The following is a 57,671-nucleotide window of genomic DNA, read 5'->3' as shown; positions in this document are numbered from 1 at the left end:
CGTCCGGACGCACGGTGATAACTTCGAACTCCATAATCGCACCGACGCGATTCTTCTCGTAGTGCAGCACCTGGCGGACGCGCGCCCGCTCCTCGGCCGGTAACGTCGCCAGCAGTCGACCCGTGAGGTTACGAGGGAGGTGCTGAACCAGATAAATCTGTTCGTCGATATCAAGGTATTGCAACGCATCCAGCAGCTCACGGTCGCTCATCTCATCGATCAGGTCGTCCCAGACGTTTTCTGACGCCTCAAGCAGGACGTTACCGCGCTTTTCACTTTCGACCAGCCGCCACAGGGCGTGACGCTCTTCAGAAGGTAATGCTTCGAGGGTATCCGCCAGATCGGGCGGCGGCAGGTGGGCGACCAGCGCCCCTACCTCAGCAATATCGTCGGCTAACGTGCCGACGTCATATTGCTCAGCCAGGGTAAGCTTGCCCAATAGCGTTGAAACAACGGCTTTATCAGTGGTCAGCAGCCAGATAAGACGCGCACGCTCTTCATCACGCAGTCTGGCGCTGTTTTTGTTTGTTACAGGCATTAATCATAAATCCATGATATGAAATATCATTAATCATGATGCCGATTTATGTAAATAACAATAAACAGTGCCGCCGGGTGGATAAAAAACCGGCGGCATGTGGGATCACGCAGTGCGAGCCACCGCGTCACGCGAGGCGGCATCACGCTCATCGCCCAGCAGTTCACTCAACTGTCCGTTACGCATTTCCAGCAGACGATCGGCGTGAATAAAATAGTGATCGTCATGGCTAATGGCGAAGATAGTTTTACCCATTTCTTGCATCAGCGGTAACAGGACCTGATAGAACTCACGACGGAAATGGGGATCCTGATCGGCAGCCCATTCATCCAGCAGAATGATGTCGCGCTCCTCCGCCAGAGCCAGCAGCAGCGCCACGCGTTTCTTCTGCCCTTTCGACAGCTTCAGATTGAGGATGCGGCCATCGTTCATCTCCAGCTTGTGACCCATCTTAAGATGTTCCAGCCACTTCGCTACCAGCTGCGGATTGGCTTCTTTACCTTCCGGCCCCAGCAATTTGTCGAACAGCCAGACGTCGGTAAACACGGCGGAAAACAGCTTGCGATAATCTTCCGGCTTTTCAACGGCCACGGCCTTACCATCAAGCAAAATTTCACCTGACTGCGGCTGGTATAGCCCGGTCAGTAACATCGCCAGCGTAGATTTCCCGCTGCCGTTGCCGCCAATCAGGAAGATCAGTTCACCGCGATGAATCGTCAGATTGACCGGCCCTACGGAAAAGGCATTATCCTGATAGTGGAAAACCACGTTACGCAGTTCCAGCGTTTGCCAGTTTGGAAAAGCGGTTGGGCGCGGGAATTCGGCCTTAAAAGGTGCCAGTGCGAATTTATTCAGCTTGTTGAAAGCCACCTGCGCAGTGAGCAGGGTTGGTAGCGCGCCAACGGCAGAGAGCAGCGGTGTACGCAGGAATAACAGCGTCAGTGAGTAAGTCGCCGCCACGGCGGTATCCGCCCAGCCCAGACTATTTGCCATCCAGAACACCAGACCAATGGCGCCCAGCATCATAATGTTTGACCAGTTGACCGCGCTCAGGTGGAAGGTATCGGCGCGAATAATATGGTGACGGTACTCTTTGGCATCCGGGACGTACATCTGATTAAAGATATGCTCGGCGCGCTCGCGGTTGAGCGTCAGCTCTTTGCGCCCTTCCAGCACTGTCTGATAATCGTTGTACAACTTGTCTTCGGTTTCGCGCAGGGTAGCCATGTGCTTATACACCCGCGCCACCAGCACAAATCCCCCCCAGATGGTGATTGCCATCCAGATAGCCGTCACCAGCAGCATTTTGGTCGACAGCATCGCCAGATACGCCGCCGATCCGATGGTCAGGATAATCCCCTGCACCAGCTCAGGCAGACGAACAAAGGCGATGGTGATGTTGCGAATGTCGCTGGTTAAACCGGCCAGCAACGAGGCGCTGCCAAGCTGTTCAATACGCTCGACGTGGGTATCCAGAATACGTTTGATAAATTCGCTACGCAGGCGGTAGACAAAGTGGTGGCCGAGCGTGGTCAACGCCAGCTGAGAGCCGAGAGTGACAACCATCAATAGCAGCAACAGGCCAAGAAACTCCGGCAGCACCATCAGCGTGGTGTCGACCGTTTCAATCAGACGCTGGTTGATAAACGCAATCAGCCCAATCCCCAACGCAGCGCTGGCGAGGCTGAGCGCCATGACGCTGATAAATGGCCAGCGATACTGCCGCCAGACAAGAAGTAAAAGTTCCATGTGAACAACCCGGACAAGTAATAACAGCCCGCAGTTTAAACATCTCTTCGCTGACAGCAATAATAATTCTTATTTTTATTCTTTTTTACCCGCCTGACGAAACGTCAGATTGTAGCGACAGTCTCCGGTCAACGGATGATACCCCGTCTTAAGCGGCTGGATCCCATGATAAAACAGCCGCGAAGTACCGCCCCACACCACCACATCGCCATGTTCCAGCAGCAAACGCTTTAAGGGATCATTACGGCGCAAGCCGCCAAATTGAAAGATGGCCGGCAATCCTAGCGACACCGAGACAATCGGCGCCCGCAGGTCGGGTTCGTCTTTATCCTGATGTAAGGACAGCTTTGCCCCTGGCGTGTAGCGGTTAATCAGACAGGCATCGGGTTGAAAATCAGCATAGCCCGCCGCCGTCGCTGCCTGTTGGCACAGGTCAGCGAATGCATCCGGCAGCGGCGGCCAGTGCGCGCCGGTTAGCGGATCAAAAGGAGAATAAAGGTAACCATGTTGATCGGTCGTCCAGCCCAGACGACCGCAGTTGGTCATTGCCACCGACATCGTGTAGCCGCCGGGCGTCACCATCTGGCGAAACGGCGACTGTCTGGCGATAGCCGCTATCGCCTGCAGCAGAGACGGTGCGCAGTCAAAAGCGAAGCGTCGCAGAATAACCGCGCCTGACGCCAGCGGCTCCTGCCAGGGTTTCGCATCCGCAAAGAGATCGAGCATTATGTTTCCTCGCCAGTCGTTTCACGTTGCAGTAACTGTGCTTTGCGCGCAATGCCCCACCGGTAGCCAGAAAGCGCGCCATCGCCGCGGATCACCCGGTGACACGGGATGACGATTGCCAGTTTATTCGCCCCACAGGCGCTGGCCACCGCACGCACCGCCTTCGGTTTGCCAATGGCGCTGGCCAGTTGCTGGTAGCTCATCGTTTCGCCGCACGGAATTGCGCGCAACGCCTGCCACACCTGCTGCTGAAATGCGGTTCCCCGGATATCCAGCGGCAGCGATAACGGCGCGTCACGCGCATTGATTGCGGCGATCACTTCGCGCACGCGCTGCTGAAAATCGGCATCTGCTGGCACATCCTGAGCGGCGGGGAACAGCTCATGCAGATCCGCAACCAACGTAGCGTCATCATCACCTAGTAAGATCGCGCAGATACCACGTTCGCTTTCCGCCACCAGACAGCGACCCAGAGTGCAATCTGCCAGGGTATAGCGTACAGAAACGTTGTCACCACCTTTACGAAATTGCTTTGCGGTCATGCCTAACGTCTGATCCGCTTTTCGGTAGTAGCTGCTGCTGTCGGGAAATCCGGCGTTGAGAATTGCCTGCGTTACCGGAACGCCTTTCGCCAGCGCATCGCGCAGACGGCGGGCGCGCCAGGACTGCTGCCACGCTTTAGGGGTCATGCCCGTTGTGGCTTTGAACAGGCGATGTAAGTGATACGGGCTCATCGCCACCTGCTGCGCCAGCTCGTCCAGCGTGAGGGGAGATTCCTGCTCCAGTAACTGGCAGGCGTGGGCTATTTTCTCCAGCCGATGCTGGTGGGCGCTGTCTTTATCCGGCTGACAACGTTTACAGGGACGAAAACCGGCGGCCAGCGCCTGCCGGGCATCGGCAAAGAAACTGACATTTTTGCGCAGCGCATGTTTCGCCCGACAGGACGGACGGCAGAAAATGCCGGTAGTCTGGACGGCGAAAACAAACTGACCGTCAGCGTCGGCGTCACGATCCACAACGGACTGCCAGCGGTCATCATCAGTTATGCGTATACGATTTTTCATTATGGACTCCTTTGTTAAGCATAGCGCTTAGCCTCAGTGTGTCCCCATAGCCGGATACAAAAACCCGCAATCTTGCTTTTTAATTTTTTTCGCTGAGCAGGAAGCTTTTAAACTGCGGCGACATCCAGGTTTTAAACCCCTCGCCCTCTTTTATAATCATATAGACCGCGAGTCCTTCACGACGCACCACCTCTTTGGCCTTTTCCGGGCCGAGAACCATCAATCCGGTATCCCAACCGTCAGCCTCCAGCGCCGTTGGTGCGATTACCGTTACAGACACCAGGTTGTGTTCAATCGGACGACCGGTTTGCGGATCAATAACATGGGAAAGGCGCTTACCATCCAGCTCATAATAGTTACGGTAGCTGCCGGAGGTGCTAATGCCATGCCCGTTAATGTCGACAATCGCCTGCACCGCGTTTTCGCGATCGGTCGGTTTCTGAATCGCGACTCGCCACGAAAGCCCGTCTGCATTCATACCGCGGCTGTTCAATGCTCCACCAACGGATACCAGATAACGGGCGATCCCTTCCTGCTCCATTAATCGTGCCAGATGATCGGCGGCATAACCTTCGCCAACGGTCGAGAGATCCACGTACAGCTCGGGCAAATCTTTTTGCAGGTAGTTCCGATGCGCCTCATTAACAACCTTCAGATGTGAAAGCCCGGTTTGCGCTTTTGCGGCGTCAATTTGCGCCTGCGTAGGAATATGCACCGGTTGCTGATCCGGGCCAAAGCCCCACAGATTGACCAACGGACCCACGGTAATATCCATGGCCCCACCGGTTTTTGCGCCAATGCGTAGCGCCGAAGTCACGATATCGGCCATAGCATCATTAACCGGCCATGGCGACAGGCTTTTCGACAGGTTAAAGCGCATTAACGCAGAATCATTTTTATAGGTAGAGAGAAGCTGATCGTCGGCATCCAGCTGAGCCTGGATCTTCGCCTGCAGTTCCCCGGCGCGTTTGGCATCTACGCCCACCGCACTAACCCGCCAGAAAGTGCCCATGGTTTTACCTTCCAGAACGGTGGCAGGTTGTGTGGTTTGGGCAGGTTTCGGGGCTTCATCGCACCCGACAAAAAAGATCGTCACAGCCAGTAGTGCTGCGCGATAGAAATTCACTTCCATACGTAATTATCCTCATGCGAACGGGCGCAAGAGTACACCAAAAATCGTTGTTTGTACGACGAAAAAACGGCATTAAAAAAGGCCCCGCAGGGCCTTTTAACGACATGAGCGCAGATTAGAACTGGTAAACCAGACCCAGCGCTACGATATCATCGGTAGCAATACCTGCTGCCTGGGTAAACGCATTGTCATCCAGCAGGTTGATTTTGTAATCAACATAGGTAGACATGTTTTTGTTGAAGTAGTAAGTCGCGCCAACATCAACATATTTCACGATATCCTGGTCACCGTAGTTGGTGAAGCCATTGCTGATGTCTTTGCCTTTTGACTGCAGGTAAGCCACGGAAGGACGCAGACCGAAATCGAACTGGTACTGTGCCACAACTTCAAAGTTCTGTGCTTTATCTGCGAAGCCATATGCAGCAGTCCGGTTGCTACCGTTAGAGGTACCGAAACGGGTTGCGTTATAGGACTGGGAGTACTGTGCAGCCAGGTAAACGTTGTTAGCGTCGTATTTCAGACCACCGGTATAAACCGTTGCACGGTCACCGTTACCGTACACGCCAAGAGCATTCTGATCAGCGGTACGTTTAGAGGTAGTGATCGCACCACCGATACCAAAGCCAGAGCCGAGATCGTAAGTCAGAGAGCCGCCGTAACCATCGCCATTCTGGGTCAGCAGGCTACGACCACCTTCGTTTTCACCGCTTACGCTGCCGTTTTTACCCTGGTACTGCAGGGCAAAGTTCAGACCATCAACCAGGCCAAAGAAATCTGTATTACGGTAGGTCGCATAACCGTTACCACGCTGCTGCATGAAGTTGTCCGCACCGTAGGTGTCACCGCCGAATTCTGGCAGGACGTCGGTCCAGGACGTTACATCATAAGTTACACCGTAGTTACGACCGTAGTCGAAAGAACCTGCATCAGCGAATTTCAGGCCTGCGAATGCCACACGCGTCCAGGCGTCGTTGCTGGATTCACTCTGGTTGCCTTGAATCTGGTATTCCCACTGGCCGTAACCGGTCAGTTGGTCGTTAACCTGGGTTTCGCCTTTGAAGCCGATACGCATGTAAGTCTTATCACCATCATCACCTTTGTTATCGGAGAAATAGTGCAGACCGTCGACTTTGCCGTACAGGTCTAATTTGTTGCCGTCTTTGTTATAAATTTCAGCCGCATTTGCTGCGCCTGCTACCAGCAGTGCTGGTACCAGGAGGGACAGTACTTTAACTTTCATGTTATTAACCCTCTGTTATATGCCTTTATTGCTTTTTTATGCCACTGCATACTGATTAAGGTCATTAACCAGTCGGCAACTTCATTCTCCGCAAAAACACAGAATAATCCAACACGAATATGATACTAAAACTTTTAAGGTGTTTCATTTATCGGCATAGGTGTTTCAAAATATTAATAAGAGGGAACTTTTTTAAAATCAAAAAACAGGCAAAATAAGCACAAATAATCAAGAACTATTTTAATTAAATTTAAAATCAATAGGTTACATCAAAAATAGTTATAGCACTGAATGACAAAACAAAATCTTCACTCGCAACTAAAATAGACCCGCTATCATCATTAACTTTATTTATTACCGTCATTCATTCATGAATGTCTGTTTACCCCTATTTCAACCGAATGCTTCGCGTTCGGTTTTTTTTTACCCTTCTTTACACAAAACTTACCGTTCTGTGCTACCGATGCAAAACTATAACAACTATTAACTATCTCATTGCGTCGTATTCAGATATAAATCTGATTAATAATTTCTTGTTATTTAATGCTAAATGTATACATTCCGTACAAATATTTGTACCCGCCTTTATCCACTGTACACCTTTGCATTGTCATAGCTGCAACAGAATGGAGCGTAAAAAATGCGGGCCATCCGGCGTGGTGTAAGTGTGGCAATTCATATATTACCCTTTATACTGCCCCATCATCTTTCGCGTCGTTTAACAGGTCATAAACACGAATGAGTCAGTCTGACACAACGGCTTCTACCCGATTCTCCCTGCTACCGGGAAGTATTACCCGTTTCTTCTTATTACTGATCGTTGTGCTGTTGGTGATGATGGGCGTTATGGTCCAGAGCGCCGTCAACACCTGGTTAAAGGATAAGAGCTATCAGATTGTCGATATCACCCATGCCATTCATAAAAGGGTCGATACCTGGCGATACGTGACCTGGCAAATCTATGACAATATTGCCGCCACGGCCAGTTCACCTGGTGCAGAAGGACTGCAGGAAACGCGTCTGAAACAAGACGTCTATTATCTTGAGAAACCGCGCAGAAAGACCGAGGCGCTGATTTTCGGTTCCCATGACAGTTCTACGCTGGAGATGACCCAACGCATCTCAACCTATCTTGATACGCTGTGGGGCGCGGAAAATGTTCCGTGGTCTATGTATTACCTGAATGGTCAGGACAATAGCCTGATCCTTATCTCAACGTTGCCGCTAAAAGATCTGACTTCCGGTTTTAAAGAGTCGACGATTGGTAATATTGTCGATTCACGGCGCGCGGAAATGTTACAACAGGCCAATGCGCTGGATGAACGTGAAAGCTTCTCTTCACTGCGCCGTCTGGCGTGGCAGAACGGGCATTACTTCACGCTACGCACGACCTTTAATCAGCCTGGACATCTGGCAACGGTTGTCGCCTTTGACCTGCCGATTAATGACTTGATCCCACCCGGCATGCCGCTGGACAGCTTCCATCTGGTTCCAGATGCCACGTCAACAACCGAGCATCTGAATGAAAAAGAGTCGCCTGACAGCGTCAGCATTAATTTCAACAACAGTAAAATTGAGATCTCTTCGGCGCTAAACTCAACGGATATGCGGCTGGTGTGGCAGGTTCCGTTTGGCTCATTGCTGCTCGACACCTTACAAAGCATTCTGCTGCCGCTGTTACTCAACATTGCTTTGTTGGCCCTGGCGCTGTTTGGCTATACCACCTTTCGCCACCTCCCTGCCCGTTCCACCGAAGTGGCACCAAACCTTGCGGCAAATAATGAACTGCGTGTTCTGCGCGCCATCAATGAAGAGATAGTGTCTTTGCTGCCTCTGGGCTTGCTGGTGCACGATCAAGAAGCAAACCGCACGGTTATCAGCAATAAAATTGCCGACCACCTGTTACCGCATTTAAATTTGCAAAACATTACCAGTATGGCGGAGCAGCATCAGGGGGTGATTCAGGCCACCATCAATAATGAGCTGTATGAGATCCGGCTGTTCCGCAGCCAGATCTCATCGAGAACGCAGATCTTTATTATTCGTGACCAGGACCGCGAAGTGCTGGTTAATAAGAAGCTGAAGCAAGCGCAGCGACTGTATGAGAAAAACCAGCAGGCCCGGGCGGCCTTTATGCAGAATATCGGCAGCGCACTGAAAGACCCGGCGAAAACACTTGCCGCTAATGCTGCCGCACTGAATAGCCCGGACAGCCAGAAACTGGCCAATCAGGCAGACGTTCTGGTGCGTATGGTAGATGAAATCCAGTTGGCCAACCTGCTGGAAAGCGACGCCTGGAAAAGTGAATCGACGCTGTTTTCCGTGCAGTCGTTAATTGATGACGTGGTTCCGGAGGTTCTGCCAGCCATTAAACGTAAAGGGCTGCAGCTACTGATTAAAAATCACCTTAGCGCCCATGATGAACGCCGCGGCGACCGCGATGCCCTGCGCCGTATTTTGCTGTTGCTGATCCAATATGCGGTAACCACCACGCAAATTGGCAAAATCACGCTGGAAGTCGACCAGGATGAGTCGGAGACTGAACGCCTGACCTTCCGCATTCTGGATACCGGGCAAGGTGTCACGTTGAATGAAGTTGATAACCTGCACTTCCCGTTCATCAATGACACCCAGGGCGATCGGTATAGCAAGGCCAACCCGCTGACCTTCTGGTTATGCGATCAGCTCGCCCGCAAGCTAGGTGGACACCTGAACATTAAAGCGCGGGAAGAACTTGGAACACGTTATATAGTCCATGTTAAAATGCCGCTGCACGATCAACATGCTGAAAGTGAAGAGCGTTTGTTAGATGACGTCTGCATAATGGTTGATGTCACCTCTAATGACGTACGCAGCATCGTATTACGCCAACTGGAGAACTGGGGAGCAACCTGCATCACGCCTGATGAGCGGTTGAATAGTCAAGAATATGATCTCTTTTTAACAGATAATCCGTCTAATCTTACTGCCTCAGGCCTTCTTTTAAGCGATGATGAGTCTGGCGTGCGGAAAATTGGCCCTGGTCAGCTGCGCGTCAACTTTAATATGAGCAATGCTATGCAGGAAGCTGTCCTCGAGCTGATAGAAGAGCAGCTGGCACAAGAAGAGATCCAGGAACTCCCCCTCGGCGGAGATGAAAACGCCGAACTTCATGCCAGTGGTTACTATGCACTCTTTGTAGACACAGTACCGGATGATGTTAAGAGGTTGTATACTGAGGCAGCAACCAGCGATTTCGCTGCGTTAGCCCAAACGGCCCATCGCCTGAAAGGCGTGTTTGCCATGCTTAATCTGGTACCCGGCAAGCAGTTATGTGAAGCGCTGGAACATCTTATTCAAGAGAAAGATGCTCCAGGTATAGAAAAATACATCAGCGACATTGACGATTACGTCAAGAGCTTGCTGTAGCAAGGTAGCCCAATACATGAACACTATGAACGTAATTATTGCCGATGACCACCCGATTGTACTGTTCGGTATTCGTAAATCACTTGAGCAAATCGAGTGGGTAAACGTTGTCGGCGAATTTGAAGACTCCACTGCACTGATCAACAATTTGCCTAAGTTAGATGCTCATGTGTTGATTACCGACCTCTCCATGCCGGGAGATAAATACGGTGACGGGATCACGTTAATTAAGTATATCAAGCGCCATTTCCCGAGCCTGTCGATTATTGTTCTCACCATGAACAACAACCCGGCAATCCTGAGCGCGGTACTGGATCTCGATATTGAAGGAATTGTCCTGAAGCAAGGCGCGCCAACAGATCTGCCGAAAGCGCTTGCCGCGCTGCAGAAGGGTAAGAAATTCACCCCGGAAAGCGTTTCTCGTCTGCTGGAAAAAATCAGCGCCAGCGGTTACGGCGACAAACGTCTGTCACCGAAAGAGAGCGAAGTTCTGCGCCTGTTTGCCGAAGGTTTCCTGGTTACTGAAATCGCGAAAAAACTCAACCGCAGTATTAAAACCATCAGCAGCCAGAAAAAGTCGGCAATGATGAAACTCGGTGTGGAAAACGATATCGCCCTGTTGAATTACCTTTCTTCCGTCACGCTGAGTCCTTCAGACAAAGAGTAATTCTATTAACATCGACGTGCCTGATGGCACGGCGTTTATCAGGCCTACGAATGACACGATATTGTGCGTGTTACGTAGGCCGGATAAGGCTAACGCCCCATCCGACCTCTTTTATTCCCGCGCCTTTCTCACTCTTTCCGCATAGACCGTCAGCGTCTGCTTCAATACATCTAACGTCACCGGCTTAGACAGACAGCTATCCATACCTGACTCCAGACAACGCTGCTTCTCTTCAGCCAGCGCGTTGGCCGTCACGCCGACAACCGGCAGGGTTAATCCTAACTGGCGAATACGCTGGGTCAGGCGATAACCATCCATGTTCGGCATGTTAACGTCGCTCAGCACGATGTCGATATGGTTTTTACTCAGTACATTGAGTGCGTCCACGCCGTCATTCGCGGTTTTACACTGATACCCCAACGATCCCAACTGATCGGCCAGTAAACGCCTGTTGATAGGATGATCGTCGACCACCAGAATCATCATGTCATCGTTAGTTGCAGCAACTTTATCCGGGGCTGGCAACGCCGTTGAAAGCTCTTCACTGCTCAGCTCAAGGCTGTAGATATGCGCCAACAGCGCGGGCAATTCGTGAGGCGATGCCACGCTGTGCACCCATTCCCCAGGCCCCCTTTCCAGCGGAATACCGATATGACGACGGCAGAAAATAACCGCGGCGCGTCCCTGCCACGCCTGGTCCAGCACATCGTCGGCAATCAGCAGGTCATCCGCATCCGGTTGCTGTCCCTCATAGCACTGCACCGTCATCCCGTTACGCGCCAGACTGGATTCAATAAACTGGTACAGCGACGCGTTACGCACCGCCAGCCAGCAACGTTTACCGACAAGCCCTTCGATACCTTTTTTCAGCGGGTACTGCGCGCCATAAAGCGGAATACGCAGCATAAACTGGCTACCCATTCCCGGTTCAGAATCGACGGAAATATCCCCATCCATCATGCTGATCAGTTTTTCACAGATAGCCAAACCAAGCCCGGTTCCCTGGAAATTACGCTGTACGCCGGTTCCCACCTGGAAGAAAGGATCAAACAAGCGGACGACCTCTTTGGCTGGGATCCCAACCCCGGTATCACGCACGCGAATACTGAGATAGTCTTCGTTACACTGCACGTGCAGCACAATGCAGCCGGTATCGGTAAACTTGATAGCATTACTCAGCAGATTGGAAATCACCTGCTGCAAACGCATCGGATCACCATTGAGCGCCACCGGTACATTCGGGTCGATAAAGCAGTACAACCCCAGCTGTTTGCGAACCACCAGCGGCAGATAGTTAGCCGTAATATGATTCATTACTTCACGCGGTGAAAACTCGCGCGGTTCAATCTTCAGCTGTTCAGATTCAATTTTCGAGAAATCGAGAATATCGCTGATAATCTTCAACAGCAGGCTGGAAGAGTTGTTCATCGCCGTCACCAGGCGATCCACTCCGTTGGGTAACTCTTTGGTTTGCAACAAATCAAGGTTACCGATAATGCCATACAGCGGCGTACGCAGCTCGTGGCTTACCGTCGCAAGGAACATCGATTTGGACTGGCTCGCCTGCTCCGCCGCCTGCGCCATCTCCTGCAACGACTCTTCCATTTTAACGCGCGCGCTGATGTCAACCAGCACGCAAATTGCCACGTTTTCATTACGATAGCGCGAGTGCACAAAGCTGATTTGCAGATTGGTATTGTTGCTGGTCAGCACATCAACAAAATTGACCTGCTGGCCGCAGATAATTTGCGTTAACCGTTGCCGGTCTTCATGCGTCAGCATGTTGAGATAGGTGTGCGCCAGCTCATTACTCAGGATGTTAATGCCATCTATCGTACGCAGAATACAAATCCCAACCGGCGCAGAAGCCACGATTTTACGGTTAAACTGCTCGTGCTCTTCCAGACGCTGGGCATCGCTTTCCGCAGGAATAAAAATGCGCCGCTCATACATGCGCGTGAGCATAAATAACGCCGCGCCAACCAGCACATTCAGCAGAATAGCGTTCAGGATCATCATGCGGATCCGCTCCAGCACCAGGTCGACCGGTACTGAATAAACAATGCTTAGCGATGACGGGGGCAGGTTTTTCTTCAGCACCAGTTCGTGAAAACCCGACGTATAGCCAAACCAGGAGCGCTCCTGCATCCAGCGAGGTTCAGCCTTAATATTCCCCTCGGGGCCTGTGAGCGAAATCAGCGCATGACCATTTTCATCAAGGATGGTCACTCCCATCGGCAAACTGCCCGGCGTGAAAAAGTTCTCCATGCGGATAGGCTGTTCCACACCCAACAGCGCCTGCAGGCGATTAGCGAGATAAACCGGCGTCAGCGCATAGAAATAGCCTATCCCCGGCCGCGGCCCCTGGCTAATCCAGAACAGGTTATTACCGTTTTCGTCCTGCGGTGCATTGCGATACTTAATAATGCGCTCATGCAGCGCCTTCAACGCCCCGTCACGTTCGACAGGCATATCACGCAGACCGAAATTGGCCATGCAAAGGTTGTCGCTGCCGATCAGGAACACACGATTCAAATCATAGGCCGCGGAAAAGTTATCCCGCCAGTAGCGCATAAACCACGCCAGCGATTCCAGAGAACCTCGCCAGGCGTTGCCCATCACCGAGCAGTCGGAGTCGGCAAACAGCGGCTCGAAGTTTGGCACGGCAGTTTTATCATCTCGCGCGCGCAACGACATCACGCCGTTTTCCGCCGTTAAGCGATTCTCCGCGATATATTTCAGCTCTTTAATCACATCAGAGGTGCGCTGAATGTAACGTTGGGCCTGATCGGAACTGAGGTTAAGCTCCTGGTGAATCTCGGACTCTCTCTGGTGCAGCGCATTCACGATGTAGAAAACAGAGGCAAATGCGATTAGCCCCCAGATCAGGAGCGCCAACGCCCTGAACAGATAGCGTGAGACTTTTAGCGTTGAATGAACGGAAGCAAGGTATTTCAAAGGGGCGAAGCTCCGCCTCAGGGCATTAATAGAGTGTGGTTAAGGTAGCGGTAAATGTCCGGCGTCGCAATGCCCTCTCTTTACGGGAATATGATACACCGCTCTGAAACCATTGTCTTAACCCGTGATAATCGTCGTTTGCCTGAAAAACACTGCACGGATGTCAGAATGCGCGACCTGAGATGGCTGGCTCGTCGGTTATACCCACGACGATTACGCAACCAAATGATCATGATGGCCATCCTGATGGTCATCATTCCGACGATATCTATAGGTTATATCGTAGAAACTGAAGGCCGTTCAGCAGTCTTATCTGAAAAAGAGAAAAAACTGTCATCGGTGATAACCCTGCTAAACGATGCGCTGGGCGACCGCTTTAGTCACTACCCAAATTTGCCGCGTGAAGCACGCATTCGCGCGCTTAATCAAGAGCTGGCCCCCATCACCGAGCGCATTACGCAAGCGTTTCCCGGCATTGGCGCCGGGTATTATCACAAAGCGCTGGATGCCATTATCACCTACGCCCCCTCCGCGCTTTACCAAGGCAACGTAGGTATCACCATCACCGAGGATCATCCCGGACGCGAAGTGATGAGTAGCAACGCGCCTGTGGTCTATTCCGGGCGACAGGTTCGCGGCGACATACTCAACTCGATGATCCCAATAGCGCGCCAGGGAGAGGTTATTGGGTATATCTGGGCCAATGAGCTCACCGAAGATATCCGCCAGCAGGCCTGGAGAATGGACGTCAGGATTATTGCCGTACTGGTTGCCGGGCTCATCTGTAGCCTGCTGCTCATCGTGCACTTCTCACGTCGACTCAGTGCGAATATCGACATCATCACTGATGGGCTTTCCACGCTGGCACAAAAAACCCCTACCCGACTGCCTGAACTCCCCGGCGAGTTAGGACAAATCAGCCGTAGCGTCAATGCGCTGGCACAAACGCTACGGGAAACCAAAACCCTTAACGATCTGATCATTGAAAATGCCGCAGATGGCGTGATCGCCATCGACAGGCAAGGCGACGTTACCACCATGAACCCGGCGGCAGAACAGATAACAGGCTACACGCTGCATGAGCTGGTCGGACAGCCCTATGCGACGCTCTTTGCCAATACGCAGTTTTATAGCCCGGTACTGGACACCCTTGAGCACGGTACTGAACATGTGGCCCAGGAGATTAGCTTTCCAGGACGAGAACGCACCATTGAGATCAGTGTAACCACCAGTCGGATCCATAACGCACACGGCGAGCTGATTGGCGCGCTGGTTATTTTCTCCGATTTAACCGCCCGTAAAGAGACCCAGCGTCGGCTGGCGCAAACCGAAAGGCTTGCCACCCTGGGTGAGCTGATGGCCGGCGTCGCGCATGAAGTGCGAAACCCGCTGACTGCAATTCGTGGCTACGTCCAGATCATCCGCCAGCAAACCTCGCTGCCGGAACATCAGGAATATTTATCTGTTGTGCTGAATGAAATTGATTCCATCAATAAAGTTATTCAGCAACTGTTAGATTTCTCACGCCCACGACAAAGCCAGTGGCAACAGATTCGGCTCAATGCGCTCATTGAAGAGACGCTAATCCTGGTGCAAACCGCTGGCCTACAGGCACGGATCGCCTTTACAACGGAATTAGATCCCAGCCTGCCGCCGATCGTCGCCGATCGCGAGCTTCTCAAACAGGTGATCCTCAATATTTTAATCAATGCGGTGCAGGCGATCGCTGCGCGAGGCGAAATTCGCATCCGTACCTGGCAATACTCGGCCTCGCAACAGGCCGTGATGATTGAAGATAATGGCAACGGTATCGATCTCGCCATACAGAAGAAAATATTCGATCCCTTTTTTACGACAAAAGCATCAGGCACCGGTCTTGGACTGGCGCTGAGCCAGCGCATCATTAACGCGCATCAGGGGGATATCCACGTAACCAGCCAGCCTGGCTGCGGGGCGATATTCACTCTGATTTTACCTCTTAACCCGCAGGGAAATCCGTCAGAATGAAAACGACCTATCGTATTCTCATCGTTGATGATGAAGAAAATGTTCGCCGTATGCTTGCCACCGCATTTTCCCTGCAAGGGCATGAGACACATTGCGCCAGCGACGGGAAAGCCGCGCTGAGCCTGTTTAGCGAAACGCAGCCAGACGTGGTGCTGATGGACATTCGCATGCCGGAGATGGACGGTATCGACGCGCTGAAAGTTATGCGCACGCAGCAACCACGGATCCCCGTCATTCTGATGACCGCTTACGCTGAAGTAGAAACCGCAGTAGAAGCTTTACGTAGCGGCGCATTCGACTACGTGATTAAGCCCTTTGATCTCGACGAGCTAAGCATGGTGATTCAACGCGCATTGCAACTGCAGGAGATGAAACAGGAAATCCGCAATCTGCATAAAGCGTTGACCACCAGCTGGCAGTGGGGACACATTCTGACCACCAGCCCGCGTATGATGGATATCTGTAAAGACACGGCGAAAATCGCCCTCTCCCAGGCAAACGTGTTGATTAGCGGTGAAAGCGGCACAGGAAAAGAGCTGATCGCCCGCGCCATTCACTACAACAGCAAACGCGCCAATGGCCCTTTTATCAAAATTAACTGCGCGGCCCTGCCGGAGTCGTTGTTGGAAAGCGAGCTATTTGGTCACGAAAAAGGCGCGTTTACCGGGGCACAGACATTACGCCAGGGATTGTTCGAACGCGCTCATCAGGGAACTTTATTGCTTGATGAAATTGGCGAGATGCCGCTGGTGCTGCAGGCCAAGCTGCTGCGCATTTTGCAGGAGAGAGAGTTTGAACGCATCGGCGGGCACCAGACCATTCGCGTTGACATTCGAATCGTCGCCGCCACCAACCGCTGTCTGCAAACGATGGTGAAGGAAGGAACGTTTCGCGAAGACCTGTTTTACCGGCTCAACGTTATCCATCTGACTTTGCCGCCCTTACGCGAGCGTCGTGAAGATATTGCCTTATTAGCAAACCACTTTTTACAAAAATTCAGCTCTGAAAATCAGCGGGATATTATCGAGATCGACCCGACGGCGATGTCGATCCTCACCGCCTGGCCCTGGCCCGGTAACATTCGCGAACTGTCAAACGTCATCGAACGTGCAGTCGTTATGAATACCGGTGCGGTGATCTTTGCCGACGATCTCCCCGACCCGTTGCGCAACCCGGTTAGCGCCACAACAGAGGCAAAACCGACTTACTCCGGGGAACGCAATCTGAAAGAAGAGATTAAGCGTGAGGAAAAACGAATTATCCTCGAAGTCCTCGACAATCAGGACGGCAATCGCACCCGCACGGCGCTGATGCTGGGAATTAGCCGTCGCGCTTTAATGTATAAATTACAAGAGTACGGCATCGACCCATCGGGTTCCTGATACGCAAATTTGCTATGCAGAATTTTGCACACTGCGCAAAATTCTGCATAACCCCTCGTGGTCTCCTTTCACCAAGACAACAAAAATAAACCAATAAATTCAATCAACTAAACATTAATACGTTTCTTTAGTCATTCTGGCACCCTGCTTGCAATTCCCTGAGCGTACCCAAAATGGAGTATGCAAAAAGGGAAACATAATGAAAACAAAACTGATTACCTTACAAGACGCTGCAGGCTTCTTTCGTGACGGCATGACCATCATGGTCGGTGGTTTTATGGGCGTTGGCACACCACCTCGTCTGGTTGAAGCCCTGCTGGAATCCGGCGTCAGAGATCTGACACTGATTGCTAACGATACCGCCTTTGTCGATACCGGTATCGGCCCCCTGATCGTCAATGGGCGGGTGAGCAAAGTGATTGCCTCGCACATTGGTACAAACCCGGAAACCGGTCGTCGCATGATTGCCGGCGAGATGGATGTACAGCTGGTTCCGCAAGGTACCCTGATCGAGCAGATTCGTTGCGGCGGCGCGGGTCTTGGCGGCTTTCTGACCCCCACTGGCGTTGGCACCATCGTGGAAGAAGGCAAGCAAACCATGACGCTTGAGGGTAAAACCTGGCTGCTTGAACGCCCATTACGCGCCGATTTAGCGCTTATTCGCGCCCACCGCTCTGACATGCTTGGCAACCTCACCTACCAGCTCAGCGCCCGTAACTTTAACCCTCTGATTGCCCTCGCCGCTGATATCACGCTGGTCGAACCGGACGAAATGGTTGAAACAGGGGAGCTGCAGCCTGACCAGATTGTGACCCCCGCCGCCGTTATCGACCATATCGTCATTCCACAGGAGAGCTAATCATGGATGCTAAACAACGTATTGCGCGCCGGGTGGCGCAAGAACTTCGCGATGGCGATATCGTCAACTTAGGTATCGGCCTGCCAACGATGGTAGCTAACTACTTACCTGCTGATATTCACATTACGCTGCAATCTGAGAACGGTTTTCTGGGACTGGGCCCAGTCACCACCGCCCATCCTGACCTGGTGAACGCGGGCGGCCAACCGTGCGGTATTTTGCCGGGCGCGGCGATGTTTGATAGCGCCATGTCGTTCGCGTTGATTCGCGGCGGTCATGTTGATGCCTGTGTGCTTGGCGGGTTGCAGGTCGACGAGCAGGCAAACCTCGCCAACTGGGTGGTTCCCGGCAAGATGGTGCCCGGCATGGGTGGCGCAATGGATCTGGTGACCGGTGCGCGTAAAGTCATTATCGCCATGGAGCATTGCGCAAAAGACGGCTCCGCAAAAATCCTGCGTCAATGCACCATGCCGCTCACTGCACAGCATGCTGTGCATATGCTGGTCACCGAGCTGGCTGTATTCCGCTTTATAGATGGCAAGATGTGGCTGACTGAAATCATCGAAGGATGCGACATCGCCACGCTATGTGAAAAAACCGAAGCACAGTTTGAAATTGCCGACGATCTGCGCATCCTGCGAGGTGACGCATGATTGGCCGCATCGCTCGCTTTATGACACGGGTAGTCAGCCGCTGGCTGCCCGACCCACTGATTTTCGCCATGTTATTAACGTTGCTGACCTTTGGCATCGCGCTGTGGTTAACGCCGCAGACCCCCATCAGCATGGTGAAATTCTGGGGTGACGGTTTCTGGAACCTGCTGGCGTTTGGTATGCAGATGGCGCTGATCATCGTAACCGGCCATGCGTTAGCCAGTTCCGGGCCGGTGAAAAGCCTGCTGCGTACGGCGGCATCCGCCGCCAAAACCCCCGCTCAGGGCGTCATGCTGGTGACTTTTTTTGGTTCAGTTGCCTGCGTTATTAACTGGGGATTTGGTCTGGTGGTCGGGGCGATGTTCGCCCGCGAAGTTGCTCGTCGGGTACCGGGTTCCGATTATCCGTTACTGATTGCCTGCGCCTACATCGGGTTCCTGACCTGGGGCGGCGGCTTCTCCGGCTCAATGCCTTTGCTGGCGGCAACGCCTGGCAACCCGGTCGAGCACGTAGCGGGCCTCATTCCTGTCGCGGATACCCTGTTCACCGGCTTCAATATTTTCATCACGCTCGGCCTGATTGTGGTGATGCCGTTTATCACCCGGATGATGACGCCAAAACCTTCAGATGTGGTGAGCATCGATCCGAAACTGTTACTGGAAGAAGCTGATTTTCAAAAGAAACTGCCGCCAGATGCGCCGCCATCTGAAAAACTGGAAGAGAGCCGCATTCTGGCGCTGATCATCGGTGCATTAGGGATTGCCTATCTGGGTATCTATTTTGCCGAGAAAGGTTTCAACATCACCATCAATACCGTCAACCTGATGTTTATGATTGCCGGTCTGCTGCTGCACAAAACGCCGATGGCCTATATGCGTGCCGTTAGTGCTGCCGCACGGAGTACCGCCGGGATTCTGGTGCAATTCCCCTTCTATGCCGGCATTCAGTTGATGATGGAGCACTCCGGCCTCGGTGGGCTCATTACTGAATTTTTCATCAACGTTGCCAACAAAGATACCTTCCCACTGATGACTTTCTTCAGTTCAGCACTGATTAACTTTGCCGTGCCATCCGGCGGTGGCCATTGGGTTATTCAGGGACCGTTCGTCATGCCTGCCGCTCAGGCGCTGGGTGCCGATCTTGGCAAATCAGTCATGGCCATCGCCTACGGTGAGCAGTGGATGAACATGGCACAACCGTTCTGGGCGCTACCCGCGCTGGCCATCGCCGGTCTCGGAGTACGCGACATTATGGGCTACTGCATCACCGCCCTGCTCTTCTCCGGCGTCATTTTTGTTATTGGATTGACCTTGTTCTGACGGCAACAACTTAATTAAAGGAACTGAAAAATGAAAAACTGTGTCATCGTCAGCGCGGCACGTACCGCAATCGGCAGTTTTAACGGCGCACTGGCAACTACGGGTGCCGTCGAGCTTGGATCAATCGTCATTAGAGCCGCTCTTGAACGCGCGCACCTTGACCCACAGCGCGTGGACGAGGTGATTATGGGCAACGTGCTGCAGTCAGGACTCGGGCAAAACCCAGCGCGTCAGGCATTATTAAAAAGCGGCCTGTCCGACACCGTTTGCGGCTTTACAGTCAACAAAGTGTGCGGCTCTGGCCTGAAAAGCGTGGCGCTTGCCGCCCTCGCTATCAAGGCCGGACAAGCCCAGGCGATCGTCGCGGGAGGGATGGAAAACATGAGCCTTGCCCCCTACCTGTTAGATGCAAAAGCCCGCTGGGGCTATCGCCTCGGTGACGGGCAATTGTCCGACGTGATTCTGCGCGACGGCCTGATCTGCGCCGAGCATGGTTACCACATGGGGATCACTGCAGAAAATGTTGCCAAAGAGTATGGCATCAGCCGCGAAATGCAGGATGAACTGGCTCTGCAGTCACAGCGTAAAGCCGTTGCCGCAATCGAGTCTGGCGCATTTGAGGCTGAAATCGTGCCCGTCAGCGTGTCATCACGGAAGAAAACCATCATCGTTGAGCGTGACGAATTCCCCAAAGCTGACTCGACGGCAGAAGGCCTCGCCGCATTGCGTCCAGCCTTTGATAAAGCAGGAACCGTCACCGCAGGTAACGCCTCGGGGATCAACGACGGTGCAGCGGCATTAGTGATAATGGAAGAGTCCGCAGCACTGGAGGCTGGGCTGAAGCCACTGGCGCGAATCAAATCTTGGGCCAGTGGCGGCGTAGCACCGGCTATGATGGGCATGGGGCCGGTTCCCGCCACGCTGAAGGCACTGCAACTGAGCGGCTTACAGCTTTCTGATATCGATCTGATCGAAGCTAACGAGGCATTTGCTGCTCAGTTTCTTGCCGTTGGTAAAACGCTGGGGTTTGATCCGCAAAAGGTTAACGTCAACGGTGGGGCAATTGCGCTGGGACACCCTATCGGCGCCAGCGGCGCGCGAATACTGGTGACGCTGCTGCATGCGCTACAGGCACGGGATCAAACGCTTGGACTGGCCACGCTGTGCATCGGCGGCGGTCAGGGCATTGCGATGATAGTGGAGCGAATGAATTAAAAAAAAGGGCCGGATATTTCCGGCCCTTTTTATCACGTCTTAATTACTCTTCAGCGTCGTCCGCTGCATCGTCATCGCTTTCCGCTTCAGGCGCGATATCCTCGTCCCCTTCAGCAGCGCTACCGTCGATGGAGTCGAGCTCTTCATCATCAACCGGTTCAGCAACGCGTTGCAGACCCACAACGTTTTCATCTTCCGCAGTACGGATGAGGATAACGCCCTGGGTGTTACGCCCTACCACGCTGATTTCCGACACGCGAGTACGCACCAGCGTACCTGCATCGGTGATCATCATGATCTGGTCGGTATCTTCAACCTGCACTGCGCCGACAACGGAACCGTTGCGCTCGGTGACTTTGATGGAGATAACGCCCTGGGTCGCACGAGACTTGGTCGGATACTCTTCCGCCGCCGTACGTTTACCGTAGCCGTTCTGGGTAACGGTGAGGATAGCACCTTCACCGCGCGGAACGATCAGCGATACCACGCTGTCGCTTTCCGCCAGTTTGATACCGCGTACGCCGGTCGCGGTACGTCCCATCGGACGAACAGCCCCTTCTTTGAAGCGCACCACTTTACCGGCAGCAGAGAACAGCATAACTTCGTCACTACCAGACGTCAGGTCAACGCCAATCAGCTCATCGCCTTCGTTCAGGTTAACCGCAATGATACCGGCTGAACGCGGACGGCTGAACTCGGTCAGCGCTGTTTTCTTCACGGTACCGCTGGCGGTTGCCATGAAGACGTTGACGCCTTCTTCGTACTCACGTACTGGCAGAATTGCGGTGATACGTTCGTTAGCTTCCAGTGGCAGCAGGTTGACGATAGGACGTCCACGCGCACCACGGCTTGCTTCCGGCAACTGATAAACCTTCATCCAGTACAAACGACCGCGGCTGGAGAAGCAGAGGATCGTGTCATGGGTGTTGGCCACCAGCAGGCGGTCGATAAAGTCTTCTTCTTTAATTCGTGCTGCAGATTTGCCTTTACCGCCACGACGCTGCGCTTCGTAATCGGTTAACGGCTGATATTTCACGTAGCCCTGATGAGACAAGGTCACGACAACATCTTCCTGGCTAATCAGATCTTCGATGTTGATGTCAGCACTGTTCGCGGTGATTTCGGTCCGACGTGCGTCGCCGAACTGTTCACGAATCAGCTCCATCTCTTCACGGATGACTTCCATCAGACGATCGGCGCTGCCCAGAATGTGCAGCAGTTCAGCGATCTGCTCCAGCAGCTCTTTGTATTCGTCGAGCAGTTTTTCGTGCTCAAGGCCGGTCAGTTTCTGCAAACGCAGATCCAGAATGGCCTGGGCCTGCTGTTCAGTCAGGTAGTACTGACCGTCACGCACGCCAAATTCCGGCTCCAGCCATTCAGGACGCGCGGCATCATCGCCGGCACGTTCCAACATGGCAGAAACGTTACCCAGCTCCCACGAACGCGCGACCAGCGCTGCTTTCGCTTCTGCCGGGGTTGGCGCACGGCGGATCAGTTCGATGATCGGATCGATGTTCGCCAGCGCAATCGCCAGCGCTTCAAGGATGTGCGCACGGTCGCGGGCTTTACGCAGTTCAAAGATAGTACGGCGGGTTACGACTTCACGGCGGTGACGTACAAACGCAGCAATAATATCTTTCAGGTTCATGATTTTCGGCTGTCCATGGTGCAACGCAACCATGTTGATACCGAAAGAAACCTGCAGTTGGGTCTGGGAGTAGAGGTTGTTCAGAACCACTTCCCCGACTGCGTCGCGTTTCACTTCAATCACGATGCGCATACCGTCTTTGTCAGACTCGTCACGCAGCGCGCTGATACCTTCAACGCGTTTGTCTTTTACCAGCTCGGCGATTTTCTCGATCAGGCGCGCTTTGTTCACCTGATACGGAATTTCATGGACGATGATGGTTTCACGGCCAGTTTTGGCATCCGCTTCGACTTCCGCGCGTGCGCGAATGTACACCTTGCCACGGCCGGTACGGTAGGCTTCTTCAATGCCACGACGACCGTTGATGATCGCGGCGGTCGGGAAGTCCGGACCCGGAATATGTTCCATCAGCCCTTCAATGCTGATGTCTTCATCGTCAATGTATGCCAGGCAGCCGTTGATCACTTCCGTCAGGTTGTGCGGCGGAATGTTGGTCGCCATACCTACCGCGATACCGGACGAACCGTTCACCAGCAGGTTAGGAATTTTGGTTGGCATGACGTCAGGAATTTGTTCGGTGCCGTCGTAGTTATCGACGAAATCCACCGTTTCTTTTTCCAGGTCAGCCATCAGCTCATGGGCGATTTTCGACATACGGATTTCCGTATAACGCATCGCCGCTGCGGAGTCGCCATCGACAGAACCAAAGTTACCCTGACCATCTACCAGCATGTAACGCAAGGAGAATGGCTGCGCCATACGAACAATGGTGTCGTAAACGGCGGTATCACCATGAGGGTGGTATTTACCGATTACGTCACCAACGACACGGGCAGATTTTTTATAGGCTTTATTCCAGTCGTTGCCCAATACGTTCATGGCGTAAAGTACGCGACGGTGAACCGGCTTCAGGCCATCTCGGACGTCCGGCAGCGCACGGCCAACAATGACCGACATCGCATAATCCAGATAGGAGCTCTTCAGCTCTTCCTCAATGTTGACCGGTGTAATTTCTCTCGCAAGGTCGCTCATCTAACCGCTATCCCTCTACTGTATCCCGGATTCAAAGGTCGCAAATTATAACACATCCGTGCAGATTCAGGTAAATGGATTCCCCCTGACAGAGGCTTTATTCATCCCGTCAGGCTGATATACTCATTTGCATCGCAAATTTAGGAGTAGAAGCCCCAATGAATGCCGAAAAACCTCCGGTAACTCACAACGTTGATCAGGAAGAAATTGCCAAGTTTGAAGCAGTCGCGTCACGCTGGTGGGATCTTGAGGGTGAATTTAAGCCACTGCACCGTATTAACCCACTGCGCCTGGGCTATATCACGGAGCGCTCAGGCGGCCTGTTTGGTAAAAAGGTACTCGACGTCGGCTGCGGCGGCGGCATTCTGGCGGAAAGCATGGCGCGCGAGGGCGCAACCGTCACCGGGCTGGACATGGGCTTTGAACCGTTACAGGTAGCAAAACTGCATGCGCTGGAGAGTGGCATCCAGGTGGAATACGTCCAAGAAACGGTTGAAGAACATGCGGAAAAACATGCGCATCAGTATGACGTTGTGACCTGCATGGAAATGCTGGAGCACGTACCGGACCCGCAGTCGGTGGTCAGGGCCTGCGCCAGACTGGTCAAACCGGGCGGCGAAGTGTTTTTCTCCACGCTTAATCGCAACGGCAAATCCTGGCTAATGGCGGTGGTCGGCGCGGAATATATTTTGCGTATGGTGCCAAAAGGCACGCATGATGTGAAAAAATTCATTAAGCCGGCTGAACTGTTAGAGTGGGTTGACCAGACCGTGCTGAAAGAGCGTCATATGACCGGCCTGCACTACAACCCGATCACCAACAGTTTTAAACTCGGACCCGGCGTTGATGTGAACTATATGCTACACACTACCGCGCAAGCAGATTAACCTCCTCCACCCGGCCGGATAAGGCGTGCAACGCCGCAATCCGGCACCGTACCTGATAGTGCGCAGCTTTCGGGCCTGCGCATCGCCTACCAATCCTGAGTAGGATCGTCAGGGCAATTTTTGCGCCAGGTCATAAGAACTTACCTTGCCTTAGATGAAGAAATCAGCACTCGATCAAATTTTCTATTTTTTTTCTCAATTATTGACATCCTCGCCAGGCCTTATAAGACGTGCACTTAGCGATTATTACCCTTTTGCAACCTCAATTTAACCTCAAAATCAACTCTTGTACTGAAAAGAATCCCTACTAGAATACTCACCATATAGCGTCTACTTTATCAAACAACCCCTACATATAGTATTTATCCACAGACTTAGTCACAACATGACTTTGTGGATAATATGGGGGATATTTTTTCTTTCACGGACAGGTAAAAAACCACATGAATCAGAGTCTGCTGGTGACAAAGCGTGATGGTAGTACAGAGCGCATCAATCTCGACAAAATCCACCGAGTTCTGGATTGGGCGGCAGAAGGACTGAATAACGTATCGATTTCTCAGGTCGAGTTGCGCTCCCACATTCAGTTTTATGACGGTATCAAGACATCCGATATCCATGAAACAATCATCAAAGCTGCCGCCGACCTGATCTCCCGCGAGGCACCGGATTATCAGTACCTGGCTGCTCGCCTGGCGATTTTCCATCTGCGCAAAAAAGCCTACGGCGAGTTTGAACCGCCGAAACTGTTCGACCATGTCGTGAAAATGGTTGAAATGGGCAAATACGACAATCATCTGCTGGAAGACTACACGGAAGAAGAGTTCAAGCAGATGGACTCGTTCATCGTACACGACCGTGATATGACCTTCTCCTACGCTGCGGTGAAGCAGTTAGAAGGTAAATACCTGGTACAAAACCGTGTTACCGGTGAGATTTATGAAAGCGCGCAGTTCCTCTACATTCTGGTAGCGGCCTGCCTGTTCTCTAACTATCCGCGTGAAACGCGTCTGCAATACGTAAAACGTTTCTACGACGCCGTTTCTACGTTTAAAATTTCGCTGCCGACGCCGATTATGTCCGGCGTGCGCACCCCTACCCGTCAGTTCAGCTCCTGCGTACTGATCGAGTGCGGCGACAGCCTGGACTCCATCAACGCCACCTCCAGCGCGATTGTGAAATACGTTTCCCAGCGCGCCGGCATCGGTATCAACGCCGGTCGCATCCGTGCGCTGGGTAGCCCGATCCGCGGCGGTGAAGCGTTCCACACCGGTTGTATTCCGTTCTACAAGCACTTCCAGACCGCGGTAAAATCCTGCTCCCAGGGCGGCGTACGCGGCGGTGCTGCAACGCTGTTCTACCCAATGTGGCACCTGGAAGTTGAAAGCCTGCTGGTCCTGAAAAACAACCGTGGCGTCGAAGGCAACCGCGTGCGTCACATGGACTACGGCGTACAGATCAACAAACTGATGTACACCCGTCTGCTGAAGGGCGGCGACATCACGCTGTTCAGCCCGTCCGACGTTCCAGGCCTGTATGATGCGTTCTTCGCTGACCAGGACGAATTCGAACGTCTGTACACCAAATATGAAAACGACGACAGTATCCGCAAGCAACGCGTGAAAGCCGTTGAGCTGTTCTCACTGATGATGCAGGAACGTGCCTCTACCGGGCGTATCTATATTCAGAACGTTGACCACTGCAACACCCATAGCCCGTTTGATCCAATTGTCGCTCCGGTGCGCCAGTCTAACCTGTGCCTGGAAATCGCCCTGCCGACCAAACCGCTGACCGACGTTAACGACGAAAACGGCGAAATTGCGCTGTGTACGCTGTCCGCATTTAACCTCGGTGCTATCAACAGCCTGGACGAGCTGGAAGAGCTGGCCGAATTGGCGGTGCGCGCGCTGGATGCGCTGCTCGATTATCAGGATTATCCGATTCCTGCCGCCAAACGCGGCGCGATGGGTCGCCGTACGCTGGGTATTGGCGTGATCAACTACGCCTACTGGCTGGCGAAAAACGGTAAGCGTTATTCTGACGGCAGCGCGAACAACCTGACTCACAAAACCTTTGAAGCCATTCAGTATTACCTGATGAAAGCCTCTAACGAGCTGGCGAAAGAGCAAGGCGCGTGCCCGTGGTTTAACGAAACGACCTACTCCAAAGGTATTCTGCCGATCGATACCTATAAAAAAGATCTCGATGCTATTGTCAACGAGCCGCTGCATCTGGACTGGGAACAACTGCGCGAATCCATCAAAACGCACGGTCTGCGTAACTCCACGCTGTCAGCCCTGATGCCATCGGAGACCTCTTCGCAGATCTCTAACGCCACCAACGGTATTGAACCACCGCGCGGCTATGTGAGCATCAAAGCGTCGAAAGACGGTATTCTGCGCCAGGTCGTGCCGGACTACGAACACCTGCACGACGCGTACGAACTGCTGTGGGAAATGCCGAACAACGATGGCTATCTGCAACTGGTAGGTATCATGCAGAAATTTATCGATCAGTCGATTTCCGCCAACACCAACTATGATCCGTCGCGCTTCCCATCCGGAAAAGTACCGATGCAGCAGTTGCTGAAAGACCTGCTCACCGCCTACAAATTTGGTGTCAAAACGCTGTATTATCAAAACACCCGTGACGGTGCGGAAGATTCTCAGGACGATCTGGTGCCGTCCATTCAGGACGACGGCTGCGAAAGCGGCGCATGTAAGATCTGATGAACGATGCCGGGTGGCACCAGGCTCACCCGGCCTACAGTAGCTTGGTTTGTAGGCCGGAAAGGGTGCTTGTAACGCCATCCGGCACTCATCCCACAAAGGATTCACATCAATGGCATACACCACTTTTTCACAGACGAAAAATAACCAACTTCTGGAACCGATGTTCTTCGGCCAGCCGGTGAACGTCGCCCGCTACGATCAGCAAAAATATGACATCTTCGAAAAACTGATCGAAAAGCAGCTCTCTTTCTTCTGGCGTCCGGAAGAAGTTGATGTTTCTCGCGATCGCATCGACTTCCAGGCGCTGCCGGAACATGAAAAGCATATCTTCATCAGCAACCTGAAATATCAGACGCTGCTGGACTCCATTCAGGGACGTAGCCCGAACGTGGCGCTGCTGCCGTTAATCTCGATCCCTGAGCTGGAAACCTGGGTGGAAACATGGGCGTTTTCAGAAACGATCCACTCCCGTTCCTACACCCACATCATTCGTAACATCGTGAACGATCCGGCGGTGGTGTTTGATGACATCGTCACCAACGAGCAGATCCAGAAACGCGCGGAAGGCATTTCCAGCTATTACGACGAATTGATTGAGATGACCAGCTACTGGCATTTGCTGGGCGAAGGCACGCATACCGTTAACGGTAAAACGGTTGTCGTAAGCCTGCGTGAACTGAAGAAGAAGCTGTATCTGTGCCTGATGAGCGTGAACGCGCTGGAAGCGATCCGCTTCTACGTCAGCTTCGCCTGCTCCTTCGCCTTCGCCGAACGCGAACTGATGGAAGGCAACGCGAAAATTATTCGCCTGATCGCCCGCGATGAAGCCCTGCATTTGACCGGGACCCAGCATATGCTGAACCTGCTGCGCAGCGGCGTGGACGATCCGGAAATGGCGGAAATCGCCGAAGAGTGTAAACAAGAATGCTACGACCTGTTCGTACAGGCCGCGCTGCAGGAAAAAGAGTGGGCGGATTATCTGTTCCGTGACGGCTCAATGATTGGCCTGAATAAAGACATTCTGTGCCAGTACGTTGAGTACATCACCAACATCCGTATGCAGGCTGTCGGACTCGACTTGCCGTTCCAGACCCGCTCTAACCCAATCCCATGGATCAACACCTGGCTGGTGTCTGATAACGTGCAGGTTGCGCCGCAGGAAGTGGAAGTCAGCTCTTACCTGGTCGGCCAGATCGATTCGGAAGTCGATACCGACGACCTGAGTAACTTCCAGCTCTGATGGGCCGCGTTACTCTGCGCATCTCTGGCACACAACTGCTGTGCCAGGATGAACACCCTTCCCTGCTTGCCGCGCTCGAATCGCACAATGTTGAAGTTGAATACCAGTGCCGCGCAGGTTATTGCGGCTCCTGCCGTACTCGTCTGGTAGCGGGACAGGTCGACTGGATTGCCGAACCTCTGGCCTTCATTCAGCCAGGTGAAATTTTGCCCTGCTGCTGTCGGGCAAAAGGCGATATTGAAATAGAGCTGTAACGCGTGGCGGGATAAAAATTACGACTAAAAAAGAGCCGCCGATGGACGGCAGCTCTTTATTTCTCCTGGAGGCAGGTATGGCCACGTTGACGGCAGACGGCCTTATCTAGCCGTTAATAACGTTTGATCCAACCAGGCCTGTGACCGGAGGTGCATCACAGACCTTGTGCCATTACTCTTTATTCAGGAATGTCACTGCTTTGTCGGGGAAGTCGGTGAACAGCCCGTCAACGCCCGCCTTGCTATACAGAATGTCATACAGCTGGTTTACGTCAGTGGTGTAATCCGGCAGTTGATCGGCACGAACGGTATAAGGATGCACCACCATCTTATTCTGATGCGCGTCCTGTACCATACCTGTTAACGAGATATTGCCTTTCTTCGACTTCTCATCAATCAGCATGTGGTAGTCCGGCCCAATGCCGTCCGCATACTGCGCAACCTGCTTCATGGCACCCGGTTTAAACATCCAGTCGTAGTTGTAATTAACCCAACTACCGTCCGGCTTTTTCTCCTGAGTTTCATTCCAGTCAGTGTACGCAATCAACTGTACCAGATTGAGATCCATCCCCATCTTCGGTTCCAGTTCATTCTTAATGCGCTTTAACTCTGCGACATCAAAACACTGTAGATAAACCTTGTCGTTCTTGTCGGTGTACCCGTACTTTTTCAGCACTTCCAGCGTCTTAGCCGCAATGTCCTTCCCTTCCTGATGATGGAACCACGGCGCTTTCATTTCCGGGTAAATGCCAATGTTTTTACCGGTTGAATGATTTAATCCCTGAACGAACTCAATCTCTTCTTCGAAAGTGTGCACACGGAAATCAGATTTACCCATCGGGAAACGCCCTGGGTAGGTCTGGACCTTTTTGCCATTTTCGATATCAAAGCCTTCGGTAAATTTCAGCGATTTAATCTCATCCAGCGTAAAGTCGATAGCGTAGTAGCGCCCATCTTTACGCGCACGATCCGGGAAACTCTCGGCAACATCGGTGACGCGGTCAAGGTAGTGGTCATGCAGGACAACCAGATGGTCGTCCTTGGTCATCACCAAATCCTGTTCCAGGTAATCAGCCCCCTGAGCATAAGCCATCGCTTTTGCTGGCAGCGTATGCTCCGGTAGATAACCGCTGGCGCCACGGTGCGCAATCACGATTTTTTCTGCGGCAACCGCCGCGCTGCTCACCACAATACCTGTCAGCATTAGCGCCACGCTGAGACTTTTCAATGTGGTTTTCATCTATTAGCCCCCGTTACGCTTCAGTGCGATCTCTTCGTGATGGCGTTTTTCGCCAATCATGACGACCACCAGCAGAATAACCGCCAGCACGCTACCGCCAATCATCACCATAAAGCCGCCGTCCCAACCGAAGAAGTCAACGGTATAGCCAACAATGGCGCTCGCCGCTACGGAACCGCCGAGATAACCGAACAGACCGGTAAAGCCAGCCGCCGTACCCGCCGCTTTTTTCGGTGCCAGTTCCAGCGCATGCAGACCAATCAACATTACCGGACCGTAGATCAGGAAGCCGATGATGATCATACAAGCCATATCCACGTTCGGGTTGCCTGCCGGGTTCATCCAGTAGACGATAGTCGCGATAGTCACCAGCGTCATAAAGAACACGCCGGTCGCACCACGGTTGCCACGGAAGACTTTATCCGACATCCAGCCGCACAGCAGCGTGCCCGGAATACCCGCATACTCATACAGGAAGTAGGCCCAGGATGATTTATCCAGCGCGAAATGTTTCACTTCTTTCAGATAGGTCGGGGACCAGTCCAGGATGCCGTAGCGCAGCAGATAAACAAACACGTTGGCGATAGCGATGTACCACAACAGTTTGTTCGGCAGTACGTATTGCATGAAGATCTGCTTCGCAGTCAGCTCTTCTTCCGCTTTCTCGTTGTAATCGTCCGGATAGTCGTTCTTGTACTCTTCGATAGGCGGCAGGCCACAAGACTGCGGCGTATCACGCATCAGAGCAAAAGCAAACAGCGCGACGACGATCGCACCGAAAGCAGGCATGTACAGCGCCGCTTTCCAGTCATTGAACCAGGCCATACCCAGCAGGAACAACAGAGGAGGCAGACCACCGCCCACGTTGTGCGCACAGTTCCAGACGGAGACAATGCCCCCACGCTCTTTCTGCGACCACCAGTGCACCATGGTACGACCACACGGCGGCCAACCCATTCCCTGGAACCATCCGCAGAGGAACAGCAGCACAAACATAACCGCAATGCTCGAAGTCGCCCACGGCACAAAGCCCATGAACAACATGACAGCGGCGGCCAGAATCAGACCCGCTGGCAGGAAAACGCGCGGATTCGAGCGATCCGAAACGGACCCCATGATGAATTTCGAAAATCCGTAAGCAATGGAGATACCGGATAACGCAAAACCCAGATCGCCACGCGAGAAACCTTGCTCAACCAGATACGGCATCGCAAGGGCAAAGTTCTTACGTACCAGATAGTACGCGGCATAGCCAAAGAAAATCCCCAGAAAGATCTGCCAACGTAATCGACGATATGTCGGGTCGATCTCCGCTGCAGGCAAACGCGCCGTGTGTGACGCTGGTTTAAAAATGCTCAACATAGTGTAGCCTCCGTGGCCGTCTTTCATTCGAAGTAAACACTGCAGTTCGTCATTACTACCCTACCGCTCCCAGTGTGGCCGCGATGTTAAGGAAAGATACATAACAAAAATGTGAAACGCTGCACATATTGTTACAGATTTATGACAAATGTTCATAAAGGCGCACGAAATCACGTTTCATTTTCGAATAATGAGCGATTATGCGCGAAATCAAACAATCCATGTTTTTTATGTGGCTAAATGATAAAAAACGAACTGTGAGGAAAAACAATGAAAATTCGCGACTCGCAAACAAGTGACGTGATTATCATTGGTGGAGGAGCAACAGGTGCAGGGATCGCACGCGATTGTGCGCTGCGCGGGTTGCGCGTCATCTTAGTGGAACGCCACGATATTGCCACAGGGGCGACCGGACGTAACCACGGTCTGCTGCACAGCGGTGCACGCTACGCCGTCACCGACGCTGAATCTGCCCGGGAATGCATCAGCGAAAACCAAATTCTCAAACGTATCGCCCGTCATTGCGTTGAGCCGACGGACGGTCTGTTTATTACCCTGCCGGAAGATGAACTCTCCTTCCAGGCAACCTTTATTCGCGCCTGTGAAGAGGCCGGTATTCGCGCAGAAGCCATTGACCCTAAGCAGGCGCGCATTATCGAACCTTCCGTCAACCCACAGCTGATTGGCGCGGTAAAAGTGCCGGACGGCACGGTTGATCCTTTCCGCTTAACCGCCGCCAACATGCTGGATGCGCGTGAGCATGGCGCAGTAATCTTAACGGCGCATGAAGTGACGGGACTGATTCGTGAAGGGGCAACGGTTTGCGGCGTGAACGTACGCAATCATCTGACGGGTGAGATGCAGTCTCTGCATGCGCCGGTAGTCGTCAACGCCGCCGGGATCTGGGGCCAGCGCATTGCGGAATATGCCGACCTGAGCATCCGTATGTTCCCGGCCAAAGGTTCGCTGCTGATTATGGATCACCGCATTAACCAGCATGTCATCAACCGCTGTCGTAAGCCATCTGACGCCGATATCCTGGTGCCCGGTGATACCATTTCGCTGATTGGCACCACCTCACAGCACATTGATTACGATGATATCGACAGTAACCGCGTCACCGCAGAAGAGGTCGATATACTGCTGCGTGAAGGCGAAAAACTGGCGCCGATTATGGCGAAAACGCGCATTTTACGCGCCTACTCCGGCGTGCGTCCTCTGGTAGCCAGCGACGACGATCCAAGTGGACGTAACGTCAGCCGTGGGATTGTACTGTTCGATCACGCCCAGCGTGACGGACTGGACGGGTTTATCACCATTACCGGCGGCAAATTGATGACCTACCGCCTGATGGCAGAGTGGGCCACCGATGCCGTTTGCCGTAAGCTGGGCAATACCCAACCTTGCACAACGGCAGACACGGCGCTGCCTGGCTCACAAGAATCGACCGAGCATACGCTCAAACGCGTGATCTCGTTGCCCGCGCCACTGCGCGGCTCAGCGGTCTACCGTCACGGCGATCGCACCCCTGCGTGGCTTAGCGAAGGTCGTCAGCACCGCAGCCTGGTCTGTGAATGCGAAGCGGTCACTGCAGGTGAAGTGCAGTACGCCGTCGAGAATTTGACCGTCAACAGCCTGCTGGATTTGCGTCGCCGTACCCGTGTTGGAATGGGGACCTGCCAGGGCGAATTGTGTGCCTGCCGCGCCGCAGGTTTGCTGCAACGTTTTAATGTCACCACCGCCGCGCAATCTATCACCCAGCTTTCCGATTTTCTCAATGAACGCTGGAAAGGCGTGCAGCCTATCGCCTGGGGAGATGCGCTGCGCGAAAGCGAATTCACACGCTGGGTCTATCAGGGATTGTGCGGTCTGGAAAAGGAGCACCAGGATGAAATTTGATACCGTCATTATCGGCGGCGGTCTGGCCGGACTGCTGTGCGGCCTGCAACTGCAAAAAAGCGGTTTACGCTGCACGATTGTCACTCGCGGCCAAAGCGCCCTGCATTTCTCCTCCGGCTCACTGGATTTACTCAGCAACTTACCCGATGGCCAACCGGTGACGGATATAGAAGCAGGCCTGAATGCGCTGCGCACTCAGGCACCCGCGCACCCGTACAGCACCATCGGAACGCACAACGTCCTGGAGCTGGCCCAGCAGGCGCAAAATCTGCTGGAAGAATGCGGAACGCATTTGCAAGGCAAGGTACATCAGTCACATCAACGCATCACCCCGCTGGGAACGCTGCGCTCAACCTGGTTAAGTTCCCCGGAAGTTCCGGTCTGGCCGCTGTCCGCGCAGCGTATCTGCGTTGTAGGTATTAGCGGTTTACTGGATTTTCAGGCACATCTCGCCGCGGCGTCGCTGCGTCAACGCAATCTCAGCGTCGAGACGGCAGAAATCGAGCTGCCTGAGCTGGATGTCCTGCGTGATAACCCGACCGAGTTTCGCGCCGTCAATATTGCGCGCCTGCTGGATAACGAAGATAAATGGTCGCTGCTCTATGACGCTTTACTGCCAGTAGCAAAAACCTGCGACATGATAATTATGCCGGCCTGCTTCGGTCTGGCGGATGAACAGCTCTGGCAATGGCTTAACGAGCGCCTCCCCTGCTCGCTGACGCTGTTACCGACCCTACCGCCTTCGGTACTGGGTATGCGTTTGCATAACAAATTGCAGCGCCAGTTTGTGCGCCAGGGCGGCGTCTGGATGCCGGGTGATGAAGTGAAGAAAATCACCTGTCAGGACGGCGTAGTCAGCGAAATCTGGACCCGTAATCATGCCGATATTCCTTTGCGGCCACGTTTCGCCGTGCTCGCCAGCGGCAGCTTCTTCAGCAGCGGGCTGGTCGCCACGCGTGAGGCCATCTACGAACCTATCCTGGGGCTGGATGTACAGCAAACCGCCACGCGCGCCGAGTGGTATGAGCGTGACGTCTTCGACCCACAACCGTGGCAGCAGTTTGGCGTTACGACCGATGCCGGGCTGCGCCCGTCGCTGGCGGGACAAACGATAGAGAACATGTATGCCATCGGTTCCGTTCTCGGCGGATTCGACCCTATCGCCCAGGGTTGCGGAGGCGGCGTGTGCGCTGTTAGCGCCTTACACGCCGCACATCATATTGCGAAACGTGCAGGAGGCCAGCAATGAGCGACACACGTTTTGAAAGTTGTATCAAATGCACGGTGTGCACCACGGCCTGCCCGGTAAGTCGCGTCAATCCGAACTACCCTGGTCCTAAACAGGCCGGACCGGACGGTGAGCGTCTGCGCCTGAAAGATGGCGCGTTATATGACGATGCGCTGAAATACTGCATCAACTGTAAGCGTTGCGAAGTAGCCTGTCCGTCAGATGTGAAGATTGGCGATATCATCCAACGCGCGCGCGCCAAATACGACACAACGCGTCCGTCGCTGCGTAACTTTGTCTTAAGCCATACCGATTTGATGGGTAGCGTGTCCACACCGTTCGCCCCGATAGTGAATACTGCCACCTCACTCAAACCGGTGCGTCAGTTGCTGGATTACGCGCTAAAAATCGACCATCGCCGTACGCTGCCGAAGTACTCTTTCGGCACCTTCCGCCGCTGGTATCGCAGCGTTGCCGCACAGCAAGCGCAATATCAGGATCAGGTTGCCTTTTTCCACGGCTGTTTTGTGAATTACAACCATCCGCAGCTCGGCAAAGATCTGATCAAAGTATTGAATGCGATGGGAACCGGGGTGCAACTGCTGAGCAAAGAGAAATGCTGCGGCGTACCGCTGATTGCCAACGGCTTTACCGATAAAGCGCGTAAGCAGGCGGTGAGCAACGTGGCCTCGCTCAGAGAAGCAATTGACGGTAAAGGCATTCCGGTGATCGCCACCTCATCAACCTGCACCTTTGCGCTGCGTGATGAATATCCGGAAGTGCTGGACGTCGACAACTCAGGTCTACGCGAACACATTGAACTTGCAACCCGCTGGCTGTGGCGCAAGCTGGATGAAGGCAAAACGCTGCCGTTGAAAACGCTGCCGCTGAAAGTGGTCTACCACACGCCATGCCACATGGAGAAAATGGGCTGGACGCTCTACACGCTGGAACTGCTACGACAAATTCCAGGGCTGGAGCTAACGGTGCTGGACTCGCAATGCTGCGGGATTGCCGGGACATACGGCTTTAAAAAGGAAAACTACCCGACATCGCAGTCCATTGGCGCACCGCTGTTCCGCCAGATTGAAGACAGCGGCGCTGATATCGTCGTCACCGACTGTGAAACCTGTAAATGGCAGATTGAGATGTCTACCAGTAAGCGCTGCGAACACCCCATCACCCTGCTTGCCAAAGCGTTAGGTTAATTCTGTTGCCCGGTGGCATTTGCTACCGGGCATTTTTGCGAATGCCGTTGTACATAACTGAATACGTTGCAACCGGACGTATTTACCTCTGACTCCTCCACGCAAAAAATCAATTCCTCAAATGCACCCCGCGTCATTCGTAGGTATCGTCACACCATCTTCTCCCTCTGGTGACGGACTACCATGGCTAAATCAGCAACATCAACACCGCATGATGCGGTTTTTAAAAGATGGTTTCTTATCCTGAGAATAATTATGTGAAGCACACAAAACCAATACTGACAGGCTGTAACCAGATTGCTGCGGCAATCGTCAAATAAATTAGCCTTCAGGTTAATTTTAAATGGTTATGAATTAGCCTATGAGCTAACATTTATTTGGAGTGGGCAGCCATATGTTTAGCGTTGTTTATCACCCTGAGGCCAGGGCAGAAGCAACTGCATTACCCGTAAAAATTCGGGTTAAGTTTGACCGGCTCATTGGTAAGCTGGAACATAACGCCCAGTTGTTGCGGGAGCCGGATACGAAACCCCTTGGCGATGGACTTTTTGAGATCCGCACGATGGGTACTGATATAGCCAGAGGTATCTGGCTATACCATAAAGGCAACACTATCATCATGCTCCGCGTTTTCATCAAGAAATCACAGAAAACGTCAGCAAAAGAAATCGAACTCGCCAAAAATCGGTTAGCGGAGGTGCTTAATGAAACTGGTAAGCCATAAAGAACTGCATAACGAATGGATGCAGAATGATGAGTTTCGTGCTGCATGGCGGGAAGAAGAACGTAAAGAGATGCTTAGAGAACTGCTTGCAGAATGGCGGAGGCATAACAACCTGACGAAAGCCCAGGTTGCCGAACGTATGGGGGTGACGCCTCCGGTTATTTCCCGCCTTGAAAATAACATTACCAAAGCCAGTATTGAGACATTGACTCGCTACGCCTACGCCTGCGGCATCAAAAAACCAGTCATCGCCCTGTATTGATTAACCCGTTACTCCGGAGCCGGTCTGTTGGAGAAAATCATCTCCGTGCATATTTCGTGGTAAGTATATTATGTGAGTCAATAAAAATCAGACGGCGCACGGGAACTCAAGCTTCATCTGTCAACTTCATATCAGTTTCCGCTGGTGGATATCACGATGGTATCTGACGACGTGACAGAACATCACCATTAGGAGCTATTTCAGGCCCGATGGCGCTACACCATCGGGCCCGATATTAATAACTGCTTTTCAACTTTTGCGTACTCTGGTCTGGCTTAAACATTGCCAGCCTGCGATCCAGCGCTTCGGTATAAAGCATGGTATCCACGCCTACCGCGACAAAATTTGCTCCCCATTGCAGACATTTCTGCGCCATTGCTGGGTCAACAGCGAGGAAACCGGCTGCTTTTCCGGCTGCGCGGATACGGCGAATGCTTTGCTCAATGATCCGCTGCACCTCCGGGTGTCCGGCATTATCCGGGTAGCCTAACGACGCAGAAAGATCCGCCGGGCCAATAAAGACACCGTCAATACCGTCAACGTCCAGAATGGCATCCAGATTATCCAGTGCCGCTTTGCTTTCGACCTGTACCAGCAGGCAGAGTGATTCATTAGCCTGGGCCATATAATTGTCGATACGCCCCCAGCGCGCCGCCCGTGCCACGCTGGCGCCGACACCACGCTCGCCGAGCGGTGGATAACGAGTCGCGGAAACCACCTGAAGCGCCTGCTCTGCGCTGTCGACCATCGGGACAAGCAGCGTCTGCGCGCCAATATCCAGCACCTGCTTGATCAACGCTTTACTGCCCTCCACCGGGCGAACCACAGGCTGGCTGGCATAAGGCGCTATCGCCTGCAGCTGATGGTAAAGATCCTGCACCGTGTTCGGCGCGTGTTCTCCATCAATCAGCAGCCAGTCATAGCCCGACGTCGCGGCAATCTCCGCCATGTAAGAGGTGGTCGAACTAAGCCACAGGCCGACCTGGACTTCCCCTTTGCGTAATCCTTCTTTGAAGGGATTTGATAACAATGCGTTCATAACGATCCTTACAACGTAGATAAGATTAATGATGCTCAGCGCCTGTTTGTGAAACTGAACGGTTCACACTCAGCGTAAAGATGATTAGCGAGCCAATAATCGCGACGCCCGCGAGGACCAGCAGGCCCGCCGCATCGCTGGCAAACACCGTTTCGGCTTTGACGCGCAGAATGGGAGCAATAAAGCCGCCAACGGCCCCAAACAGGTTGACGAAGCCGATCCCCGCCGCCAGAGCCGTCCCGGAAAGAAGTTGCGTTGGCATCGTCCAGAACACTGGCTGTACCGCAATGAAACCGACCGCCGCGACGCAGAGCGCCACAATCGCCAGTACCGGTGAAACCAGCCCGGAAAGGCCAATGCCGATTCCTGCCGCCAGCAGCGTCAGCGCGGCAACATTACGCCGGTCGCCGGTGCGATCGGAGTAGCGAGGAATAAGCCAGGTACCAAACAGCGCCGCCACCCACGGTATTGCCGCCACGACCGAAGCCGTAAAGCCCACTTTTGTCCCTAACAACGCAGCAACCTGAGTTGGCAGGAAGAAGATCAGGCCATACACCGCCACCTGGATCGTCAGATAGATAATTGCCAGTTGCCAGACACGGCCATTACGCAGCGCATCCGACAGGCGTGAAGTGACCTTTTTCTCCTCTTCACTTGTCAGTTGGCTAATAAGTAACGACTTTTCCTCCGCGCTCAGGAAACGCGCCTGCTGCGGGGTATCATCCAGCCAGAAGAAGGTGAAAACACCCGCGCCTACCGCCAGTAAACCTTCGATAACGAACATCCAGAACCATCCCGGATGCCCCATAAACCCGTGCATCTCCAGCAGCGCGCCAGAAAGCGGCGATCCCAGGGTTAATGCCAGCGGCGCCCCCATGTAGAACAGCCCCATGATGCTGGCGCGGTTACGCTGGGGGAACCACTGGGACGTCAGGTAGATCATACCGGGGAAGAAGCCCGCCTCTGCCGCCCCCAGCAGAGTACGGATAATCAGAAATTTCGATTCAGTATCCGCCCATGCCATCGCCGCAGAGAGGAATCCCCACAGCAACGTGGTGGTACCAATCCAGGTTCTGGCACCAAATTTACGCATCAACAGGTTGGCAGGAACCCCCAGAAAGGCGTAAACCACAAAGAAAATCCCCGCGCCCAACGCATAAGCTTCGTTGCTCAGACCGGTATCAATCTGATAGGTCTCTTTGGCAAAACCGATGTTCGAGCGGTCAAGAAACGCCAGCACATACAGCGCCAGCATAAAGGGAATCAAACGGGCGCGGTTTTTCTTCACCACACCATCAAGTAACGTGGTACTCATAGCAAGATCCTCAAAGAAATGAGGGCGTTGCCGTGGCATTGGCAACGCACTGGTCATTAGTGGCTATAAGGGCGCTTCAGATTGCAGTCGCGGTTAAGCTCGACGCCAAATCCTGGTTTGTCGAGCACCGACTTATGAATGCGGCCATTGACGGGTACCGGTTCGTCCAGAAGGATCGGATCAAACTGTGGACGCATCGTTGAACAATCCGGGCTGGTCATCAAAAACTCGCTGAACGGGGTATTGGTGAACGTGATCACCGCGTGGTGCGAGTAAACCGAGGAACCATGCGGCACCACCAGCTGTCCGCGCGATTTAGCAATAGCGGCAATTTCCACCAGCGTGGTTAACCCACCGCACCAGCCCACATCAGGCTGCATGATATCGATGCCGGTTTCTGAGAGTGTGCGGAAGGACTGCAGCGTCCCATGGTGTTCACCGCTGGTGACCATCATCCCCGCCGGGGCGTTACGTTTCAGCTCGCGATAGCCTTCATACTGCTGCGGCGGCAGACACTCTTCGATCCACTTCAGATTAGACGGTGCGCAGGCATGGGCCAGTTTGGTGGCATAGTTCACGTCCTGACTCATCCAGCAATCGAGCATCAACCAGAAATCCGGACCGCATTTCTCACGCATGTCGGCTACCATTGCCGCATCTTTGCGGATCCCTGCATCCCCGTCGTGCGGCCCCCAATGGGTTGGCATTTTGCCGCCAATAAAGCCCATCTCTTTCGCCAGATCAGGGCGCGCACCGGTCGCGTAGAATTGAATTTCGTCGCGTACCGCGCCACCCAATAGTTTGTAGACCGGTAAACCCACCACCTTGCCAAACAGATCCCACAGCGCCAGATCCACGCACGAGATGGTGTTCATCACCAGACCGCCGGAGCCGGAGTAGTACATCGTTGCGCCCAGCATCTGATCGTGAATGAGTTTGATATCACTGACGCATTTCCCTTCAATAAAACGATTGAGATGCTTTTCCACAATAAAGCACCCCATCTCCCCTGCTGTGGAAACAGCAAAACCGGTCTGTCCGTTTTCAGCTTCCACTTCAACAATCAGTGTTCCTAATACGTTGATGCCAAAGGACTGGCGCGATTGCTCATATTCACGATATTTGCTCATTGGCGTGGCGATATGATCGTCAATCCAGTGGTTAGCCCCCTGATCGTGATAGTCGCCGCCGCCAGCGCCTTTATCCGCCGTAGCGCCACCGGTAAACCAGGCACGAACGTGTTTAATTTTAGGTAGGGTCATGGTGTTCTCCTTTTTATGAAGCGAGTGAGTCGAAGGGACTTTTCCATCCCAACAGGCGTGAAATATCCCTGGCGCAGGCAATCGCTTTACCGGCCAGATAATCACGGTTCTCTTCGTTAATTTGCAGACGAGTGCCGACCACTGAAATCGCGGCGGTCAGTTCATTGTTAGCGTTAAAAACAGGCGCTGCGACGCAGCGAACATCGGGATAATCTTCGCCATTATCAAAGCTCCATCCACGCTGTCGAATACGCTCCAGCTCGTCATTCAACTGCTGTGGCCTGGTGATAGTGGTCGGCGTTGCCTGTTCCCATATCAGCTGTTCAATAATGGCTTTTCGTGCGGCTGCCGGTTGCCAGGCCAGCAGGCATTTGCCGATACCCGAGCGATAGAGCGAAAGACTTTTCCCTTCGTGGGAGCGCACGCTGATAGTGGATGACGATTCCACTTTCAGAATGTAATACGCGCTTTCGTGGTCGATGATCCCGAGATGGCAAAGTAACCCTGTCTCATCCATCAGCTGTGTCAGCCGTGGACGCGCCAGTTCACGTAAATCCATCTTGCTCAGCGCATGCCCGGACAGCTCAACCAGCTTGGTCCACAGGCAGTAATTTTCCTGATGATCAATGCTGATAAAGCGCTGACGCTTCAGTTCGTTAAGTAACAGGTACGCGGTGCTTTTTGGAATACCCAGCGCCTCTATGATGGTGGCGGCGCTACATGGGCCGATACGCGCAATGAGATTGAGTATTTCGATCGCCCTGGTGAGCGCGGGAACTTTGCTTGATTCCAACATACTGGACTCCAGTCTGAGATACTGGAATCAGTGTGGTAGGTTAAGGGGGTTAAAATTGTGAAGCGCATCAAATCCTCTCGTTCTTCCAGCTGGCTGGAGAAAAAACGAGCATAATTGTGAACTAACGCACGGATTTTTTTACAGAGAGTACAACAGGTTGGACTGATAACGGGAAGGCCAGTATGCCTTCCCATAACAAGCGCGTGAGAGAGTGCAAGTCAGGAAGGCAGCGTCAGGGATTCAACCACTTCTATCCAACCGTGTTCGCTGGCAATATCCTGCCCGTTGAGCCAACGGCGCAGCATATTGAGCGCCATCATTGCACACACTTCCTGACGCACCGACAAACTATAACGATTAGCGTTCAGCCGTACGCGTAAGGCATGCGTTCCATCAGGCGTTGCCAGCGCAAAGTTAATATGTTCGTTTTCGAAAGCCGATACCGCCAACGCCAGCCCGGCATAATGGTTGCCGCGTCGTTCGGTTATCCAGTGTGCCGTTTGCGCCAGCGTTTCTTCCTGGGGCGGAACCACTTCGCTCGCCAACAGCGGAGCATTCACGCGCGAAAGCTGCAGCGCCACCAGACCGCCGGTGAATTGTTCGCTTAGCGTCAGGCTGTATTGCCGTTCCTGCAACGTGCGGGCGATTTGCGCGGGTAAACCTTCCGTACCTTCGAAAATCATATTCTGCCCGGCAACCCGCTTAACTTCTGGCCACAGCGCCAGCATCGCTTCCCGTTGGGAATCCGGCCCGGTCAGCTTCAGTTCGATAATCGGCATTGACGAGCGGTAGCCCATTGTCACTCCCGGAGGCAATTGCAGCGGATCCAGGCTCTGCGCCAGCTCGCTTTCAGAACGACCAAAGGTGGTTAATCGCAGGCATAGCGGGGGTTGAGACAGCGAAAAACGCTCACGCAAACGCGGCAGGATCTCATGCTCAACCATAACTTTAAATTCTGATGGCACTCCTGGGGTAAAGAACATCAGGCAGCGGTTAAGCTTCAGGGCAAACCCACACGCGGTTCCTACCGGATTATTGATGAATTCCGCGCTGGCAGGTAGCTCAGCCTGTTTGCGGTTACTCGGTGCCATCACGCGTCCACGATCGCGGAAATAACGCGCCATCTCGGCGAGCCATGCTTCATGCAGCACCAGCCCTTCACCTTTTGCCGTGGCCGCCGCCAGCGCGCTCAAATCATCGCTGGTTGGTCCCAGACCGCCGTTAACGATCAGTACATCGGCATGTTCGCTACGCTCACGCAAAACGGCGACCAAATCATCAAGATTGTCGCCTACCGTGTTGCGACGGGTTAGCGGTAACCCCTGATTAAAGAAAAAATCGGCCAGCCAGGCGGCATTCGTGTCGACGATTTGTCCGTGCAACACTTCATCCCCGGTGGATAGCATCTCCACGTTTAACATCGTGTTCTCCTGCTTTTATGATGAAAACACTATAACGCATGGAGGGGGGAAGGCGCGACTGAACGCCGCGCCGGAAAAATCAGAAACTCGCGTTAACCCCAACGTACGGGCCGTCAGCAATCGCGTTATCGCGGTTACCGTCTTTGCCTGCCAGGTTCAGGTAGCGATAACCGGCTTCAATGCTCAGCGGACGCATAATGGTCAGACGCGCACCTGCATTCGCTTCTTCATAGCTGTCGATACCGCTGGAAAGAGAATCGGGAGAGTAATAATACTCACCAAACAGGCGGAGGCTGTCGCCAATCGGCCACTGCAAACCGCCACCGACCGCCGCCGCGTAACCCTCGTCACCATCATTCGGGTTAGTATAAATGCCTTTCCCACCGACCGTTGCCAGCAGCGGACCGAGAGGAATATTCAGACCCAGTCCCAGACCGGCCGCATCGCCGTCGTCATCGTTATGCATCCAGTTACCGCTGACGGCCAGACCGGTGGTCTCAGTACCCATACCGAACCCCAGGTTGGTGTAGTCTTCGCCAGCCTGGCCGCTGATGCTAATCGCGCTCGCCGACGCGGAAACAAACAGCATTCCGGCAAAACCCAACATTAAACTTTTTTTCATTTTCTATCCTTTCCAGCAAGAATCAAAACATAGCCCCAAAACCGGTGAATTGTACTGTCAGATCACGAGGAATCAATGCACTAAAAAAGCGATGCAATAACATATTGTAAGCAAATACTACTCACAAGATTTAGATAAGGTTAAATTCTTGTAGCAATTACGCCACTGAGGGCAGCAGAACGCCATTTTCAACAAACATCCTGTTTTCCCTGCCAAAGCGGCGTTATTCGTCGATGAAGCGTTTTTTCTACCGCCAGCAAAAGGTAAGATGCGTGCACGATGGAATTTTCTATACCTCCCCCTACAAGGATTCGACTTATGCGCCAAAGAACAATTGTTTGCCCATTAATTCAAAACGATGGCTGTTATTTACTGTGCAAAATGGCTGACGACCGCGGTGTGTTCCCCGGTCAGTGGGCGCTTTCTGGCGGCGGCGTTGAACCGGGTGAACGTATTGAAGAAGCTTTGCGCCGTGAAGTAAGAGAAGAGCTGGGCGAACAACTGGTGTTATCAGATATTACGCCATGGACCTTCAGTGACGATGTTCGCACCAAAACGTACGCCGATGGCAGTCAGGAAGAGATTTATATGATTTATCTCATCTTCGATTGTGTGGCGGCTAATCGTGAAGTGAAGATTAATGAAGAATTCCAGGCATTCGCCTGGGTTAAAGCGGAAGATCTCGGCTCTTACGATTTAAATATCGCCACGCGTAAAACGTTAACCTTGAAAGGGTTACTGTAAGTTATCATTTTAATAGCGACATTGCGCTCATCAGTCTGCAGATAACAGCAATGTCGCCAAAACCACTCAAACCTACATGATCTTTTTTCATTAAGATAAATTAAAAACACGCTATTCCTCTATCTGTCCCAAACCTTAAACTCTTAAGGATAAATTAACCTTCCGTCATTACCCTTTGAAGCCTGATGAAATAATTAACGACGCCCCTGTTTATCACTAAAAATAAAACGTCGGTGGCGTTAAATGGCTTGAAGGAATAATGATGTCTGACTTTTTGCCTTTCTCTCGCCCGGCAATGGGGGCTGAAGAACTTGCTGCTGTGAAGACGGTTCTGGACTCTGGATGGATAACCACCGGCCCGAAAAATCAACAGCTGGAAGAAGCCTTCTGCCAGCTCACGGGAAATCAACACGCCGTCGCCGTCTGCTCCGCTACGGCAGGAATGCACATCACGCTGATGGCGCTGGACATCGGTGCAGGCGATGAGATTATTACACCGTCAATGACGTGGGTTTCTACCCTCAACATGATTGTCCTGCTGGGTGCGACGCCAGTCATGATCGACGTTGACCGCGATACGCTCATGGTCACACCGGAGCAAATTGAGGCCGCCATCACCCCGCGAACCAAAGCCATTATTCCGGTACATTACGCAGGCGCCCCCGCCGACCTGGACGCGATTTATGCCATTGGCGAACGCTATGGCATTCCGATTATAGAAGATGCGGCCCACGCCGTAGGGACGTTGTATAAAGGTCGTCATGTCGGCGCGCGCGGCACGGCAATATTCTCGTTTCACGCCATCAAAAATATTACCTGCGCCGAAGGCGGGTTGATCGTTACCGACGACAGCCAGCTTGCCCAACGGCTTCGCAGCCTGAAGTTTCACGGTCTGGGCGTTGATGCCTTTGATCGACAAACCTATGGCCGGGCGCCGCAGGCCGAAGTGCTTGCGCCAGGGTACAAGTACAACCTCACGGATATCAACGCCGCCATTGCGTTGGTACAGCTAAATAAACTGGAACACCTGAACTCACGCCGGGCGCAAATTGCCCGCGAGTATCAACAGGCGCTGGCCGATACGCCATTTCAACCACTGAGTCTGCCCCAGTGGGCGCACGTTCACGCCTGGCACCTGTTCATCATTCGCGTTGACGAAGCCCGCTGCGGTCTGAGCAGAGATGCCTTAATGGAGGCGTTAAAGGCCAAAAATATCGGCACCGGTCTGCATTTTCGTGCGGCCCATACGCAAAAATATTACCGCGAACGCTTCACTACCCTTTCGCTCCCCAATACAGAATGGAATAGCGCGCGCATTTGCTCACTGCCGTTATTCCCCGACATGACCGCCGATGACACCCAGCGGGTAATTACGGCACTTCGCGAGATTGCAGGACAATAACCATGTTTGAAGCAGCACCGATCAAAAAAGTCTCTGTGGTCATTCCCGTTTTTAATGAACAGGAAAGCTTGCCAGAGTTAATCAGACGTACCAGCGCTGCCTGCGAAAAATTGGGCAAAGACTATGAAATTCTGCTAATTGATGACGGCAGCAGCGACCATTCCGCACAGCTGATGATGGACGCTTCCCAGGCACCGAACAGCCATATTGTTTCTATTTTATTGAATCGCAATTACGGGCAACACTCGGCGATTATGGCCGGTTTCAGTCATGTCACCGGCGACGTGATCATCACACTGGATGCCGATTTGCAAAACCCGCCGGAGGAGATCCCACGGCTGGTCGCCACCGCAGATGAAGGCTTCGATGTGGTCGGCACGGTACGTCAGAACCGTCAGGACAGCGTATTTCGTAAGACCGCATCGCGAATGATTAACCATCTGATTCAGCGCACCACCGGTAAAGCGATGGGCGACTACGGTTGCATGTTACGCGCTTATCGCCGCCATATCGTCGATGCCATGCTGCATTGCCAGGAGCGCAGCACCTTTATCCCGATTCTGGCCAACATTTTTGCCCGGCGTGCTACGGAAATCCCGGTACACCATGCAGAGCGTGAATTTGGTGACTCCAAATACAGCTTTATGCGTCTGATCAACCTGATGTATGACCTGGTGACCTGTCTGACCACAACGCCACTTCGTATGTTGAGCCTGTTGGGCAGCGTAATCGCCGCCACTGGCTTTACCTTGTCTATCCTGCTTGTGGTTCTGCGTCTGACGCTCGGTCCACAGTGGGCCGCGGAAGGGGTATTCATGCTGTTTGCCGTCCTGTTTACCTTTATCGGCGCACAGTTTATTGGCATGGGTTTACTCGGCGAATATATCGGTCGCATCTATAACGATGTCCGCGCCCGCCCCCGCTATTTTGTTCAACACGTTATCCGCCCACAAACCACACAGTCAACCGAGGAAAACCGCGCATGAAAGCCATCGTATTTGCCTATCACGATATGGGATGTCAGGGTGTCCAGGCTTTGTTGGATGCAGGTTATGAAATCGCTGCCATTTTCACGCACACCGATAATCCGGGCGAAAAAGCATTTTTTGGATCGGTTTCCCGCCTTGCCGCCAGCGCCGGAATTCCGGTTTACGCCCCGGACGAGGTCAATCATCCCTTGTGGATTGAACGCATTAGCCAACTGGCACCGGATGTTATCTTCTCGTTCTACTATCGTCATTTACTGAGTGATGAGATCCTCAGTCTTGCGCCTGCGGGGGCTTTTAATCTGCACGGTTCGTTGCTGCCGAAATACCGTGGTCGCGCGCCGCTGAACTGGGTATTGGTCAATGGCGAAACCGAAACCGGCGTCACGCTTCACCGCATGGTCAAACGCGCGGATGCTGGCGCCATTATTGCCCAGCAGCGCGTCGCTATTTCGCCGGATGACGTGGCGTTAACGCTGCACCATAAATTGTGCCAGGCTGCGCGTCACCTGCTGGAACAGGCACTGCCCGCGATTAAAACCGGGGATTATGCAGAACGCCCCCAACAGGAAGCAGATGCTACCTGTTTTGGTCGCCGTACACCGGAAGATAGCTTCCTCGACTGGAACACACCTGCCGCGGAGTTGCATAACCAGGTCCGCGCCGTCAGCGAACCGTGGCCGGGCGCATATAGCTATGTCGGCACACAAAAGTTCACCGTCTGGTCATCGCGCGTTTGCGTAAATAACTCAGCGGCCCAACCGGGTACCGTCATCTCCGTTTCTCCTTTGCTGATCGCCTGTGGCGATGGCGCCCTGGAAATTATTACCGGACAAGCTGGCGATGGTATTGCAATGCAAGGGTCGCAACTGGCGCAGGTTCTGGGCCTGGTTCCAGGCTCCCGCCTGAACAGTCAATCAGTTACCACCACTAAACGTCGTACACGCGTGCTGATCCTCGGCGTCAATGGCTTCATTGGTAACCATCTGACCGAACGCCTGCTGCAAGAAGATCATTACGAAGTGTATGGGCTCGATATTGGCAGTGACGCCATTGGACGTTTTCTGCAGCATCCGCGATTCCACTTCGTCGAAGGCGACATCAGCATTCACTCCGAATGGATTGAATACCATGTTAAAAAATGCGACGTCGTGCTGCCGCTGGTGGCGATCGCAACGCCAATCGAATATACCCGCAACCCGCTGCGCGTATTTGAGCTCGATTTTGAAGAGAACCTGAAAATCATTCGCTACTGCGTGAAATACCGTAAGCGCATCATTTTCCCGTCAACGTCCGAAGTCTACGGCATGTGTACCGACAAAGTCTTCGATGAGGACAGCTCGAATCTGATCGTCGGTCCGGTGAATAAACCACGCTGGATCTACTCCGTTTCCAAGCAGTTGTTGGACCGCGTAATCTGGGCGTACGGCGAAAAAGAGGGATTGCGCTTCACCCTGTTCCGCCCGTTTAACTGGATGGGGCCGCGTCTGGACAGCCTAAACGCCGCGCGTATCGGCAGCTCACGCGCCATTACCCAACTGATCCTCAATCTGGTGGAGGGTTCACCGATTAAGCTGATTGAAGGCGGCAAGCAAAAACGCTGCTTTACCGACATTCGGGATGGTATCGAAGCCCTGTATCGCATTATTGAAAACGAAGGCGGACGCTGCGACGGTGAGATTATCAACATCGGTAATCCGCAGAACGAAGCGAGTATTCAGGAACTGGCAGAAATGCTGCTTACCTGCTTTGAAAAACATCCATTGCGTAACCACTTCCCGCCGTTTGCCGGTTTCCGTGACGTCGAAAGCAGCAGCTACTATGGTAAAGGTTATCAAGACGTTGAACATCGTAAGCCCAACATCCGCAATGCGAAACGCTGCCTGAACTGGGAGCCCACCATTGAGATGCAGGAAACGGTAGAAGAGACGCTGGACTTCTTCTTACGCAGTGTGAATATCACGGAACACACATCATGACCCAAGTCGGCTTGCGCATAGATGTCGATACTTTCAGGGGGACGCGCGAAGGCGTACCCCGCCTGCTGGAGACATTGAACCGACATAACGTGCGGGCAAGTTTTTTCTTTAGCGTTGGACCGGACAACATGGGACGCCACCTCTGGCGTCTTGTGAAACCACAATTTCTGTGGAAGATGCTGCGCTCAAACGCCGCATCACTTTACGGATGGGATATATTGCTGGCGGGAACCGCCTGGCCGGGAAAAGAGATCGGCCAGGCCAACGCGGCGATCATTGCGCAAACCGCCCTGCTTCATGAAACCGGTCTGCATGCCTGGGATCACCATGCCTGGCAGGCGCGAAGCGGAAACTGGAATGATAAACAGCTGATTGATGATATTTCACGAGGCATCACGGCCCTTGAAACTCTTATCGGACAACCCGTCACTTGTTCTGCCGTTGCCGGATGGCGTGCCGACGATCGCGTCGTCCACGCCAAAGAAACGTTCCATCTGCGTTATAACAGCGACTGTCGGGGAACGTCGTTATTCCGTCCGGTGCTGACATCCGGGAAAACAGGTACGCCACAAATTCCCGTCACGCTACCCACCTGGGATGAAGTGGTTGGTCAGGAAGTCCAGGCGGTGGACTTCAACGCTTACATTCTCTCCCACATCCAGATGAGCAGAGGAACACCGGTGTATACCATTCATGCGGAAGTTGAAGGCATCGCCTTTCAACAGAATTTTGACGAGCTGCTTACTCGCGCCGCAGACATGGGGATAACATTTTGCCCACTCGGCGACCTGTTACCGGACGATGTCAGTTCGCTGCCAACAGGGCAGATCGTGCGTGGCAAAATACCCGGCAGAGAGGGATGGGTCGGCCGCCAACAACCAGTGAGTGTGACAAGATGAAACTTACTGTCCGCTACACCCTGGCATTTATCGCTTTTATTGCGCTGTATTTTATTCTCCCCATCAACAGTCGCCTGCTGTGGCAACCTGATGAAACGCGCTATGCCGAAATCAGTCGGGAAATGCTGACCTCTGGCGATGGGATCGTTCCGCACTTTTTAGGGCTGCGGTATTTTGAAAAACCGATTGCCGGATACTGGTTAAACAGCATCGGGCAATGGCTGTTTGGCGCCAATAATTTCGGCGTCAGAGCAGGAGCCATCTTTGCCACTTTGCTGACGGCGCTAATGGTAGCCTGGCTTGCCATGCGGTTGTGGCGGGATAAGCGCACCGCTGTACTCTCTTCGGTTATCTTTTTAACGTTTTTTTCGGTTTACAGCATCGGCACCTACGCGGTACTTGATCCCATCGTTGCGCTCTGGCTAATGGCGGGCATGTGCTGCTTTTGGGAGGGGATGCAAGCCACCAGCAGAATGCGCAAAATTACCGCCTTTCTGCTGTTAGGGTTAACCTGCGGCATGGGCGTGATGACCAAGGGTTTCCTGGCACTCGCCATTCCTGTGCTCAGCGTACTGCCGTGGGTTTTCGTACAAAAGCGCTGGAAAGATCTCATTATCTACGGTCTGCTGGCAGTAGTCGGTTGCATCGTGACTGTGCTGCCTTGGGGAATAGCGATTGCCCGGCGTGAGCCGGATTTCTGGTATTACTTCTTCTGGGTTGAGCATATTCAACGCTTCGCGCAGGAGGATGCCCAACATAAGGCCCCCGTCTGGTACTACATTCCGGTATTGGTGGCAGGCGCATTACCGTGGCTCGGGCTGCTCCCCGGCGCGCTGCGTACGGGCTGGCGTGAACGGGATGTTCCGCGCAGCGCACTGTACCTGCTGAGCTGGATTATCATGCCAATCCTGTTTTTCAGCATCGCGAAAGGAAAACTGCCGACCTATATTCTTTCCTGCTTCGCGCCGCTGGCAATATTGACGGCGCGTTTCGGCCTGCAGGCCGCGCAAAAAGGCGCAACCGCGCTGCGCGTGAATGGCTGGATCAACGTTCTGTTCGGTGTAACCGGCATTGTCGCCACGTTTATTGTTTCTACACTGGGTCCATTAAAGACGCCGGTCTGGTCGCATATCGAAACGTATAAGGTGTTTTGTGCGTGGGGCATTTTTATCATCTGGACGCTCTTTGGCTGGTATACGCTAAATAACCGCGAGAAGAACTGGACGTTCGCAGCGTTGTGTCCATTAGGCCTGGCACTGTTGTTTGGCTTCTCCATTCCTGACCGGGTGATGGAATCTAAACAGCCACAATTTTTTGTCGAGATGACCAAAGAGTCGCTGGAGTCGAGCCGTTATATTCTCACCGACAGCGTTGGCGTCGCCGCGGGGCTGGCCTGGAGCCTGAAGCGTGACGACATCATAATGTACGGACAAACGGGCGAGTTAAAATATGGCCTTAACTACCCGGATGCCCAGGGGCGTTTTGTCGGTCGGGGGAACTTTGCCGAGTGGTTAGCGCAACATCGTCAGCAAGGAAACATTACGCTCGTGCTTTCAGTCGATAAGGATGAAGATATTAATCGACTTGCTATCCCTCCCGCTGACTATATCGATAATCAGGGGCGTCTGGTCCTGATTCAGTATCGGCCGAAATGATCTGGATAGCCTTAGTTCTCGCCAGCCTGCTCAGCGTCTGCGGTCAGTTATGTCAGAAGCAGGCGTCGCGACCCGTTCCCGTTCGAGCGCGAAAGCGCCACATTACGCTATGGATTGGGCTTGCTCTGGCAAGTCTCGGTCTGGCCATGCTGCTATGGCTGGCGGTGCTGCAGAACATTCCGGTCGGCATCGCCTACCCCATGCTGAGTCTTAATTTTGTATGGGTGACTCTGGCTGCCTGGAAAATCTGGCGCGAACCCGTCACCCCGCGCCACTGGCTGGGAGTGGGGTTAATCATCACCGGCATCTTTATTCTTGGGAGTGCGGTGTAATGGGCATCTTTTGGGGATTATGCAGCGTTATTATCACTTCAGCCGCCCAGTTGAGTCTCGGCTTTGCGATGGATAATCTGCCGCCAATGCTGCAGCCGCAGCAATTCATTTCTGCCGTATTCTCTCTTAGCGTTGGCGCGTTTGCTCTGTATGCCGGACTGGCAGGGTATTTACTGTCGGTGATTTGCTGGCATAAAGCGCTGCACCAGCTCGCACTGAGCAAAGCGTATGCCCTGCTCAGCCTGAGCTATGTACTGGTGTGGGTTGCATCAATGATCCTGCCCGGCTGGCAGGGAATATTTTCAGCAAAAGCGCTCGCCGGAGTGCTGTGCATCATGGCAGGGCTACTGACGATTTTTTTACCTTCACACCAGCGCCAACCCTGAGATTATTTATCTTCAGACAGTCGTAACAGGCGTTCCCATTCGTCGCACATGTACTGTCTGGCATCAACTATTTTGATTAACCGTGAGGTATCGCGATTAATGCAATACAGTGCATCTTTCAGCGGTGAAAGGAGGTCTCCGGGCTTAACCCACTCGGAAGATTGCGCCTCAGCCAGCATCTTTAGCGAACCGCCGCTATCACAAAGTACGATATAGAGCCTGCCTGCTTTTTTGTGACAGCAAGACTTCTTCACATGCCATTCCATAGCGCACCTTTTGTTAAAAAATTTCACAACAGGTTACACTTTAGCAGATAAACAAAATGACAATAGCGACTCAATGGCGAAAGTGAGAAATGTAATTACTGTTTGCTTAATTTTAACAATGAAGCACTTACCCAATCTGACAGCGCACGACGAGAAATTTTAATCCCTCCGGATTTTAGTTCAGGTGGCAATGTCAGCCAGCATACCGGTTGCTGAAAGCGGGCCAGCTTATCTTTCACCCACTCTGCCAGATTTGTGTCACCCGCATTGGTGTCATACTCAACGACCGCCACCGGGCGATGACCAAACTCTTTGTCTTCTATCGGCACAATGAAAGCTTGCAGAACATGCGGATGCGCAGCAATCACGCGTTCCACCTCTTCCGGCTGTATGCCTTCCCCGCCGCTAAAGAACAGATTGTCCATCCGACCGACAATAGTTAACTTGCCGTCCTTCAACACCCCGCGATCGCGGGTGGCAAACCAGCCTTCCGCATTTACTAAAGGAATCAGCTGCCCGTTACGCCAGTAACCTTGTGCCATGCTGGCGGCACGCAGCCAGACTTCACCATCAACGATTCTGACTTCTCTGCCTGCCAGGGGCGACCCCACATCCGCCAGGCCATCCGCTTCTTTCGCACAGACCGTAGAAGCAAACTCCGTTAAACCGTAACCGCACCAGCAGCGAATCCTTTGCTCGCGCGCCTGTTCCGTCAATTCAACAGGAATTGCCGCGCCACCCAGGAGCACTGCTTTGAGCGTTACCGCCGTTTTGTTGACCAGCAGGCGCCACAGCTGCGTGGGCACCAGCGAAGCATGAGTGCATCCAGCCAGCATTTGCTCCAATGGTTGCTTGTCGCGCACGGTCATTCGTGCCCCGGCAAACAACCAACGCCACAAAATACCCTGGCCGGAAACATGAAACAGCGGCAGCGAGAGCAGCCAGTCATCTTCAGCGTCAAACGGCATTAATGACAACACGCCCTGCGCGCTTGCCAGATGAGCCTGACAGGTATGCACCGCTGCCTTTGGCAATCCGGTAGAACCTGAGGTTAACGTCATCGTGCTCAACCGCTGGGGTAACCACGCGGCGGCATGCTTGCCTGGCACTGCCTGCATCTGCAACGGATGGAGTCCCGTGAGAACATTAGCTGCCTCAAGATCCAGTGCAAAACGCAGCGTTAAGCCCGGGACCAGCGCGTCAAGCAGCGATTGAGGCAGCTGTGGGTTCACAGGTAAAACCCGCGCCCCACATTGCAACAATGCCAGCCAGGCCAGCAAAGCACGCGGATGATTCCAGGCGCGAAGCAGGACGCCATCGCCCTCTTCCACGCCCTGAGCGGCAAAACCGCTGGCCAGATGGTCAACGCGCGTGCAGAGCTCGCTCCAGCTTAATACTTCATCGTTGAGGCGTAGAGCAGGCACCTCTGCACGAACCTGTCGCCAGTGACGCCACGGCCAGTCATCGGGTTGTACCAGGCCCGATATGCTTACGCTATCGGGCATTTCCCGCTGGGTCATAGCAGGCGTTCCAGCGCATCAACATCGATACACGGCAATGCGCTACCCGGCCAGGTGCGTACCTGCTGGCACTGCATCAGGCTCAGGGTATCCAGCCCCGGAATGGTCTGCGGCGTCAGCCAGGCGGCAATTCGCGCCAGTTGGGTTAAGCCCAGGCTCGACTCGATCGACGAACTAATAACAGCGGTGAGACCAAGCGCATGCGCCGCTGCCACCTGTTCGCGCACTTTATCGAGACTGCCCGTCAGCGTAGGTTTGATAACCACTGCCTTGACGCCCTCTTCGGCTTCGAAGATGAAATCCGCTTCACGCAGGCTTTCATCCCAGGCAATGGCAATGCCGGTTTCACGCGCAAAAGCACGAGAGTCATCGCGAGTTTTGCATGGCTCTTCGAGAAAAGCGATGCGCCCGCGGTGCTCTGGATTAACGTACTTCGCGAACTGCTGGGCTTTCAACGGCGTCCAGGCTCGGTTGGCGTCAAGTCGCAAATGCAGCTCCGGGATAGCCTCAAGCAGCAGGTTGGCGACCATACCGTCACGAACCGCTTCATACAGTCCGACCTTGATCTTCGCTACTTTTTCACCCGGCATGTCCGCCAGTTGCAGTACCAGATCATCAGGATCGCCCGTACACAGCGGCGCTGCACGGTAGTCTGCGTCCTCTGGCAATACGCCAGCCAGTTCGGCCAGCGCACAGCTTGCGCCAAAGGCGACCGAAGGAAGCTGCGGTAAGGAAGAATCCCCCTGTAGCCAGCCGTTGACCCAGGCCAGCAGCTCGGTTTGCGCCTCTTCCCAGCTCTCCTGACTGAAGCCCGGCAGCGGGGAGATCTCTCCCCACCCTTCGCGCTCGCCGTCACAAAGGCGAACGTACAGCCCGTCACGCGTTTTTAACCGCCTGTCGCGCAGAATCACCCCCGCGTCCATGGGGATCTGCCAGCGGTATACCTGCGCGCTACGCATTACGGATTCCGTTTAAATTTGCTGAAATCCGGCTGACGTTTCTGGTTAAAGGCGTTACGGCCTTCCTGACCTTCTTCCGTCATGTAGAACAGCATGGTGGCGTTACCCGCCAGCTCTTGCAGACCAGCCTGACCATCGCAGTCGGCGTTCAGTGCAGCTTTCAGGCAGCGCAACGCCATCGGGCTGTTTTGCAGCATTTCACGACACCAGCGTACGGTCTCTTTTTCCAGATCGACCAGCGGAACCACGGTGTTTACCAGGCCCATATCCAGCGCTTGCTTCGCATCGTACTGACGGCACAGGAACCAGATTTCACGCGCTTTTTTCTGACCGACAATACGCGCCATGTAAGAGGCACCCCAACCGCCATCGAAGGAACCGACTTTCGGACCGGTCTGGCCGAAGATGGCGTTTTCAGCCGCAATGGTCAGGTCACACATCATGTGCAGCACATGGCCGCCGCCGATGGAAAAGCCTGCAACCATCGCCACTACCGGCTTCGGACAGGTACGAATCTGGCGCTGGAAGTCCAGTACGTTCAGGTGATGCACACCGGAATCATCCTGGTATCCGCCGTAGTCACCGCGCACTTTCTGATCGCCACCTGCGCAGAACGCTTTGTCGCCAGCACCGGTCAGAATAATCACGCCAATGTTGTCATCATAGCGAGCATCCGCCAGCGCCTGGATCATCTCTTTCACGGTGACCGGACGGAAGGCATTGCGTACCTGCGGACGATTAATGGTGATCTTTGCGATACCGTCGGTGGATTTCTCGTAGAGAATGTCGGTGTAGCCTTCAGAGCAATCGTGCCATTCTACCGGTGCGTAAAGCATTGTTTCATCAGGATAGATCATAAAATGTCCTATAGTCAGCGATGCAGAATCTGAGCCAGACAGTCCACCACGCCAGCGGGATTGTCCCGATGCGCGTTGTGTCCGGCATTACGAATCACATGGCTTGGTACGGATATTTCCGCCGCCAGAGCGCGGAATTTATCGTCACGTTCACCACATAAATAATAAAACGGAAATGTGCGCGCAGTGAGTTGCGCACGTAAATCAGGTTGTACGGCTAGCGAGGTGGCCTCCAGCATCGCTGCCAGCGTATGCCCGTTATTCTGGCTACGCAGTGCGACCAGCGCTTCTCTTTGCGCCGCATTCAGCGAGGAAAACACTGGCTGTTGATACCAGTCAATAAACACCTCGCACAACGGCTCAGCGCGAAAACGCGCAGCCCAGCGACCATCAGAGAGGTGACGCTGAACGCGCGCCTCCTCACTTTGCAAGCCTGGATGTCCACCTTCAACCACCAGACCGCACAGTCCTGGCATCTCCTGACAAGCCGCCATCATCGCGACTCTGCCGCCAAGAGAGTAACCTACCAACCAGTATTTAAGTATGTTGTAACTAATCAGCGTGTTACGCAGCAAAGCGCTTACGTCGTCGAATCCGCTCACGCTGATGTCAGCGGAGCCACCGTGTCCCGGCAGGTCGATATACAGCCGCGAATAATTCTTAAACGCTTCGCCAACCGTCTGCCATTCCCGACAATCACCGGAAAAACCGTGCAGGAAAACCAGCCAGGGAAATCCCGTCTGGCCCACTTTCGCCTGCGCGTGCAGGATCATAGATGGCTTACCTGCGCCAGCAGTTGCTGCAGGGTTTGCGCCCCATCAGTTTCGTTTACCACCAGCTCAATCACCGTTGCCGCCGGAGTACGCCAGGCGTTAGTCAGCGCGCGCTCCAGTTGCTCCCAGTTTTCCGGGCGCTGGTATTTAAGGTTAAACATGGCGGCAGCATGCTCAAAATGCACGTTCTGCGGCATCAGGTAGAACCGTTCGCGTTCGCTTGCTGGCGTCGGCAACAGGGAAAAAATTTGCCCGCCGTTATTATTGACCACTATCAGGACAAACGGCGCGGAAACCTGGCGCAATAACGCCAGCGCATTGAGGTCATACAGCGCAGATAAATCGCCGACGATAGCCAGCGTCGATTTCGCGCTGGCGCGCTGTACGCCTGCTGCCGTTGACAGCAGGCCGTCAATGCCGCTCGCGCCACGGTTGCTATAGACCGGGTAACCCGCCGGAAGCTGCGACAGCGCATCAATCAGGCGCACCACCAGACTGTTGCCCACGAACAGTTGCCCCTGCTCCGGTAAGTATTCGCGGATACGGTGGGCTAATTGCGCTTCACCAAACGCGTCGCGACGGGCTTCTACCGCCTGCCAGGCCAGTTGCGCCAGGCGTGGGATCTCCACGCACCAGGGCTGACGTTTCTCCGCCGGATGCAACTCCAGCCAGTCGCCAACCGTCGCTACCAGTCTGCGCCCACGATGGTGAGCCGGATCGAGGCGGCCTTCGATATTATCGACAATCCAGTATTCCTGCGGATCACAGCTGGCCTGCCATTGCAGGAGCCGTTTTCCGGTCAGGCTACTGCCAAGCTGCACCACAATCTGCGCCTGCTGTAATTCAGTGACCGCTTTCGCATTTCCCAGCCACAGGTCGGCGCACGGCAAAGGTTGTCCAGTTTGCGACAGAACATCGCCAATCAGCGGCCAGCCTAGCATCTGCGCCCACTGCGCAACCTTTTTGCCCTCTTCCGCGCTCATGCGGCCTGCAACAACAACGCCGCGTTTTTGTCGCCAGAAAAACCAGTCACGCTGTTTGTCGCTTTCCAGTCGACGCGACTCACGCAGCCAGGGTTTATCATCCTGCCACCAGTCGCCAAGGCGCTGCTGCCAGTCAATCCCCGTTTCGTCCATGTCGCCATACAGCGGTTCCGCAAATGGGCAATTGATATGAACCGCCCCGCTATGCAGCGCAGCTAAGGCGTTATCAATGGTGGATACCAGCCAACTAGCCGGAATGTTCTGGGTCGGGCGCGGTAAAGAGAGCGTTTGCGATGGATGCGAGGCAAACATTCCGGCCTGACGAATCGCCTGGTTAGCGCCGCAGTCGATAAGCTCAGGAGGTCTGTCAGCCGTGAGTAGAATCAGCTTTTCACCGGTCAGGCCCGCTTCAATCAACGCGGGATACAAATTTGCCACCGCCGTACCGGACGTCACAATCACAGCGACAGGCTGCCGGCTGACTTTTGCCAGACCTAAGGCCAGATGCCCAAGGCCACGCTCATCAAAATGAGTATGGTGAATAAAAGCCGGGTTTTCCGCAGCCGCCAGAGTCAACGGTGTAGAACGAGAGCCAGGGGCAATGCAGACATGCCTGACGCCGTGGCGAGTGAGTGCTTCCAGAATGACCGCCGCCCAGCGTCGGTTAAATGCGCTTACTGACATGAGATTGTCCGGTATCAATATTGCGACACAGTATAAAGAATCGAATAAATGGATTTTTGATATGAGTCGGTAATATACAACTCATTACCCTTCCATCTGTAATAAAGTGCGCAGTCCTGCCGCTTTATTGTCTATTTCTTGCCATTCCTGTTCAGGAT

47 protein-coding genes and 1 pseudogene (2 of these 48 only partly in view) are annotated in these 57,671 nt (G+C 53.5%); 25 read left to right on the top strand and 23 right to left on the bottom strand.

Annotated elements, in window-relative coordinates; translation table 11 throughout:
* The 6 genes and pseudogenes from mgtE to HV243_RS08245 form a co-directional block, all read right to left on the bottom strand.
* Window positions 1-538, bottom strand: partial view of a magnesium transporter gene (mgtE, locus tag HV243_RS08270; RefSeq protein ID WP_016153782.1) — the 5' portion only. Its footprint begins 899 nt before the window's first position; the window shows 538 of its 1,437 coding nt (coding positions 1-538); the start codon lies at window positions 536-538; the stop codon falls past the left edge of the window.
* 105 nt (window positions 539-643) lie between these two features.
* Complete coding sequence (locus HV243_RS08265) at window positions 644-2,287, bottom strand: multidrug ABC transporter permease/ATP-binding protein (protein ID WP_016157011.1); 1,644 nt, start codon at window positions 2,285-2,287, stop codon at window positions 644-646.
* 35 nt (window positions 2,288-2,322) lie between these two features.
* Window positions 2,323-3,013 (bottom strand): annotated as a pseudogene (alkB, locus tag HV243_RS08260) (DNA oxidative demethylase AlkB).
* Window positions 3,013-4,077, bottom strand: coding sequence for a bifunctional DNA-binding transcriptional regulator/O6-methylguanine-DNA methyltransferase Ada (gene ada, locus HV243_RS08255; protein WP_053389547.1), 1,065 nt, complete (start codon window positions 4,075-4,077; stop codon window positions 3,013-3,015). The pseudogene alkB and the gene ada overlap by 1 nt, the downstream one beginning before the upstream one ends.
* A 79-nt stretch (window positions 4,078-4,156) precedes the next feature.
* The gene (gene apbE / locus HV243_RS08250; RefSeq protein WP_016153786.1) at window positions 4,157-5,209 is read right to left on the bottom strand and encodes an FAD:protein FMN transferase ApbE; all 1,053 of its coding nucleotides are present in this window, start codon (window positions 5,207-5,209) and stop codon (window positions 4,157-4,159) included.
* 115 nt (window positions 5,210-5,324) lie between these two features.
* On the bottom strand, window positions 5,325-6,449 hold the full coding sequence (locus HV243_RS08245; RefSeq protein ID WP_016157015.1) for a porin OmpC: 1,125 nt from the start codon (window positions 6,447-6,449) through the stop codon (window positions 5,325-5,327).
* A 738-nt stretch (window positions 6,450-7,187) separates the two neighbouring features.
* Here HV243_RS08245 and rcsD point away from each other — a divergent pair.
* Complete coding sequence (rcsD, locus tag HV243_RS08240; RefSeq protein ID WP_016157016.1) at window positions 7,188-9,857, top strand: phosphotransferase RcsD; 2,670 nt, start codon at window positions 7,188-7,190, stop codon at window positions 9,855-9,857.
* Between the two features lie 16 nt (window positions 9,858-9,873).
* The gene (gene rcsB, locus HV243_RS08235; protein ID WP_003027592.1) at window positions 9,874-10,524 is read left to right on the top strand and encodes a response regulator transcription factor RcsB; all 651 of its coding nucleotides are present in this window, start codon (window positions 9,874-9,876) and stop codon (window positions 10,522-10,524) included.
* A 111-nt stretch (window positions 10,525-10,635) separates the two neighbouring features.
* Here rcsB and rcsC read toward each other — a convergent pair whose 3' ends face one another.
* Window positions 10,636-13,482: a two-component system sensor histidine kinase RcsC gene (rcsC, locus tag HV243_RS08230; protein ID WP_053389233.1), complete on the bottom strand. Its 2,847-nt coding sequence runs from the start codon at window positions 13,480-13,482 to the stop codon at window positions 10,636-10,638.
* A 168-nt stretch (window positions 13,483-13,650) separates the two neighbouring features.
* Here rcsC and atoS point away from each other — a divergent pair, with 168 nt between their 5' ends.
* The 6 genes from atoS to HV243_RS08200 all read left to right on the top strand — a co-directional run bounded on the left by atoS (window position 13,651) and on the right by HV243_RS08200 (window position 20,917).
* Complete coding sequence (atoS, locus tag HV243_RS08225; protein WP_032947136.1) at window positions 13,651-15,489, top strand: two-component system sensor histidine kinase AtoS; 1,839 nt, start codon at window positions 13,651-13,653, stop codon at window positions 15,487-15,489.
* Window positions 15,486-16,871, top strand: coding sequence for an acetoacetate metabolism transcriptional regulator AtoC (atoC, locus tag HV243_RS08220; RefSeq protein WP_049268993.1), 1,386 nt, complete (start codon window positions 15,486-15,488; stop codon window positions 16,869-16,871). The genes atoS and atoC overlap by 4 nt, the downstream gene beginning before the upstream one ends.
* A 199-nt stretch (window positions 16,872-17,070) precedes the next feature.
* On the top strand, window positions 17,071-17,730 hold the full coding sequence (atoD, locus tag HV243_RS08215) for an acetate CoA-transferase subunit alpha (protein WP_016153792.1): 660 nt from the start codon (window positions 17,071-17,073) through the stop codon (window positions 17,728-17,730).
* Window positions 17,731-17,732: 2 nt separating this feature from the next.
* Window positions 17,733-18,383 carry a 3-oxoacid CoA-transferase subunit B gene (locus HV243_RS08210; RefSeq protein WP_016153793.1) on the top strand — a complete coding sequence of 217 codons (651 nt, stop codon included), beginning with the start codon at window positions 17,733-17,735 and terminating at the stop codon, window positions 18,381-18,383.
* On the top strand, window positions 18,380-19,702 hold the full coding sequence (locus HV243_RS08205) for a TIGR00366 family protein (RefSeq protein WP_016153794.1): 1,323 nt from the start codon (window positions 18,380-18,382) through the stop codon (window positions 19,700-19,702). Before HV243_RS08210 ends, HV243_RS08205 begins: the two co-directional genes overlap by 4 nt.
* 30 nt (window positions 19,703-19,732) lie before the next feature.
* On the top strand, window positions 19,733-20,917 hold the full coding sequence (locus HV243_RS08200; RefSeq protein WP_053389234.1) for an acetyl-CoA C-acetyltransferase: 1,185 nt from the start codon (window positions 19,733-19,735) through the stop codon (window positions 20,915-20,917).
* Between the two features lie 43 nt (window positions 20,918-20,960).
* Here HV243_RS08200 and gyrA read toward each other — a convergent pair whose 3' ends face one another.
* Window positions 20,961-23,597 (bottom strand): DNA topoisomerase (ATP-hydrolyzing) subunit A, encoded by a 2,637-nt coding sequence (gene gyrA / locus HV243_RS08195; protein ID WP_016153796.1) that lies wholly within the window; start codon window positions 23,595-23,597, stop codon window positions 20,961-20,963.
* Between the two features lie 158 nt (window positions 23,598-23,755).
* Here gyrA and ubiG point away from each other — a divergent pair, with 158 nt between their 5' ends.
* The 4 genes from ubiG to yfaE all read left to right on the top strand — a co-directional run bounded on the left by ubiG (window position 23,756) and on the right by yfaE (window position 28,710).
* A complete protein-coding gene (gene ubiG, locus HV243_RS08190) occupies window positions 23,756-24,484 on the top strand; it encodes a bifunctional 2-polyprenyl-6-hydroxyphenol methylase/3-demethylubiquinol 3-O-methyltransferase UbiG (protein WP_016157023.1) in 729 nt (242 codons plus the stop codon).
* 443 nt (window positions 24,485-24,927) lie between these two features.
* Window positions 24,928-27,213, top strand: a complete 2,286-nt coding sequence (gene nrdA / locus HV243_RS08185) for a class 1a ribonucleoside-diphosphate reductase subunit alpha (protein ID WP_016153798.1) — start codon at window positions 24,928-24,930, stop codon at window positions 27,211-27,213.
* Between the two features lie 112 nt (window positions 27,214-27,325).
* Window positions 27,326-28,456: a class Ia ribonucleoside-diphosphate reductase subunit beta gene (gene nrdB / locus HV243_RS08180; protein ID WP_016153799.1), complete on the top strand. Its 1,131-nt coding sequence runs from the start codon at window positions 27,326-27,328 to the stop codon at window positions 28,454-28,456.
* Complete coding sequence (gene yfaE / locus HV243_RS08175; RefSeq protein ID WP_016153800.1) at window positions 28,456-28,710, top strand: ferredoxin-like diferric-tyrosyl radical cofactor maintenance protein YfaE; 255 nt, start codon at window positions 28,456-28,458, stop codon at window positions 28,708-28,710. The genes nrdB and yfaE overlap by 1 nt, the downstream gene beginning before the upstream one ends.
* 172 nt (window positions 28,711-28,882) lie before the next feature.
* Here yfaE and glpQ read toward each other — a convergent pair whose 3' ends face one another.
* Window positions 28,883-29,950, bottom strand: a complete 1,068-nt coding sequence (glpQ, locus tag HV243_RS08170; RefSeq protein WP_053389235.1) for a glycerophosphodiester phosphodiesterase — start codon at window positions 29,948-29,950, stop codon at window positions 28,883-28,885.
* A gap of 3 nt (window positions 29,951-29,953) precedes the next feature.
* Complete coding sequence (gene glpT, locus HV243_RS08165; RefSeq protein ID WP_016153802.1) at window positions 29,954-31,312, bottom strand: glycerol-3-phosphate transporter; 1,359 nt, start codon at window positions 31,310-31,312, stop codon at window positions 29,954-29,956.
* Window positions 31,313-31,582: 270 nt separating this feature from the next.
* Here glpT and glpA point away from each other — a divergent pair, with 270 nt between their 5' ends.
* The 5 genes from glpA (at window position 31,583) to HV243_RS08140 (ending at window position 36,633) form a co-directional block, all read left to right on the top strand.
* Complete coding sequence (gene glpA, locus HV243_RS08160) at window positions 31,583-33,211, top strand: anaerobic glycerol-3-phosphate dehydrogenase subunit A (RefSeq protein ID WP_016157025.1); 1,629 nt, start codon at window positions 31,583-31,585, stop codon at window positions 33,209-33,211.
* Window positions 33,201-34,460 (top strand): glycerol-3-phosphate dehydrogenase subunit GlpB, encoded by a 1,260-nt coding sequence (glpB, locus tag HV243_RS08155; protein WP_047500915.1) that lies wholly within the window; start codon window positions 33,201-33,203, stop codon window positions 34,458-34,460. Before glpA ends, glpB begins: the two co-directional genes overlap by 11 nt.
* The gene (glpC, locus tag HV243_RS08150; protein ID WP_016153805.1) at window positions 34,457-35,647 is read left to right on the top strand and encodes an anaerobic glycerol-3-phosphate dehydrogenase subunit GlpC; all 1,191 of its coding nucleotides are present in this window, start codon (window positions 34,457-34,459) and stop codon (window positions 35,645-35,647) included. The genes glpB and glpC overlap by 4 nt, the downstream gene beginning before the upstream one ends.
* 394 nt (window positions 35,648-36,041) lie before the next feature.
* Window positions 36,042-36,371 carry a type II toxin-antitoxin system RelE/ParE family toxin gene (locus HV243_RS08145; protein WP_019077271.1) on the top strand — a complete coding sequence of 110 codons (330 nt, stop codon included), beginning with the start codon at window positions 36,042-36,044 and terminating at the stop codon, window positions 36,369-36,371.
* A complete protein-coding gene (locus tag HV243_RS08140) occupies window positions 36,352-36,633 on the top strand; it encodes a helix-turn-helix transcriptional regulator (protein ID WP_019077272.1) in 282 nt (93 codons plus the stop codon). The genes HV243_RS08145 and HV243_RS08140 overlap by 20 nt, the downstream gene beginning before the upstream one ends.
* 235 nt (window positions 36,634-36,868) lie before the next feature.
* On the opposite strand, the gene yfaU is transcribed toward HV243_RS08140, so the two are convergent.
* The 6 genes from yfaU to HV243_RS08110 form a co-directional block, all read right to left on the bottom strand.
* A complete protein-coding gene (gene yfaU / locus HV243_RS08135; RefSeq protein WP_049268981.1) occupies window positions 36,869-37,672 on the bottom strand; it encodes a 2-keto-3-deoxy-L-rhamnonate aldolase in 804 nt (267 codons plus the stop codon).
* Window positions 37,673-37,697: 25 nt separating this feature from the next.
* Window positions 37,698-38,987, bottom strand: a complete 1,290-nt coding sequence (locus HV243_RS08130) for an MFS transporter (protein ID WP_053389237.1) — start codon at window positions 38,985-38,987, stop codon at window positions 37,698-37,700.
* A 56-nt stretch (window positions 38,988-39,043) separates the two neighbouring features.
* Complete coding sequence (rhmD, locus tag HV243_RS08125) at window positions 39,044-40,249, bottom strand: L-rhamnonate dehydratase (RefSeq protein WP_016153809.1); 1,206 nt, start codon at window positions 40,247-40,249, stop codon at window positions 39,044-39,046.
* A 13-nt stretch (window positions 40,250-40,262) separates the two neighbouring features.
* Window positions 40,263-41,045 carry an IclR family transcriptional regulator gene (locus HV243_RS08120; RefSeq protein WP_016153810.1) on the bottom strand — a complete coding sequence of 261 codons (783 nt, stop codon included), beginning with the start codon at window positions 41,043-41,045 and terminating at the stop codon, window positions 40,263-40,265.
* Window positions 41,046-41,263: 218 nt separating this feature from the next.
* Complete coding sequence (locus tag HV243_RS08115; RefSeq protein WP_047416288.1) at window positions 41,264-42,466, bottom strand: nicotinamide mononucleotide deamidase-related protein YfaY; 1,203 nt, start codon at window positions 42,464-42,466, stop codon at window positions 41,264-41,266.
* 79 nt (window positions 42,467-42,545) lie between these two features.
* Complete coding sequence (locus tag HV243_RS08110) at window positions 42,546-43,088, bottom strand: YfaZ family outer membrane protein (protein WP_016153812.1); 543 nt, start codon at window positions 43,086-43,088, stop codon at window positions 42,546-42,548.
* A gap of 318 nt (window positions 43,089-43,406) precedes the next feature.
* Between HV243_RS08110 and nudI the strand changes: the two genes are divergently transcribed.
* The 8 genes from nudI (at window position 43,407) to arnF (ending at window position 51,471) form a co-directional block, all read left to right on the top strand.
* Window positions 43,407-43,832, top strand: coding sequence for a nucleoside triphosphatase NudI (gene nudI / locus HV243_RS08105; RefSeq protein ID WP_016153813.1), 426 nt, complete (start codon window positions 43,407-43,409; stop codon window positions 43,830-43,832).
* Between the two features lie 262 nt (window positions 43,833-44,094).
* Complete coding sequence (gene arnB / locus HV243_RS08100; protein ID WP_046275938.1) at window positions 44,095-45,234, top strand: UDP-4-amino-4-deoxy-L-arabinose aminotransferase; 1,140 nt, start codon at window positions 44,095-44,097, stop codon at window positions 45,232-45,234.
* Between the two features lie 2 nt (window positions 45,235-45,236).
* On the top strand, window positions 45,237-46,220 hold the full coding sequence (arnC, locus tag HV243_RS08095; RefSeq protein ID WP_047359215.1) for an undecaprenyl-phosphate 4-deoxy-4-formamido-L-arabinose transferase: 984 nt from the start codon (window positions 45,237-45,239) through the stop codon (window positions 46,218-46,220).
* Complete coding sequence (gene arnA / locus HV243_RS08090) at window positions 46,217-48,199, top strand: bifunctional UDP-4-amino-4-deoxy-L-arabinose formyltransferase/UDP-glucuronic acid oxidase ArnA (protein ID WP_053389238.1); 1,983 nt, start codon at window positions 46,217-46,219, stop codon at window positions 48,197-48,199. The genes arnC and arnA overlap by 4 nt, the downstream gene beginning before the upstream one ends.
* A complete protein-coding gene (arnD, locus tag HV243_RS08085) occupies window positions 48,196-49,098 on the top strand; it encodes a 4-deoxy-4-formamido-L-arabinose-phosphoundecaprenol deformylase (protein ID WP_019077280.1) in 903 nt (300 codons plus the stop codon). The genes arnA and arnD overlap by 4 nt, the downstream gene beginning before the upstream one ends.
* On the top strand, window positions 49,095-50,753 hold the full coding sequence (arnT, locus tag HV243_RS08080) for a lipid IV(A) 4-amino-4-deoxy-L-arabinosyltransferase (protein WP_053389239.1): 1,659 nt from the start codon (window positions 49,095-49,097) through the stop codon (window positions 50,751-50,753). The genes arnD and arnT overlap by 4 nt, the downstream gene beginning before the upstream one ends.
* The gene (gene arnE, locus HV243_RS08075; RefSeq protein ID WP_016153819.1) at window positions 50,750-51,085 is read left to right on the top strand and encodes a 4-amino-4-deoxy-L-arabinose-phosphoundecaprenol flippase subunit ArnE; all 336 of its coding nucleotides are present in this window, start codon (window positions 50,750-50,752) and stop codon (window positions 51,083-51,085) included. Before arnT ends, arnE begins: the two co-directional genes overlap by 4 nt.
* Window positions 51,085-51,471 (top strand): 4-amino-4-deoxy-L-arabinose-phosphoundecaprenol flippase subunit ArnF, encoded by a 387-nt coding sequence (arnF, locus tag HV243_RS08070; protein WP_016153820.1) that lies wholly within the window; start codon window positions 51,085-51,087, stop codon window positions 51,469-51,471. The genes arnE and arnF overlap by 1 nt, the downstream gene beginning before the upstream one ends.
* 2 nt (window positions 51,472-51,473) lie before the next feature.
* On the opposite strand, the gene pmrD is transcribed toward arnF, so the two are convergent.
* The 7 genes from pmrD to menF all read right to left on the bottom strand — a co-directional run.
* Window positions 51,474-51,737 (bottom strand): signal transduction protein PmrD, encoded by a 264-nt coding sequence (gene pmrD / locus HV243_RS08065; RefSeq protein WP_016153821.1) that lies wholly within the window; start codon window positions 51,735-51,737, stop codon window positions 51,474-51,476.
* 95 nt (window positions 51,738-51,832) lie between these two features.
* Window positions 51,833-53,257: an o-succinylbenzoate--CoA ligase gene (gene menE, locus HV243_RS08060; protein ID WP_046275932.1), complete on the bottom strand. Its 1,425-nt coding sequence runs from the start codon at window positions 53,255-53,257 to the stop codon at window positions 51,833-51,835.
* Window positions 53,254-54,216: an o-succinylbenzoate synthase gene (gene menC / locus HV243_RS08055; protein ID WP_053389240.1), complete on the bottom strand. Its 963-nt coding sequence runs from the start codon at window positions 54,214-54,216 to the stop codon at window positions 53,254-53,256. The genes menE and menC overlap by 4 nt, the downstream gene beginning before the upstream one ends.
* On the bottom strand, window positions 54,216-55,073 hold the full coding sequence (menB, locus tag HV243_RS08050) for a 1,4-dihydroxy-2-naphthoyl-CoA synthase (protein WP_053389241.1): 858 nt from the start codon (window positions 55,071-55,073) through the stop codon (window positions 54,216-54,218). The genes menC and menB overlap by 1 nt, the downstream gene beginning before the upstream one ends.
* Window positions 55,074-55,087: 14 nt before the next feature.
* Window positions 55,088-55,846, bottom strand: coding sequence for a 2-succinyl-6-hydroxy-2,4-cyclohexadiene-1-carboxylate synthase (gene menH, locus HV243_RS08045; protein ID WP_053389242.1), 759 nt, complete (start codon window positions 55,844-55,846; stop codon window positions 55,088-55,090).
* Window positions 55,843-57,513: a 2-succinyl-5-enolpyruvyl-6-hydroxy-3-cyclohexene-1-carboxylic-acid synthase gene (gene menD / locus HV243_RS08040; RefSeq protein ID WP_019077287.1), complete on the bottom strand. Its 1,671-nt coding sequence runs from the start codon at window positions 57,511-57,513 to the stop codon at window positions 55,843-55,845. Before menD ends, menH begins: the two co-directional genes overlap by 4 nt.
* Window positions 57,514-57,597: 84 nt before the next feature.
* A protein-coding gene (menF, locus tag HV243_RS08035) for an isochorismate synthase MenF (RefSeq protein ID WP_053389243.1) crosses the window boundary here: on the bottom strand, window positions 57,598-57,671 show its 3' end. The gene runs 1,225 nt beyond the window's last position; the window shows 74 of its 1,299 coding nt (coding positions 1,226-1,299); the start codon falls outside the window, past its right edge; its stop codon occupies window positions 57,598-57,600.

It is taken from the genome of Citrobacter sp. RHBSTW-00599, from assembly GCF_013784065.1.
Taxonomy (GTDB): Bacteria; Pseudomonadota; Gammaproteobacteria; order Enterobacterales; family Enterobacteriaceae; genus Citrobacter; species Citrobacter braakii.
The sequence above is the reverse complement of the archived record's forward strand: the minus strand, read 5'-3'. Positions and strand labels throughout refer to the sequence as shown.

Excerpts from the sequence above, each read along its gene's own strand:
- glpB (WP_047500915.1), top strand. The coding sequence starts at position 33,201 with ATGAAATTTGATACCGTCATTATCGGCGGCGGTCTGGCCGGACTGCTG.
- HV243_RS08140 (WP_019077272.1), top strand. The coding sequence starts at position 36,352 with ATGAAACTGGTAAGCCATAAAGAACTGCATAACGAATGGATGCAGAAT.
- atoS (WP_032947136.1), top strand. The coding sequence starts at position 13,651 with ATGCGCGACCTGAGATGGCTGGCTCGTCGGTTATACCCACGACGATTA.
- rhmD (WP_016153809.1), bottom strand. The coding sequence starts at position 40,249 with ATGACCCTACCTAAAATTAAACACGTTCGTGCCTGGTTTACCGGTGGC.
- HV243_RS08130 (WP_053389237.1), bottom strand. The coding sequence starts at position 38,987 with ATGAGTACCACGTTACTTGATGGTGTGGTGAAGAAAAACCGCGCCCGT.
- HV243_RS08120 (WP_016153810.1), bottom strand. The coding sequence starts at position 41,045 with ATGTTGGAATCAAGCAAAGTTCCCGCGCTCACCAGGGCGATCGAAATA.
- nrdA (WP_016153798.1), top strand. The coding sequence starts at position 24,928 with ATGAATCAGAGTCTGCTGGTGACAAAGCGTGATGGTAGTACAGAGCGC.
- HV243_RS08145 (WP_019077271.1), top strand. The coding sequence starts at position 36,042 with ATGTTTAGCGTTGTTTATCACCCTGAGGCCAGGGCAGAAGCAACTGCA.
- rcsB (WP_003027592.1), top strand. The coding sequence starts at position 9,874 with ATGAACACTATGAACGTAATTATTGCCGATGACCACCCGATTGTACTG.
- arnA (WP_053389238.1), top strand. The coding sequence starts at position 46,217 with ATGAAAGCCATCGTATTTGCCTATCACGATATGGGATGTCAGGGTGTC.
- yfaE (WP_016153800.1), top strand. The coding sequence starts at position 28,456 with ATGGGCCGCGTTACTCTGCGCATCTCTGGCACACAACTGCTGTGCCAG.
- glpC (WP_016153805.1), top strand. The coding sequence starts at position 34,457 with ATGAGCGACACACGTTTTGAAAGTTGTATCAAATGCACGGTGTGCACC.
- menH (WP_053389242.1), bottom strand. The coding sequence starts at position 55,846 with ATGATCCTGCACGCGCAGGCGAAAGTGGGCCAGACGGGATTTCCCTGG.
- HV243_RS08115 (WP_047416288.1), bottom strand. The coding sequence starts at position 42,466 with ATGTTAAACGTGGAGATGCTATCCACCGGGGATGAAGTGTTGCACGGA.
- glpA (WP_016157025.1), top strand. The coding sequence starts at position 31,583 with ATGAAAATTCGCGACTCGCAAACAAGTGACGTGATTATCATTGGTGGA.
- gyrA (WP_016153796.1), bottom strand. The coding sequence starts at position 23,597 with ATGAGCGACCTTGCGAGAGAAATTACACCGGTCAACATTGAGGAAGAG.
- nudI (WP_016153813.1), top strand. The coding sequence starts at position 43,407 with ATGCGCCAAAGAACAATTGTTTGCCCATTAATTCAAAACGATGGCTGT.
- arnD (WP_019077280.1), top strand. The coding sequence starts at position 48,196 with ATGACCCAAGTCGGCTTGCGCATAGATGTCGATACTTTCAGGGGGACG.
- menE (WP_046275932.1), bottom strand. The coding sequence starts at position 53,257 with ATGACCCAGCGGGAAATGCCCGATAGCGTAAGCATATCGGGCCTGGTA.
- arnT (WP_053389239.1), top strand. The coding sequence starts at position 49,095 with ATGAAACTTACTGTCCGCTACACCCTGGCATTTATCGCTTTTATTGCG.
- atoC (WP_049268993.1), top strand. The coding sequence starts at position 15,486 with ATGAAAACGACCTATCGTATTCTCATCGTTGATGATGAAGAAAATGTT.
- arnE (WP_016153819.1), top strand. The coding sequence starts at position 50,750 with ATGATCTGGATAGCCTTAGTTCTCGCCAGCCTGCTCAGCGTCTGCGGT.
- arnC (WP_047359215.1), top strand. The coding sequence starts at position 45,237 with ATGTTTGAAGCAGCACCGATCAAAAAAGTCTCTGTGGTCATTCCCGTT.
- atoD (WP_016153792.1), top strand. The coding sequence starts at position 17,071 with ATGAAAACAAAACTGATTACCTTACAAGACGCTGCAGGCTTCTTTCGT.
- HV243_RS08110 (WP_016153812.1), bottom strand. The coding sequence starts at position 43,088 with ATGAAAAAAAGTTTAATGTTGGGTTTTGCCGGAATGCTGTTTGTTTCC.
- menB (WP_053389241.1), bottom strand. The coding sequence starts at position 55,073 with ATGATCTATCCTGATGAAACAATGCTTTACGCACCGGTAGAATGGCAC.
- nrdB (WP_016153799.1), top strand. The coding sequence starts at position 27,326 with ATGGCATACACCACTTTTTCACAGACGAAAAATAACCAACTTCTGGAA.
- arnF (WP_016153820.1), top strand. The coding sequence starts at position 51,085 with ATGGGCATCTTTTGGGGATTATGCAGCGTTATTATCACTTCAGCCGCC.
- HV243_RS08245 (WP_016157015.1), bottom strand. The coding sequence starts at position 6,449 with ATGAAAGTTAAAGTACTGTCCCTCCTGGTACCAGCACTGCTGGTAGCA.
- glpT (WP_016153802.1), bottom strand. The coding sequence starts at position 31,312 with ATGTTGAGCATTTTTAAACCAGCGTCACACACGGCGCGTTTGCCTGCA.
- ada (WP_053389547.1), bottom strand. The coding sequence starts at position 4,077 with ATGAAAAATCGTATACGCATAACTGATGATGACCGCTGGCAGTCCGTT.
- ubiG (WP_016157023.1), top strand. The coding sequence starts at position 23,756 with ATGAATGCCGAAAAACCTCCGGTAACTCACAACGTTGATCAGGAAGAA.
- rcsD (WP_016157016.1), top strand. The coding sequence starts at position 7,188 with ATGAGTCAGTCTGACACAACGGCTTCTACCCGATTCTCCCTGCTACCG.
- menC (WP_053389240.1), bottom strand. The coding sequence starts at position 54,216 with ATGCGTAGCGCGCAGGTATACCGCTGGCAGATCCCCATGGACGCGGGG.
- arnB (WP_046275938.1), top strand. The coding sequence starts at position 44,095 with ATGTCTGACTTTTTGCCTTTCTCTCGCCCGGCAATGGGGGCTGAAGAA.
- yfaU (WP_049268981.1), bottom strand. The coding sequence starts at position 37,672 with ATGAACGCATTGTTATCAAATCCCTTCAAAGAAGGATTACGCAAAGGG.
- HV243_RS08205 (WP_016153794.1), top strand. The coding sequence starts at position 18,380 with ATGATTGGCCGCATCGCTCGCTTTATGACACGGGTAGTCAGCCGCTGG.
- HV243_RS08265 (WP_016157011.1), bottom strand. The coding sequence starts at position 2,287 with ATGGAACTTTTACTTCTTGTCTGGCGGCAGTATCGCTGGCCATTTATC.
- pmrD (WP_016153821.1), bottom strand. The coding sequence starts at position 51,737 with ATGGAATGGCATGTGAAGAAGTCTTGCTGTCACAAAAAAGCAGGCAGG.
- apbE (WP_016153786.1), bottom strand. The coding sequence starts at position 5,209 with ATGGAAGTGAATTTCTATCGCGCAGCACTACTGGCTGTGACGATCTTT.
- HV243_RS08210 (WP_016153793.1), top strand. The coding sequence starts at position 17,733 with ATGGATGCTAAACAACGTATTGCGCGCCGGGTGGCGCAAGAACTTCGC.
- menD (WP_019077287.1), bottom strand. The coding sequence starts at position 57,513 with ATGTCAGTAAGCGCATTTAACCGACGCTGGGCGGCGGTCATTCTGGAA.
- HV243_RS08200 (WP_053389234.1), top strand. The coding sequence starts at position 19,733 with ATGAAAAACTGTGTCATCGTCAGCGCGGCACGTACCGCAATCGGCAGT.
- glpQ (WP_053389235.1), bottom strand. The coding sequence starts at position 29,950 with ATGAAAACCACATTGAAAAGTCTCAGCGTGGCGCTAATGCTGACAGGT.